Annotated in this window: 52 protein-coding genes (1 of these 52 running past the window's edge); 17 read left to right on the plus strand and 35 right to left on the minus strand. The window is 35.8% G+C overall.

Features of this window, described 5'->3' with window-relative positions; genetic code table 11:
* Window positions 1-348 precede the first annotated feature (348 nt).
* A complete protein-coding gene (locus J4P91_RS15920) occupies window positions 349-705 on the plus strand; it encodes a YgzB family protein (RefSeq protein ID WP_207994910.1) in 357 nt (118 codons plus the stop codon).
* A 63-nt stretch (window positions 706-768) separates the two neighbouring features.
* On the opposite strand, the gene perR is transcribed toward J4P91_RS15920, so the two are convergent.
* The 6 genes from perR to J4P91_RS15950 all read right to left on the minus strand — a co-directional run bounded on the left by perR (window position 769) and on the right by J4P91_RS15950 (window position 5,084).
* Complete coding sequence (perR, locus tag J4P91_RS15925; protein WP_207994911.1) at window positions 769-1,197, minus strand: peroxide-responsive transcriptional repressor PerR; 429 nt, start codon at window positions 1,195-1,197, stop codon at window positions 769-771.
* Window positions 1,198-1,514: 317 nt separating this feature from the next.
* A complete protein-coding gene (gene bcp, locus J4P91_RS15930) occupies window positions 1,515-1,970 on the minus strand; it encodes a thioredoxin-dependent thiol peroxidase (protein ID WP_207994912.1) in 456 nt (151 codons plus the stop codon).
* A 45-nt stretch (window positions 1,971-2,015) separates the two neighbouring features.
* A complete protein-coding gene (locus J4P91_RS15935; RefSeq protein WP_017153974.1) occupies window positions 2,016-2,420 on the minus strand; it encodes a potassium channel family protein in 405 nt (134 codons plus the stop codon).
* A gap of 76 nt (window positions 2,421-2,496) precedes the next feature.
* Entirely contained in the window at window positions 2,497-3,282 is a 786-nt protein-coding gene (locus tag J4P91_RS15940) for an ABC transporter permease (RefSeq protein ID WP_017153975.1), read from the minus strand.
* 4 nt (window positions 3,283-3,286) lie between these two features.
* A complete protein-coding gene (locus tag J4P91_RS15945; RefSeq protein WP_017153976.1) occupies window positions 3,287-4,078 on the minus strand; it encodes an ABC transporter permease in 792 nt (263 codons plus the stop codon).
* Window positions 4,071-5,084, minus strand: coding sequence for an ABC transporter ATP-binding protein (locus tag J4P91_RS15950; protein WP_017153977.1), 1,014 nt, complete (start codon window positions 5,082-5,084; stop codon window positions 4,071-4,073). The genes J4P91_RS15945 and J4P91_RS15950 overlap by 8 nt, the downstream gene beginning before the upstream one ends.
* 127 nt (window positions 5,085-5,211) lie before the next feature.
* On the opposite strand from J4P91_RS15950, the gene hemL reads away from it, so the two are divergent.
* The 3 genes from hemL to J4P91_RS15965 all read left to right on the plus strand — a co-directional run bounded on the left by hemL (window position 5,212) and on the right by J4P91_RS15965 (window position 12,483).
* Entirely contained in the window at window positions 5,212-6,507 is a 1,296-nt protein-coding gene (gene hemL, locus J4P91_RS15955; RefSeq protein ID WP_207994913.1) for a glutamate-1-semialdehyde-2,1-aminomutase, read from the plus strand.
* A 207-nt stretch (window positions 6,508-6,714) separates the two neighbouring features.
* Entirely contained in the window at window positions 6,715-11,151 is a 4,437-nt protein-coding gene (locus J4P91_RS15960) for a glutamate synthase-related protein (RefSeq protein WP_207994914.1), read from the plus strand.
* Between the two features lie 243 nt (window positions 11,152-11,394).
* Window positions 11,395-12,483, plus strand: coding sequence for an aromatic acid exporter family protein (locus J4P91_RS15965; RefSeq protein ID WP_207994915.1), 1,089 nt, complete (start codon window positions 11,395-11,397; stop codon window positions 12,481-12,483).
* Between the two features lie 13 nt (window positions 12,484-12,496).
* On the opposite strand, the gene J4P91_RS15970 is transcribed toward J4P91_RS15965, so the two are convergent.
* The 4 genes from J4P91_RS15970 to J4P91_RS15985 form a co-directional block, all read right to left on the minus strand.
* Window positions 12,497-14,257 (minus strand): ABC transporter ATP-binding protein, encoded by a 1,761-nt coding sequence (locus J4P91_RS15970; protein ID WP_207994916.1) that lies wholly within the window; start codon window positions 14,255-14,257, stop codon window positions 12,497-12,499.
* Between the two features lie 53 nt (window positions 14,258-14,310).
* Window positions 14,311-14,841 carry a nucleoside tri-diphosphate phosphatase gene (ntdP, locus tag J4P91_RS15975; protein WP_017153982.1) on the minus strand — a complete coding sequence of 177 codons (531 nt, stop codon included), beginning with the start codon at window positions 14,839-14,841 and terminating at the stop codon, window positions 14,311-14,313.
* A 261-nt stretch (window positions 14,842-15,102) separates the two neighbouring features.
* Complete coding sequence (locus tag J4P91_RS15980) at window positions 15,103-15,357, minus strand: YgaB family protein (protein WP_017153983.1); 255 nt, start codon at window positions 15,355-15,357, stop codon at window positions 15,103-15,105.
* 248 nt (window positions 15,358-15,605) lie between these two features.
* Entirely contained in the window at window positions 15,606-15,893 is a 288-nt protein-coding gene (locus J4P91_RS15985; protein WP_017153984.1) for a gamma-type small acid-soluble spore protein, read from the minus strand.
* 124 nt (window positions 15,894-16,017) lie between these two features.
* On the opposite strand from J4P91_RS15985, the gene J4P91_RS15990 reads away from it, so the two are divergent.
* Window positions 16,018-16,242 (plus strand): hypothetical protein, encoded by a 225-nt coding sequence (locus J4P91_RS15990; RefSeq protein WP_017153985.1) that lies wholly within the window; start codon window positions 16,018-16,020, stop codon window positions 16,240-16,242.
* A gap of 37 nt (window positions 16,243-16,279) precedes the next feature.
* Here the strand turns inward: J4P91_RS15990 and J4P91_RS15995 are convergent, their stop codons facing one another.
* Together J4P91_RS15995 and mutY are read right to left on the minus strand one after the other, a co-directional pair.
* Window positions 16,280-21,583, minus strand: a complete 5,304-nt coding sequence (locus J4P91_RS15995) for a lamin tail domain-containing metallophosphoesterase family protein (RefSeq protein ID WP_207994917.1) — start codon at window positions 21,581-21,583, stop codon at window positions 16,280-16,282.
* 114 nt (window positions 21,584-21,697) lie between these two features.
* Window positions 21,698-22,792 (minus strand): A/G-specific adenine glycosylase, encoded by a 1,095-nt coding sequence (gene mutY / locus J4P91_RS16000; RefSeq protein WP_207994918.1) that lies wholly within the window; start codon window positions 22,790-22,792, stop codon window positions 21,698-21,700.
* A 148-nt stretch (window positions 22,793-22,940) separates the two neighbouring features.
* Between mutY and J4P91_RS16005 the strand changes: the two genes are divergently transcribed.
* Window positions 22,941-23,921, plus strand: coding sequence for a metal-dependent hydrolase (locus J4P91_RS16005; RefSeq protein WP_017153988.1), 981 nt, complete (start codon window positions 22,941-22,943; stop codon window positions 23,919-23,921).
* A 28-nt stretch (window positions 23,922-23,949) separates the two neighbouring features.
* On the opposite strand, the gene J4P91_RS16010 is transcribed toward J4P91_RS16005, so the two are convergent.
* Window positions 23,950-24,216 carry a YfhJ family protein gene (locus J4P91_RS16010; RefSeq protein WP_207994919.1) on the minus strand — a complete coding sequence of 89 codons (267 nt, stop codon included), beginning with the start codon at window positions 24,214-24,216 and terminating at the stop codon, window positions 23,950-23,952.
* Between the two features lie 123 nt (window positions 24,217-24,339).
* Here J4P91_RS16010 and J4P91_RS16015 point away from each other — a divergent pair, with 123 nt between their 5' ends.
* Window positions 24,340-24,498, plus strand: a complete 159-nt coding sequence (locus J4P91_RS16015) for a small, acid-soluble spore protein K (RefSeq protein WP_017153990.1) — start codon at window positions 24,340-24,342, stop codon at window positions 24,496-24,498.
* 55 nt (window positions 24,499-24,553) lie between these two features.
* On the plus strand, window positions 24,554-24,706 hold the full coding sequence (locus tag J4P91_RS16020; protein ID WP_003194901.1) for a YpzG family protein: 153 nt from the start codon (window positions 24,554-24,556) through the stop codon (window positions 24,704-24,706).
* Window positions 24,707-24,769: 63 nt separating this feature from the next.
* Here J4P91_RS16020 and J4P91_RS16025 read toward each other — a convergent pair whose 3' ends face one another.
* Window positions 24,770-25,087, minus strand: a complete 318-nt coding sequence (locus J4P91_RS16025) for a YfhH family protein (protein ID WP_026049348.1) — start codon at window positions 25,085-25,087, stop codon at window positions 24,770-24,772.
* A 9-nt stretch (window positions 25,088-25,096) separates the two neighbouring features.
* Window positions 25,097-25,909 carry a recombination regulator RecX gene (gene recX, locus J4P91_RS16030; protein ID WP_207994920.1) on the minus strand — a complete coding sequence of 271 codons (813 nt, stop codon included), beginning with the start codon at window positions 25,907-25,909 and terminating at the stop codon, window positions 25,097-25,099.
* An 82-nt stretch (window positions 25,910-25,991) separates the two neighbouring features.
* Here recX and J4P91_RS16035 point away from each other — a divergent pair, with 82 nt between their 5' ends.
* The 4 genes from J4P91_RS16035 (at window position 25,992) to J4P91_RS16050 (ending at window position 29,125) form a co-directional block, all read left to right on the plus strand.
* Window positions 25,992-26,900, plus strand: coding sequence for a TIGR01777 family oxidoreductase (locus tag J4P91_RS16035; RefSeq protein WP_207994921.1), 909 nt, complete (start codon window positions 25,992-25,994; stop codon window positions 26,898-26,900).
* A 76-nt stretch (window positions 26,901-26,976) separates the two neighbouring features.
* On the plus strand, window positions 26,977-28,107 hold the full coding sequence (locus J4P91_RS16040; protein WP_207994922.1) for an amidohydrolase: 1,131 nt from the start codon (window positions 26,977-26,979) through the stop codon (window positions 28,105-28,107).
* A 241-nt stretch (window positions 28,108-28,348) separates the two neighbouring features.
* The gene (locus J4P91_RS16045; protein ID WP_000914731.1) at window positions 28,349-28,906 is read left to right on the plus strand and encodes a GNAT family N-acetyltransferase; all 558 of its coding nucleotides are present in this window, start codon (window positions 28,349-28,351) and stop codon (window positions 28,904-28,906) included.
* 99 nt (window positions 28,907-29,005) lie between these two features.
* Entirely contained in the window at window positions 29,006-29,125 is a 120-nt protein-coding gene (locus J4P91_RS16050; RefSeq protein ID WP_003194890.1) for a YfhE family protein, read from the plus strand.
* Window positions 29,126-29,780: 655 nt separating this feature from the next.
* Here the strand turns inward: J4P91_RS16050 and J4P91_RS16055 are convergent.
* The 5 genes from J4P91_RS16055 to nagE all read right to left on the minus strand — a co-directional run bounded on the left by J4P91_RS16055 (window position 29,781) and on the right by nagE (window position 37,813).
* Complete coding sequence (locus J4P91_RS16055) at window positions 29,781-30,947, minus strand: diglucosyl diacylglycerol synthase (RefSeq protein WP_207994923.1); 1,167 nt, start codon at window positions 30,945-30,947, stop codon at window positions 29,781-29,783.
* Window positions 30,948-31,361: 414 nt separating this feature from the next.
* Window positions 31,362-32,093, minus strand: coding sequence for a pyruvate formate-lyase-activating protein (gene pflA / locus J4P91_RS16060; protein ID WP_017153996.1), 732 nt, complete (start codon window positions 32,091-32,093; stop codon window positions 31,362-31,364).
* A gap of 67 nt (window positions 32,094-32,160) precedes the next feature.
* On the minus strand, window positions 32,161-34,410 hold the full coding sequence (gene pflB / locus J4P91_RS16065) for a formate C-acetyltransferase (protein ID WP_207994924.1): 2,250 nt from the start codon (window positions 34,408-34,410) through the stop codon (window positions 32,161-32,163).
* Window positions 34,411-34,814: 404 nt separating this feature from the next.
* Window positions 34,815-36,050, minus strand: coding sequence for a serine hydrolase domain-containing protein (locus tag J4P91_RS16070; protein WP_207994925.1), 1,236 nt, complete (start codon window positions 36,048-36,050; stop codon window positions 34,815-34,817).
* A 260-nt stretch (window positions 36,051-36,310) separates the two neighbouring features.
* On the minus strand, window positions 36,311-37,813 hold the full coding sequence (gene nagE / locus J4P91_RS16075; RefSeq protein ID WP_207994926.1) for an N-acetylglucosamine-specific PTS transporter subunit IIBC: 1,503 nt from the start codon (window positions 37,811-37,813) through the stop codon (window positions 36,311-36,313).
* A 493-nt stretch (window positions 37,814-38,306) separates the two neighbouring features.
* On the opposite strand from nagE, the gene glsA reads away from it, so the two are divergent.
* Window positions 38,307-39,236 (plus strand): glutaminase A, encoded by a 930-nt coding sequence (gene glsA, locus J4P91_RS16080; protein ID WP_207994927.1) that lies wholly within the window; start codon window positions 38,307-38,309, stop codon window positions 39,234-39,236.
* 298 nt (window positions 39,237-39,534) lie between these two features.
* Window positions 39,535-39,876 (plus strand): DUF3969 family protein, encoded by a 342-nt coding sequence (locus J4P91_RS16085; RefSeq protein ID WP_207994928.1) that lies wholly within the window; start codon window positions 39,535-39,537, stop codon window positions 39,874-39,876.
* A gap of 21 nt (window positions 39,877-39,897) precedes the next feature.
* On the opposite strand, the gene J4P91_RS16090 is transcribed toward J4P91_RS16085, so the two are convergent.
* Both J4P91_RS16090 and ytaF read right to left on the minus strand, forming a co-directional pair.
* Window positions 39,898-40,056: a hypothetical protein gene (locus tag J4P91_RS16090; RefSeq protein ID WP_000532411.1), complete on the minus strand. Its 159-nt coding sequence runs from the start codon at window positions 40,054-40,056 to the stop codon at window positions 39,898-39,900.
* A 112-nt stretch (window positions 40,057-40,168) separates the two neighbouring features.
* On the minus strand, window positions 40,169-40,780 hold the full coding sequence (gene ytaF, locus J4P91_RS16095) for a sporulation membrane protein YtaF (RefSeq protein WP_207994929.1): 612 nt from the start codon (window positions 40,778-40,780) through the stop codon (window positions 40,169-40,171).
* Between the two features lie 122 nt (window positions 40,781-40,902).
* Between ytaF and J4P91_RS16100 the strand changes: the two genes are divergently transcribed.
* Window positions 40,903-41,556, plus strand: a complete 654-nt coding sequence (locus J4P91_RS16100; RefSeq protein WP_207994930.1) for a DUF1232 domain-containing protein — start codon at window positions 40,903-40,905, stop codon at window positions 41,554-41,556.
* Between the two features lie 174 nt (window positions 41,557-41,730).
* Here the strand turns inward: J4P91_RS16100 and J4P91_RS16105 are convergent, their stop codons facing one another.
* The 3 genes from J4P91_RS16105 to J4P91_RS16115 all read right to left on the minus strand — a co-directional run bounded on the left by J4P91_RS16105 (window position 41,731) and on the right by J4P91_RS16115 (window position 45,243).
* On the minus strand, window positions 41,731-43,053 hold the full coding sequence (locus J4P91_RS16105; protein ID WP_307802536.1) for an acetylornithine deacetylase: 1,323 nt from the start codon (window positions 43,051-43,053) through the stop codon (window positions 41,731-41,733).
* Between the two features lie 234 nt (window positions 43,054-43,287).
* On the minus strand, window positions 43,288-44,709 hold the full coding sequence (locus J4P91_RS16110) for an amino acid permease (protein ID WP_207994932.1): 1,422 nt from the start codon (window positions 44,707-44,709) through the stop codon (window positions 43,288-43,290).
* Window positions 44,710-44,988: 279 nt separating this feature from the next.
* Entirely contained in the window at window positions 44,989-45,243 is a 255-nt protein-coding gene (locus J4P91_RS16115; RefSeq protein WP_017154006.1) for a biotin/lipoyl-containing protein, read from the minus strand.
* A gap of 303 nt (window positions 45,244-45,546) precedes the next feature.
* Here J4P91_RS16115 and J4P91_RS16120 point away from each other — a divergent pair, with 303 nt between their 5' ends.
* Entirely contained in the window at window positions 45,547-46,944 is a 1,398-nt protein-coding gene (locus J4P91_RS16120; RefSeq protein ID WP_207994933.1) for a sigma-54 interaction domain-containing protein, read from the plus strand.
* 106 nt (window positions 46,945-47,050) lie between these two features.
* Here J4P91_RS16120 and truA read toward each other — a convergent pair whose 3' ends face one another.
* The 9 genes from truA to J4P91_RS16165 all read right to left on the minus strand — a co-directional run bounded on the left by truA (window position 47,051) and on the right by J4P91_RS16165 (window position 55,811).
* Window positions 47,051-47,788 (minus strand): tRNA pseudouridine(38-40) synthase TruA, encoded by a 738-nt coding sequence (gene truA, locus J4P91_RS16125; protein WP_207994934.1) that lies wholly within the window; start codon window positions 47,786-47,788, stop codon window positions 47,051-47,053.
* A 127-nt stretch (window positions 47,789-47,915) separates the two neighbouring features.
* Window positions 47,916-49,295: a 23S rRNA (uracil(1939)-C(5))-methyltransferase RlmD gene (gene rlmD / locus J4P91_RS16130; RefSeq protein ID WP_207994935.1), complete on the minus strand. Its 1,380-nt coding sequence runs from the start codon at window positions 49,293-49,295 to the stop codon at window positions 47,916-47,918.
* 10 nt (window positions 49,296-49,305) lie between these two features.
* Window positions 49,306-50,169, minus strand: coding sequence for a DNA-3-methyladenine glycosylase family protein (locus J4P91_RS16135; RefSeq protein ID WP_207994936.1), 864 nt, complete (start codon window positions 50,167-50,169; stop codon window positions 49,306-49,308).
* Between the two features lie 59 nt (window positions 50,170-50,228).
* On the minus strand, window positions 50,229-51,011 hold the full coding sequence (gene pdaA, locus J4P91_RS16140) for a delta-lactam-biosynthetic de-N-acetylase (RefSeq protein WP_207994937.1): 783 nt from the start codon (window positions 51,009-51,011) through the stop codon (window positions 50,229-50,231).
* Window positions 51,012-51,141: 130 nt separating this feature from the next.
* A complete protein-coding gene (fumA, locus tag J4P91_RS16145) occupies window positions 51,142-52,665 on the minus strand; it encodes a class I fumarate hydratase (protein WP_207994938.1) in 1,524 nt (507 codons plus the stop codon).
* Between the two features lie 190 nt (window positions 52,666-52,855).
* A complete protein-coding gene (locus J4P91_RS16150) occupies window positions 52,856-54,112 on the minus strand; it encodes an ATP-binding protein (protein WP_207994939.1) in 1,257 nt (418 codons plus the stop codon).
* A 14-nt stretch (window positions 54,113-54,126) separates the two neighbouring features.
* A complete protein-coding gene (locus tag J4P91_RS16155; RefSeq protein WP_207994940.1) occupies window positions 54,127-55,008 on the minus strand; it encodes a tetratricopeptide repeat protein in 882 nt (293 codons plus the stop codon).
* A complete protein-coding gene (locus J4P91_RS16160; RefSeq protein ID WP_017154015.1) occupies window positions 54,989-55,441 on the minus strand; it encodes a hypothetical protein in 453 nt (150 codons plus the stop codon). Before J4P91_RS16160 ends, J4P91_RS16155 begins: the two co-directional genes overlap by 20 nt.
* Before the next feature lie 187 nt (window positions 55,442-55,628).
* On the minus strand, window positions 55,629-55,811 hold the full coding sequence (locus J4P91_RS16165) for an SE1561 family protein (protein ID WP_002174720.1): 183 nt from the start codon (window positions 55,809-55,811) through the stop codon (window positions 55,629-55,631).
* A 251-nt stretch (window positions 55,812-56,062) separates the two neighbouring features.
* On the opposite strand from J4P91_RS16165, the gene yfkAB reads away from it, so the two are divergent.
* A complete protein-coding gene (gene yfkAB / locus J4P91_RS16170; protein ID WP_207994941.1) occupies window positions 56,063-57,190 on the plus strand; it encodes a radical SAM/CxCxxxxC motif protein YfkAB in 1,128 nt (375 codons plus the stop codon).
* Between the two features lie 46 nt (window positions 57,191-57,236).
* On the opposite strand, the gene J4P91_RS16175 is transcribed toward yfkAB, so the two are convergent.
* Window positions 57,237-57,671, minus strand: partial view of a YfkD famly protein gene (locus J4P91_RS16175; protein WP_081584780.1) — the 3' portion only. 363 nt of this gene lie beyond the right edge of the window; only the last 435 of its 798 coding nucleotides appear in the window; its start codon lies off the right edge, out of view; its stop codon occupies window positions 57,237-57,239.

A 57,671-nucleotide genomic window follows, 5' to 3' on the forward strand; every position in this document is an offset into this window, starting at 1 on the left:
TAAAGTTAGTTTGTCTAGCATCTAAAATAAAAATTGACGTTTCACGTTGTTTGTTTCGTTCAGTTTTCAAAGAACTCATTGCCGCTCGATGGCGACTTCCTTATGTTAACATCTTCATTTTTCGATGTCAACTAAGTTTTTTAATTTCTTTTTTTCGCTTTCTGCCGTTTCGCATCAGCGACGGTTATTAATATATCATGCAGGTTATACTTGGTCAATACTTTTCGTAAAAAAATTTCACATCCCGTTTATTTCTTTTGTCATTGCACCATTTTAATAAACCCTACCCCTTTTAAACCAAAAATTCTAAATTGTGTGTTATATTGTTGCTATAGGAGCGTGATGGGAATGGGGATTAAATATTCGAACAAAATCAATAAAATTCGAACCTTTGCGTTAAGTTTAGTATTTATCGGACTCTTCATTGCATACTTAGGCGTCTTTTTTCGAGAGAACATTATTGTCATGACTACCTTTATGATGCTCGGTTTCTTAGCTGTTATCGCTAGCACTTTTGTTTATTTTTGGATTGGTATGTTATCTACAAAAACTATACAGATTATTTGTCCAAGCTGTAATAAACCAACAAAGATGCTCGGCCGAGTAGACGCATGTATGCATTGTAATCAACCCTTAACGCTTGATCCTGCTTTAGAAGGAAAAGAGTTCGATGAAAAGTATAATAAAAAGAACTACAAAGCATAAAATGAAGTTTATATAATAAAGAAAGAGGTCGACGTAGCCGTCAACCTCTTTCTTTATTATATATTACGCCTTATGACACTCTGGACATACGCCATAAATTTCTAAACGGTGACTATTAATAACGAAGCCCGTTGTTTTTGCAGCTTCATCTTCAAGTTTTTCCAAACCTTCATAAGGAAAATCAACAATCTTACCACATTTTTCACAAATCACATGGTAATGCTGACTTGTAACATAATCAAATCTACTTGAAGCGTCTCCATAAGTTAGTTCCTTAACAAGACCAACCTCTTTAAATACACGTAAGTTATTATAGACAGTTGCAACGCTCATATTTGGAAACTTACCTTCTAACGCTTTATAAATTTCATCCGCTGTTGGGTGCGTCATAGATTCCACAAGGTACTCTAAAATAGCATGACGCTGTGGAGTAATGCGTACACCCGTATTTTTCAGCATTTCTAGCGCTTCTTTTAATTCTTCTTTGACCACCGTCATGCACCCCGATTCTATACGGATTATTATTTTATAATTCTTATAAAGAGTGTACTCCTTTTCTTGTCAATCGTCAATATTTCTACTATAACTATATGGTTTATTTTTCACCTAACCTTATTCTTATGTATGTTTGTCCTACCTTTATACATTTACATAGAAAAAAGTGCGAAATAATCGCACTTGGAATACTATCATCTGAGGAGGTATGCCCTACCCTTTTAATGTATGAAACATCAGCAAAAGGGTATAGGCATATGCCTCATAGTACTTACAGCATAATGAATTTCTTTAATTCTTGCTCATGCAGAACCTTAATTCAAATGTGAAAGGACGTCTTCAATATGTCCTTTTACCTTTACTTTTCGCCATTCTTTTTCCAGTTCACCATCTTTATTAATAAGAAACGTAGATCTTTCAATTCCCATGTACTCTTTTCCAAAATTCTTTTTCAACTTCCATACATCATATAGTTCTGCCACTTTATGATCTTCATCTACTAAAAGTACAAATGGCAAATCATGCTTTTCAATAAACTTCAAATGTCTATTCGCTGGATCTGGACTCACACCAAGTATAACCGTATCTTTTTCTTGGAATAACCCATATGCGTCACGGAAATCACACGCTTCTGTTGTACATCCTGGTGTCATATCTTTCGGATAAAAATATAGCACTACATTTTTTCCGTGAAAATCCGATAGCTTAACCTGCTCTCCGTTACTTCCTTCTAGTGTAAAATCCGGTGCCATTTCTCCTACTGCGACCATCTTTACCACTCCTTACCTTTTCCTTCTACTATAACAAATGTTATCTTATTTTTCATTGTCTATCACGGTCCGAACTACAAATGCAAACGGCAAAGTATATCCTATTAGCGCTTCAATAATTGCAATCCAGCGCCCAATTCCAACAGGAGTTATATCACCATATCCAACTGATAATAAAGTAACCGCGCTAAAATATAAGCACACTTCTACTAGCTGGAAAGAATGAACATTTAAACTTTCTCCATCTTCTCTTAAGGCTGCAAATCCACTTTCCTCTAATACAACATAACTTAATCCGAATGCGATAAGCACTGTTGTATAAATTAGAAATAATGAAGTTAGATTATACAAGGAAAAGAAACGCTTCGAATCTGAGTATGAGCTCCATAATATTTGAATACTTCTTAACACAGCAATCGCTGCAATTAATAAAATAAGTCCCCATAACATGTCCTCCACCTCATCCTATATGTATGAAGGCAAAGAACAATTTATCCCACAGTAGATGAAACTTGTATACCCACCGTTAGTTTCCCGCACCACGGTATTTCTTCACTCCAAAATTCCAAAGCGTGATTGCAATTGTAAAACAAATCACACCAACAATCGGTGTCGCAAACGCATAACTATTCCATTCCGTCTTTCTAAGAAAATATGCAGCTGGATATACGCCAACAAACGCAAATGGTAATACAAACGTTAAAACAAAGCGAATCACACGGTTATAAATATTTACCGGATAGCGTCCATAATTTCCTATGTTATACATCAGTGGCATAATTGAACTTTTCGCATCTGACCAAAAACCAATACTCGCGAGCGTTACAAATATCCCGCCATACACAAGCGCCCCTCCTGCTACCATGAACAAGAAAAGAAAGAAATCGTACCAATAAAAGGATAATTCAAGTTGCACTGCCGCATACCCCATTACAATAATCCCAGTAACTGCACCAATTAAAGACTCCAGCTCCATTCGCTCTAATATAATTTGGAATAAACTATGAATTGGTCTTGTTAAAACGCGATCCATTTCTCCTTTAATAATGTACCTGTCATTAAAGTCCCATATATTAAAGAAAGAAGAAAAGATAGCAAACGGAACTAAGAAAAAGCCATAAATAAAAATAACCTCTTCACGACTCCATCCTTTTAATGCCTGCGTATGTCCAAAAACAACAAGTATAAAAATTAAATTAACAGCTTGTAATAGTAAATCAGATAATAACCCAACAATAAAATCACCACGATACTCGAGCTTCGTTTTGATATATTGGCTTGCATATTGCAAAAACAGTTTTATATACAGCATCTCATCATCCCCCTTGTACAATTAGGCGTTTTCTCGCCGTTTTCCACATCAGCACAATTGGAACAATAAGTACGACTGCCCAAATCATTTGAAATAATAAAGCTTGATACAACTTACTTCCCTGTATTCCCTCAGAAAAAATCATACTCGGAATATAGCTGATTGCTTGAAATGGTAAAAATACCATTGCTTTTTGTGCCCATAGAGGATAAAAACTAATGGGTAGTAATAAACCTGAAAATAAATCAATAACCACACGTTTTGCATACATAATTCCACTGTTATTAAATAAGAAAAAAGTAAGCATGCCTGTCATTAAGTTAATTTGTGTATTAATAATAAAGCTGAATATTAACGATAGGAAAAACCACAACCACGTTTGAAAATTTGTTGTAATTTGTAATGAGAATAAAAGTGTAACAATAACCATGCCTGGAATAGAAAAGAATGCAAAACGGAAAATTCCCTCTCCAAGACCTTGCATAACTTTCATTCCTAAATAGTTATATGGACGAATTAATTCAACAGCTACACGTCCCTCTTGAATTTCCATCGCAATTTCTCTGTCAATATTATTAAAATAAAAAGCGCGAGCCATCCATGCGATGGCAATGTAGGTTGTCATTTGAGAAATTGATAAACTTTCAATATTCTCTTTCCCACTGTAAATAGCTTGCCATAAAAAATAATATGCTCCGATGTTAATTGTATAAATTAAAATCCCACTATAGTAGTTTGTTCGGTAAGCAAGCATCATTAAAAAACGAACACGAATCATTTCTATATACTTACCCATGAATGATACCTTCTTCATAAATATTACGAATAATTTCTTCTGTCGAAACTTCATTAATTTTTAAATCTTTAATTTGAAAAGCTTGAACTACTTTGGAAATGAGCATAGAAATTATTACCTCTTCATTTGGTATTTTCGCAATCCATGTATATTCTTCTTTCCCTTGTGACCAAGCTACATGATTATCTGGCATTAACATTGATAGTTGTTGGTATGAAACTGGTGCAGTAAATTGAAAATGTATTTCTTTTTCTGCTCCCCACTGCGAACGAAGTTTTTCTAATGATCCATCGTACATAATGTTTCCTTCATCCAGCATAATGACGCGTTCACATAATGCTTCAATATCGGTAATATCATGCGTTGTTAATAAAATTGTTGTTTTATAACGTTCATTCATTTCTTTTAAAAACTCACGGATTTTTAATTTCACAAGAACATCTAATCCAATTGTTGGCTCATCCAAAAATAAAAGCGGTGGATTATGAATTAACGCTGCCGCTAATTCACAACGCATTCGTTGACCAAGCGATAACTTTCGTACTGGCTTATCTAACAAAGGCCCAATATCTAGCGTTTCAATAACATGCTCCATATGTTCCTTGTACTCCGCGTCCGATACACCATAAACTTTCTTTAATAAGCGAAATGATTCTTGTACCGCAATATCCCACCAAAGCTGTGAGCGTTGACCAAATACAACACCTATTGTTTTCACAAATTCTTCTCGTTGTTTATGCGGATTCATACCATTTACTGTAATTTGACCAGACGTCGGTGTTAAAATTCCAGTTAACATTTTAATTGTCGTTGATTTACCCGCACCATTTTCACCAATATAGCCAACCATTTCACCTTGTTTTACAGTAAACGAAACATCATTCACTGCTGGTACTATTTTATAATTACGATTTAATAAATCGCGAAATGCACCCTTTAAACCAGAGCGGCTTGAATATGCTGTAAATTCTTTACGTAATCCTTGTACTTCAATTACCGATTTCATAATCGGACCCCCTTCCTCGATACCACAACGAATAGTTTACCCAACTGCCATTCCTATCACAAACAATACGTCTTTTCGAAAAACATGTTAGAATAATACATAGATTTTTGTAAGGAGATGAATTGTAGTGAATTTCACAAAATCAGAAGCATTACATAAAGAAGCGTTAGAACATATCGTTGGTGGTGTTAACAGTCCTTCTCGTTCTTTCAAAGCAGTTGGTGGCGGTTCACCTGTTGCAATGGAACGCGGAAAGGGAGCTTATTTTTGGGATATAGATGGTAACAAATATATCGATTATTTAGCCGCATATGGTCCAATCATTACAGGACACGCTCATCCTCACGTAACAGAAGCAATTAAAACAGCAGCTGAAAATGGTGTTTTATACGGAACACCAACAGTACTAGAAGTAAAATTTGCAAAAATGTTAAAAGAAGCAATGCCTGCTTTAGATAAAGTTCGTTTCGTAAACTCTGGTACGGAATCTGTTATGACAACAATTCGTGTGGCTCGCGCTTATACAGGTCGCACAAAAATCATGAAGTTTGCTGGTTGCTACCATGGTCATTCAGACTTAGTGCTTGTAGCAGCTGGTTCTGGTCCTTCTACTCTTGGTACTCCTGATTCTGCTGGTGTACCGCAAAGTATTGCACAAGAAGTTATTACCGTTCCATTTAACAATGTAGAAACATTAAAAGAGGCACTAGATAAATGGGGACATGAAGTAGCAGCTATTCTTGTAGAACCAATCGTTGGGAACTTCGGAATTGTAGAACCGAAACCTGGCTTCCTAGAAAAAGTGAATGAGCTTGTTCACGAAGCTGGCGCACTAGTTATTTATGATGAAGTAATCACAGCTTTCCGCTTTATGTACGGCGGTGCTCAAGATTTACTTGGTGTAACACCAGATTTAACAGCACTTGGTAAAGTAATTGGCGGCGGCCTTCCAATCGGTGCATATGGTGGTAAGAAGGAAATTATGGAACAAGTTGCACCGCTCGGCCCTGCTTACCAAGCTGGTACAATGGCTGGAAATCCAGCTTCTATGGCAGCTGGTATTGCTTGCTTAGAAGTGCTACAACAAGAAGGGGTATACGAAAAACTAGATGAGCTTGGAGCAATGCTCGAAAAAGGTATTTTAGAACAAGCTGCAAAACATAGTATCGATATTACAGTAAACCGTCTAAAAGGTGCGTTAACTGTATATTTCACAACAGATACAATTGAAGATTATGACGCTGCTCAAAATACAGATGGGGAAATGTTCGGTAAATTCTTCAAGCTTATGCTCAATGAAGGCATTAACTTAGCTCCATCTAAATATGAAGCTTGGTTCTTAACAACAGAACATACAAAAGAAGATATCGAATATACAATCGAAGCTGTGGGTAGAGCATTCGCTGCCTTAGCAAACGCATAAGAAAATACGTACTCAAAAGAAAAAAATAGAGGCCATCCTCTATTTTTTTCTTTTTTCTATTTCATAAATCGCACATTAATAGTATAATTATTCATAATTATCTGTCTTATATTGGAATTCATATTAATTGTTCTGTTATCTATAAGGCAATATACGTCTTTAATAATTAGATTATTCTTAACTTTATAACAGAGGGGGGATTGACGGATGCCTAACAATACAAATAAATGGACACCGTCTTTATTTCGAAATTACGCAAATGCAGAACACGATGCGTGTGGAATCGTTTCCGTTATGGAAAAACAGAATGTGCCAACAAAAGAAAACATCGATCTTTGTATACAATCACTTGTAAAAATGAACCATCGTGCTGGCTTTATTAATGGTGAAGGCGATGGTATTGGCGTTCATATCGACTTACCGAAAGCCCTTTGGAAAGAAAAATTAAAAAATAGCGGATATAATCCAGCGATTGTGGATCATCCCCACTTTATCGTTGGACATTTTTTTCTAAACAAAAAAGAAAATCCTAATCTTTTAAAAAACAGTATTCGTAATAAATTAAACAATAAAAACCTCACTGTTATTTTCGAAAGTGATGATGTTATAAATTCTGACGTCCTTGGTCCTCTTGGTAAACAAGAAGAGCCTTTATTTTGGCAAATTGCCATTCTTTCAGAAACGACAAACGAACACATCGATCAAGTACTATTCTCTTTAACAATTGAAATTGAAGAAAATACAGCAATCCATGTTGCTTCATTAAGTCACGACCATGTTGTATACAAAGTTCTTGGTGCTGGCGATACACTTGTTGCCTACTACGACGATTTACAGCACCCACTTATTGCGTCAACAATGACACTTGGACATAATCGCTATTCTACAAATACATTATCTAATTTTTTTCGCGTGCAACCATTTAGCATCCTTGGACATAATGGTGAAATTAATACCATTTCCAAATTACGCGATCAAGCCGAAATGATCGATGTACCACTTACTGCTGGAGGCAGTGATTCTCAAGATTTAAACCGCACCCTAGAAACACTTCTTGTTCACTACAAATACAGTCTATTTGAAGCAATGGATGTACTATTTCCACCAATTATTAATGAGATTAAATTATACGAACCACATATGCAAGATTTATATACGTATATGCGTGAAGCATGGGGACACTTCGCCCAGGGACCGGCCGGTATTATTTCACGTTATAAAGATGAAGCTGTTTTTAGTGTAGATTCACTTGGTTTGCGGCCAGTTTGGAAAGTAGAAACAGAAAGTTCCTATATCTTTTCTTCTGAACCAGGTGTAGTATCACCATCTGAATACGTAGCAGAACCAAAATCACTTGCCCCTGGAGAAAAAGTAGGTTTAAAGTGGAATACACAAGGTGACCTCGTTCTCTACGAATATGAAACATATCAAGAAGAAGTATATAAACGAATGAAACAACGCATTAATTTTTCAGATTATCATTTCAACTTATCTACTCCAGCTGTGGAAAAGATTGAAGGATTATTTTGCCTCTCTCAAGTTGAAACAGAGCAGTATGTAGCTTTCGGCTGGGATCGTGAGCATATCCAACTTCTTGAGCAAATGGCAACAAAAGGTGTTGAACCAATTCGTTCACTCGGCCATGACGCCCCTCTCGCTGCACTTGATACAGACAGACGAAACATTGCCGATTTTATAAAAGAAAGTGTTGCCGTTGTTACAAACCCAGCAATCGACCGAGACCGAGAAGTTGAGCATTTCTCTACACGTACAGTACTAGGGGAACGTCCTAGCTTATTTAGCGATCAGCAGCAAACTTTTGTTACCGAACTTTTGTCACCAATTATATTAGAAGGTAATTTAGCACAATCGCTTTCAGAAGATTTAGAAACCATCTCATATGAACAACTTATAAATTTATTTGCAATTCATAGCACAGTTTACAAGTTATCTGTTACATTTCTACCATCAGAAACTTTACATGATGCATTAAATCGAATTAGCGCCGAAGCTGTAACAGCTATTAAAAAAGGGGCTTCTCTGTTATTACTTGATGATGCAAAAGCTCATCAAAATGAACACTTATGGATTGATCCCCATTTGATTACAGCTAAAGTACACCAAGAACTAACTGAGCACAAATTACGCCGAAAATGCTCCATTGTGATAAGATCCGGCGCTCTCCGTTCTTTGCACGATATTGTTACACTGTATGGACTAGGTGCAGATGTTATTAATCCATATTTAATGTTTGCAACCGTAAATGATGGGACAACAATACCAATTTCAAATTTATATAAAGCACTAAACAAAGGGCTCGAAAAAGTCATTTCGACTATTGGCATCCATGAACTGCGTGGTTACGGCCGCCTCTTCTCTTCAATTGGTTTACACGAAGAAATCGCAAACATACTACAAATTACAAACTTTTTAGGATCACACACTGTAGCATTTTCACTTGAATCTTTAGCAAAAGATGCAAAAGCTCGAGCATTTGATTATAGCAATCCAAAAGTTAGAATGAGAAAAACGTTTCATATATTCCCTCGCATTTGGAAAGCAATTGGTGATGTGGCAAAAGGAAATGCTTACGATAATTATCGCGAGAAATTAGCTGAAGTAGAAGATAAGAATCCCATTGCAATTCGTCACCTTGTCCAAATGAAAGAAGCAGAGCAACCAGTGCCGACTGAACACGTTTCAATTAGAGTAAAAAATCATGACTTACCATTTATTATTAGTTCGATGTCATTTGGCTCACAAAATGAAATTGCATTCCGAGCTTATGCAGAAGCAGCTGATCGCCTCAATATGATTAGTTTAAACGGTGAAGGCGGAGAAATTAAAGATATGATTGGTAAATATCCACATACACGTGGCCAACAAATTGCATCAGGGCGTTTTGGAGTGAATGCCGAACTGTTAAACTCATCAAATTTAATTGAAATCAAGATTGGGCAAGGGGCAAAACCTGGTGAAGGCGGACATTTACCTGGATCAAAGGTAACTTCTAAAATCGCTGAAGCACGTAATGCAACAATTGGTTCGGACTTGATTTCTCCTTCCAATAACCATGATATTTACTCGATTGAAGATTTAGCACAAATTATTACCGAAATTAAAACAGCCAATCAACATGCAAAAGTCGCTGTCAAAGTCCCAGTTGTCCCTAACATCGGAACAATTGCTGTAGGAATTGCAAAAGCTGGTGCTGATTTTATTAATATTAGCGGCTTTGATGGTGGAACAGGTGCTGCACGTATTCATGCCCTGCAACATGTAGGCCTCCCGGTTGAAATCGGCGTAAAAGCTGCTCATAACGCTCTATTAGAAGCAAATATGAGACACAATGTAGAGATTTGGGCTGATGGTGGTATTCGTAGTGTAAATGATGCGCTGAAAATTATGCTTCTTGGTGCAAACCGCATTGGATTTGGTACTTTATCCATGATTGCAATCGGCTGTACAACGTGCCGGGGCTGTCATTTAGATACGTGTCATGTTGGTATTGCAACACAAATTGAATCAGAAGCACAGGCAAAAGAGCACGGACTACGCCGTTTTGTTCCACGCCAATCTGAGAATGCTGTAGAAGGTTTATTGAACCTATTTACCGCTTTCGGAACAGAACTTAAGCGCTTAACAGGTGGACTCGGTTATGCGAACTTACAAGAAATTGTTGGTCGTTCTGATTTGCTAGAACAAACGCGCGGCACAGAACTATTAGATTTACAAAATTTATTATACACATTAGAGAGTGCTTCCTACACGATAACAGAAGCAGCGCAGCAACAACAGGAGACACCAACCGCTTCTTTCCAATCAAAAGAACTAGTTAGTGTTGGTGTAGATCAACGCGTAATGGGTGGCCTGGAATCATGCTACCGAATCCGCAGTAAATTATATGACAACAATACGCTTGAACCAATCACATTAAAATATACAAATGGTTCCGTTCCCGGAAATGGTTTGGGTGCCTACAATAGCGAAAACTTATTTATTCACGTAAATGGCGGCGCACAAGATGGCATCGGAAAAACATCATTCGGTGGCGGCATTTATATCACAAAAGCAAAAGGAAAAGCTGGAGCATACTATAATGGTTCTGTCGGAAAAGGTTTTGGGTACGGCGCACAAAAAGGAACTTTATATGTGCAAGGTAACGCCGATGCACGTGCTGGCATCCGCTTATCTGGAGCAGATATGATCATCGGGGGAAGAATCACAAAACCACTTCGAGAAAAAGAACATGGGAATCTCGGTGTTCATGCAAATATTAAAGGCTTCGCTTTTGAATATATGACAAACGGTCGGGCTCTCGTTCTTGGTGATCCTGGCCCATGGATTTGTGCAGGTATGACTGGTGGTGTCGTTTATTTACGCCATCAACCTGAACTTGGTTTAACAGAATCTGCCCTGCGAAGAAGAATTGCAAAAGGAGCGAATGTAACATTACGTCCGCTTAGCAAAAACGGGAAATCAGACGTTACCGAATTATTATTAGACTATATTCGCGTATTAAACGAGCATGAACAATATGAAGAAGTCGCTCTCTTAACACCGTTATTAGAGGACATTCATCTTCACTTTTATGAAGTCATTCCGAAAAAAGAACAAGCAGACCCATCTATTTCAACTGAATGATACAATTTTTATTTCCTCAAAATTGACGAAGTAAGTATCACATAGTAATCTATAATAACAATTCGAAAACCTGCTGAAATTCAGCAGGTTTTTTCACTAAAAATACAGATTCAAAAAGAAGGCTATCTTAACCAAAATTTTTGAACTTCCACTAAAATATCACTTGCTAACATATTCTAATGAATGTATAGTATCATGTTGTATCATTCATTATGACAAGAGAGAAAGGATATTAAAAAGGGTATGAAACTTGGTGCTCGCATTTTAAAAACAGGTATTGCCATTACATTAGCTTTATTTGCTTGTACTTTGCTACAACTACCGAGCCCCGTATTCGCGGGAATTTCAGCAATTTTTGCTGTGCAGCCATCTGTATACCGCTCGTATTTAACTGCACTCGAACAAATTCAAGCAAACGTAATTGGTGCAGTATTCGCTATCGGATTTGCTTTTGCTTTTGGACACAATCCTTTTATTATTGGATTAACTTGTATATTAGTTATTGCTCTTGCACTACAATTACGTTTAGAAAATACAATATCCATTGCTTTAGTAACAGTTATTGCAATTATGGAGTATCAAGGAGCAAACTTCTTCGACTTCGCTCTGCTTCGCTTTGCAACGATTATGACCGGAATTATCGCAGCTTCACTTGTAAATTTAATATTTATGCCGCCAAAATACGAAACAAAACTATATCATCGTATCGTTGATAATACAGAAGAAATTGTGAAATGGATTCGTATGAACAGTAGGCAAGCTTCTGATTTCACAACACTGAAAACAGATATTGATCGCATGAAAGAAAAAATGATTAAATTAAATCATTACTACTTGCTTTACAAAGAAGAAAGAAGCTATACGAAAAAAGTACAATTTGCAAAAATTCGTAAGCTCGTCTTATTTAGGCAAATGTTAGCAACAACTAGTCGTGCATTAAGTACATTAAAAGCATTACATCGCACTGAAAATGAATTACGATATATGCCTGAGCCATTTCAAGAATCCATTCAAAATGAATTAGATTCATTAACACACTATCATGAACAAGTTTTATTAAAATTTATTGGCAAAGCGAAAAAACAACAGTCTGTTGAGATGCTTGATGAAGTAGAAACTGGTAAACAAGAATTAATTGATATATTTATGGACTATCAAAATAAAGATGATGAAGAATCCTATAAAATATGGTTACATCTCTTCCCTCTCATTTCTTCAATTATTAATTACAGTGAAGAGGTTGAACATTTAGATTTACTCGTAGATAGTTTTTATACGTATCACAAACCAGAAGACGAACTACAAATTGATGAAAAAAAAGAAGACGAATAAAGAAACAGCCCCTTTACGCCAAAGGGGCTGTTTCTTCTATATGTTGAATTTGATATAAATTATAATAAAATCCTTGTTTTTGCATTAATTGTTCATGAGAACCTTTCTCTTTTATTTCACCATCTTCAATATATATAATTGTATCCACATGTGTAATGGTGGCTAACCTATGAGCAATGATTATTGTTGTACGGTCCGCAGCTAATGTTTGAAGAGCCTCCTGAATATGTCTTTCGTTCTCTAAGTCCAAAGCCGATGTTGCTTCGTCTAATATAAGTAAAGAAGGATTTTTCAAGAAGACACGTGCAATCGCTACACGCTGCCTTTGTCCACCCGACAACTTTACGCCTCTTTCTCCAACAACTGTATCGTAGCCATCTGGTAGATTCATAATGAAATTGTGAATCTGCGCTGCTTTTGCAGCCGCAATGACTTCCTCTTTCGTCGCTTCCGGCTTTCCATATAGAATATTAGATTGAATCGTATCACTAAATAATAGATTATCTTGCAAGACAATACCGATATGACTACGTAAATTTCTTACATTATAATCTCTCACATTCACACCATCTACATAAATCGCACCGCTAGAAACATCGTAAAATCTTGGAATTAAATTAGCTAGGGATGATTTCCCTCCTCCACTCACTCCAACGAGGGCAACTTTTTCTCCAGGACGAATTGAGAAAGAAAGGTGATGTAATACATCTTTTTCATCAGCATTATACCGAAAAGAAACTTGATCAAATACAATTTCACCAGAAAGCTTTTTTGCTTCAATTGCGTTTGGAGTATTTACAATATCATACTTTTCATCTAACAGCTCAAACACTCGATCCATTGATGCAAATGATTGCGTAAGTGTTGTAGAAGAATTAACAAGGCGGCGCAACGGACTATATAAACTATCCATATAGCCAACAAAAGCAACCATCGTTCCAAGTGTTAAAGAACCTTGAATCACTTCATATGCCGCAAACGCAATAACAAGTAACGGTCCTAAATCCGTTAACGTATTCACTGTAGAAAATGTCCGCGCTGTCCAACTTGTATGTGTTAATGCTTTTGTTAAAAACTCATTATTTTTCTTTTCAAACTGCCCCTTTTCATACTCTTCTAATGCAAAACTACGTGTCACTTGCATCCCTTGGATACGCTCATGTAAGTAACCTTGCATCGTTGCTAATGTTTGTGAGCGCTCTCTCGTTAATTTACGAAGACGCCCGAAAAAATATTTCACTGTAACTGCATAAATTGGCAAAATTAACAATGCAACGAGCGTTAATTTTATATTCATAGAAAACATAACTACAATTGCAATAAAAATCGTAGCTGTATCGAGCCAAACATTCATAAGCCCTGTAATAACAAAATCCTTCGTCTGCTCTACATCATGAATTACGCGCGAAATAATTTCACCCGTTTTTGTATTTGAATAGTAGCGTAAGCTCAACTTTTGTAGATGCCCAAAAATATGTTTTCGCAAGTCATAAAGTACTGTATTACCAATACGCTGTGCAAAATATTGACGATAATATTCAACAGGCGGTCTCAGTACACCAAAAATAAAAAAGGCAATACCGATTGCCGTTATCAATTGTGATGTTTTTTCCTGAAGTGATCCACTGCCTTGAATAACATCATCAATAATATACTTTAATAACCATGGCATAATAAGCGGAATACCAAACTTAATGAGTCCAATAATAATTGTAATTGTAATAAGCCACCGATATGGTTTTACAAATTGTAAATATCTTTTTATTCCTTGCATGTAATTCCCCCTTAATAGGACAAACCTGCCGGGAAAATCCCTGCAGGTTTGCTCTAATCTCTATACATTAAATACCGTTCATACCACATATCAACAAAGTCTGGCGCAAACGGCCCTTTTCTTTGATGAATCCACTGTGTTAAATACTCTACATTTCTTTTTAGTATCGTATCAATCACTGGAGGATAATTCATCATCTGACTATGCTTCTCATACTCGTCTTCATCTAAAAGTGTATATGTCATATCTGGATATACTTTAATATCTAAATCATAATCAATATACTTTAATGCTTCAGAATCATACGCAAATGGAGAACTTAAATTACAATAATAGTATACTCCCTCTTCTCTTAACATACCGATTACATTAAACCAATAATTTGAATGAAAATAACAAATTGCAGGCTCACGCGTAATCCATGTCCGACCATCTGATTCAGTTACTACAGTCCGATCATTTGCACCAATTACAAGACTTTGTGTCCCTTTTAAAATTGTAGTCTCTTCCCACATTCTATGAATGAAGCCATTATGTTTATAACTATGTATTTGTACTTTTTCTCCTTCTTTGGGAAATCCCATACGTGCTCCCTTCTTTCACTGTGAACGCTCTTCTAAAGTTGCCCTAACTAGTATCGTTCCTTTAAAAAACGTATTGAGCCGAATTCACTTTTTTTCTATTATAACTTTTTTGTCAAAATTTTAAAACTAAACCGATACAATCCAGCTTTCATAAACATGAATGAATTACTCCCCATTGACAAATCATGATGCAACAAAAAGCCCTTCTGCATAAATTAAGAAAGGGCTTTTCCAGCTAAAGTATCAAAATACGTCACTTCTTTAGTTAGAAATTATTTTTTCAGTTTCAAAAGAATGAATCACTTCATTTGTTTGTTGCTCAAATTTTTCATGCAAAAGCTTCAAAGCTTGTTCTGTTTTGTATATTTCTTGACGAATAAAATGCAAATCTTTTTTATCGCACTTTCCTTGTTCACTTGTTTCGATCTGTTGGTACTTCTCTAGATGTGCTTGTAACTTCAGTAACTCATCCATTGTTTGCAACTGCTCTCCTACCAACTTATCAAATGAATTCATCATTTACCCCCTGTTTCCAATAAATTCTCATCATCTATTCATACAGGATACATCGCTACTAACTATTTTCTAATCTCCTACCTCCTTCTCCTTTGACTACATTTGTTGACTTATTAGAAGTTATGTCGGCTCTCTCCACAAAATTCTCAAAACAATCGAGTTGAATACCATTAGACTTTCACTAGTAAAAGATCATTCATTGCAAACAAAGAAAACACTTCTCTTGAATCGAGAAGTGTTTTTCTTTGTTATTGATTCGTGCTAGAAGATTGTGATTTTTTCGCTGCTGATTTTGCGTTTTGTTGTTTTACTGCTTGCACATCAGTGTCAGTTGCAAACTCTGTACCGTAGCTAGCATTTGCACTTTGAACACCAGCGCTAGAAGCCTGTGCTTTTTTTGCTTCTGATTGTGCATTTTGTTGTTTTACTGCTTGTACGTTTGTCTCAGTTGCAAACTCTGTACCATAGTTAGCATTTGTACTTTGAATGCTAGCACCAGAAGTTGCTTTATTATACCCTTGTTGTTTTTTACTCATCTTTCTCACCTCCACAATTAATAATGTAACCAACCATCCTAAAAGATATCCGGAAAATTATTTTTTAATTGACGCATATATCTCTCTAGGCTCATTCAAACTACAGATGATGGAGGTGTACAGCATGTACGTTGGACGCGATATGACAGAACTATCTATGATTTCGAAAGAAGAATGGAAACAAGATGAATTAGCTTATTTTCACCATTCCTTACAGCAAATCATGCCTTATTTAAACGTAGAAGGCCAAACGATTTACAAAGAAATTATAAAAGAGATTGAATCTCGAGGTGGTCTTCAAAGAAGCGAAGCGGATTGGACGCACGGTACAAAAGTTTCTTATGATTAAAAAAACGTGTTCCCTAATTCGGGAACACGTTCCATCTTCAACCTTTTTTACCTGTTGTAAAGGACCAAACTGGTGAAGTTACTCGACCGCCATATCGATCTTCAACTTTTATATACCAATGATACGTCGTATTTTCCTTTAAGTTCTCCCATTTCACTTTTGCGTTGCGCCAATTTGCCACAAAGTTATCTTTACCAATTACTTCATTCGTGTACACGTTTACTTCTACATAGTCTGTTGCAACTTGTTTTATCGCAGGTTTCAAATCAACGTCTAATTCAAATTCATCTTTTCCTGGATACTCTTCTGGTTTATAAAAATTGTATTCATTTAAATATGGGGAGTACGTTTTAACATACATTTTGTTCGCAGTTGCATCAAATTGTAAGAGACGCATATAACCTTGTCCACCTTCTGGACCACCTTGATAATCCGCTAGCATTTGATATACTTTACGATCTGCGATTCCGTCTCCATTATCATCAATTTCATCAACTAATTTCTCACTATCATGATAATGTCCACTTAACACAGCTAACACATTTTTATTCGGTTTAACTACTTCATTAAAAAGTTTGTCACCAATTGGGCTGCGATTACCTGATACAAGTAAATATTCATGGAATGATAAAATTGCCTTTCGATTTGGATATTTCTGCAATACTTCCTTCATCCATTGAATATCTTCATCTGTAACGCCCCATCCCATATACAGCATAATAAAGTCGTTTCCTTTTGCTGAAATCAAATCATAGTGTCCACGGTTATCCTTATAACTTTCACCGTAAAATGGCTTATCTTTAAAACGCCAATCCCCAAAATATTTCGAGTATGCTGTATAGTCTTCATCTTTATGATTTACATCGTGATTCCCAGCCAATACACCATACGGTACTTTCGCATTTTCAAGTACTTTCATATATTCATCTGCGCGTTGCCATTGAAATTCTTGATATGATTTATCAACAAGATCTCCTGTATGGAATACATATTTAATATTTAATGGATCTTTTTGCGCAGCAATCCAGTCAACTTGACTTTTGTAAATATGTGGATAACTTTCAGAGTAATACTGTGTATCCGACATCCATACAAATGTGTAATCAAACTTATTTGGTGAACTTGGAATTTGGTCTTGCACGATTACACTTACTTTGTGATCTTTTACATATTCTTTCGCTAATACAGCACCTTTTAATTCAAAGTCCTTATCCCCAGCAATTTTCGATGTAAGTTCTGTCCATTTATTTGTCATATGATTCCAAGCATACATCGTAACTTTTCTTCCTTCTAGAGAATGTCCATACCATTTTACTTCTACTGTATCTTCGTCTTTCACATCAGCAGCAACTGTTACATCAAAACGATGATATGGAAATTTCTCTATTGATTCCGTTGTATAATATTTCCCATCTTTTTTACTAACCTTACTTAGCTGGTCTTGGTCAAAACTTTTCTCACCATTCACAGCAAAAGCTTGTGGTGGTTCTTGTTCTATCGCATTTTCGGTAATTTTTATACGATCCGTTTGATTCGGCTTATAAGTATATCCTTTATAAAATGTTGCTTTCATTGCATCATTTGTCGGATCGGTTACTTTTGCTTCAAGCGTCGGATTCGTGCTCACATTTTCCTCTCCATCTTTAGGGGCAATTGGAGTAGGATCTGTTGGGTCCTCTGCCCAAGTTTCAAATAGAATTGTCTTTTCCTGCCGATTTCCTACTTGGTCCTCAGCTTCTACATGTAGCTCATGCTTTCCTGCTTCTAATTGTGCAGATGATGTTTCATATGGAGTTATAATCTCTTTACCATCCAATATAACTTTTTTACTTTTCACTCCTGCTATATCATCTGTAACTGTTACATCAATTGGAATTTTCCCTTTATATTTTTTCTTGTTCTGCACTGTAGTAGAAATCTGTGGTGATGTATTGTCAACTTGTACATTCGCAACAACTTCTTGATTCACACCATCTTGCACTGTAATTCGATGTTTTCCATCCTTCACTTGTTTTGTATCCCATAAATACGCATTCGAAATAAACTTGTCTTCTGGAACTTGGAATCCGAATGTAAATACCGGTGTTGATGTATCTCCATCACCAATTGATAATTCCTGATTTGGATTTGCAAAATTCGGATCATATAATGTCGTTCCATCTGCTAATACGAGGCGGACGTTTTTCAAATAAAAATCATCTTTGTTCTCTTCAACTCGATCGTCAAATGGTGATGTTTTTGTGCCAGATCGAATATCAATTTTGAACGGCTCATTATATTTAATTTTTGATTGATCAATTTTTACAGTTAATGTGACATAATCACTATACGTATCATCAAATACACGCAATACTTCATTCCCAATGGTAACTGCATTTTTAAAATACAAATCAGTTTGCTTCACATCGAAAGCGAAATAAGCAGGCTTCTCTAAAGCACAATATGTGTTCGTCTCTACTTTCTTTCCGTCCACTAAAAGCGAAAGTTGTTCAGCCCCCACCGACGAAGAGGTTCCTTTTAATAAAACTTGATTTGCGACCACTTCTTCATCCTGTACATTAAGACGAAGAGGCCCCTTATCTTTCTCTCCAGCTATTTGTACTGAATACATATCACTTTTCACTACATTTAAACCATCAGAGGCTTCCAAGTAATATGTTATTTTCTCTTTCCCAATTAATTCAGGTGAGTAAATCGTATAATGATATTGTTTGTCTGCACGGTCCTCTACTAAATTTTCAACTTTATATTCTGCATTTGGATTCGTTTTGTAATATAATTTCACACTTTTCAATTGTTCGTTATCAAGAACAGAAAAACTCAGTTTATGATCTTGAAATTCAGAAATTAGCTCTTCTGCCGCTTTATGTGAAATCGTCGGCGCAATCGTATCTTCTTTCAAGGCAACTCGTTCAGCTGGTACTTGCCCTTCTAATATAGTTCCAGGGGATGCATTATGTTCTGCGATACTAATCTTTTGCATAATTTGCGAGCCATCTTCAGGATAGCGATATAAAACTCCCTTATCGGCTTTCACATCTGCTTGGTTTGCTTGATCATTATAATAAGCAGCAGTAATCTCTTTCCCCGTCTTTGTTGCAACGACAATACCTCGTGCGCTTCCATTCGCCATTCCATTTGAGTATATTCTAACAATATTTTTATTTTCTACTAAGTTCGCGCCAAATTGTTTATTAAAGTCAGCGACAGTTTTCTCATTGTTTTCACCATTTATTATCCAAAATACGAGAGATTTTCCTGATGGAATTACAACATCATCTGGAGTGGATCCCCAAATAAGATCCCCTTCTGGTCCTTCGGATGGATAACGATACCGAATTGTATAATCCTTAAAATTAATATCTTGCTTGCTATTGTTATATACTTCAATAAATTCATATCCATCTGCCTTCCCGACATTTGTCGTGTCTGGGGTCACTTCAGTAATCAAAAATGGCGGTATACTTTGCGGGTCTACTTTTTTATGCTCTACTTTTGTTTCATAAGATTTTTCAATTGTTTTTTGATTACCTTGTACGACAATTTTATAGAATAACGAGTTTCCCCATAGCTCTTTCTGAGGAATTGTCACCTTATAAATATCGCCATTTCCTTCTTTATTCATCTGCAATTTTTTATGTGTTAATTTGCCATCTTGGGTATACAAAACAGCTACATTCTCTCCGCCTTTAATCGTTGCAGCAATAGTTAAATCTTCTGTTGCTGTATGAGTAGGGGATGCTGTATGCTCAATCTTAACGCCAACTTCTGATTGTTTTACTGGTTCTAACGGCACTTGAAATGGTATTTGCACACCAGGTGTTCCTTTTTCAAACGAACCTACTTTTTGCATTTCAACACTTTCAGTTTTGTATGCATACGCGACACTCTGGCCAACCTTTACATCCTCTTTTCCATATGTTACAGATGATAAAACAGTTCCGTACTGATCAGCAAATTGAATGGTTCTTCCACCGCTATTAGACAATCCATCCGCTTCAATTTGAATCACTTGCTCTTCCGTTATATTCCCACCGTATACTTGAATAAAGTCTTGTTTGGATAATGCTGCATTCCCTTCATTTTTAATCCAAAACACTCTCGTTTCTTTTGATGGAATTGTGACATCTTCTGTGAAATTCCAATCTTCACTTCCAGTTTCTGAATACTTATAAATAAGCTTATAATCTTTCAATTGTATTGCTTCACTTGAATTATTATATATCTCTATAAATTCATATCCATCTTTCCCATTCACATTTATCGTATCTGGCATTAGTTCCGTAATCATAACTGCCCTATTCTTTGTATAATCTTCGGTTTGATGCTCGATAGCACTTTTAAATTGTTCTTTTTCTGGAAATGTAATAACCTTTCCACTCTGTTCAATTTCAAACCAATATGTAAACGTATCAGACCAAATATCTAGCTTTGGAACAACAGCAGAATACAAATTATTCTCACCTTTGTTCATTTCCAGTTTTTTCATTAACAAGCCGGAGGCACTACGGTACACAACGTTTACTTTTGCCTCATCGTATACACTCGCTAACTGAATTTCAATCGGTAAATCTTCCTGTGCATTAATTTTCGTTTTAGGTACATGTACTGTTTCTTGTAATAACTCTTCTTTTTGATTATTCTCTTTTTGTGCGGGTTGCTTTTCTATCTTTGTTTTAGAGTTGGGTTGTGTAGGTTCTGATTGTGTAGCTTTTGGTGGCTCAGGCTCTAGTTGTTTGGAGTCTGACTGGACTGCCTCTTTTTGTGTGGATTCTGTAGGTGCTTTATCTTTTTCCTGCACTTGGAATGTAGTGTAAGTCCCAGGCGATGGTATTTCATTCTTTATCTCTTTCTTTGTTTCATTCCAAAAAGAATGAATTGATACATCTTTATTCTCTTTTCGTGTTTCAATAACGTCTACCGTTTTATTTTTCTCATTCATTACTTCAATCTTAATTTGTTCATCATTTAAATCCTCAGTAGCAAATAATACATGACCTTCTTTTATTCCCGTCTTATAGCGCTCATTAATCTCATTAACTGTTTTATCTCCAAATAAGATTAACTTCGTTTCTTTTGGTTGTACAGATTGTTTTTCATCTTCATTTTTAAGTTGTAGCACTTTTCCATTAACCTTCAGTTGAACATTTCTCATATCCATAACTTTCGATGATGAGTTATACAATTCGATATAGCGTAGATCATCCGTATAATGAACTTCTGAAATGAGAACTTGCTGATCTTGTTCCTTTTCTTCTGCAAAAGTAACATGGGCTGGCCCTGCTAATGTTTGAAGCAAGAAGGTCGCTACAACTGCTGAACGGATTGCTTTTTTAAACATTTCCTATCCCCCTGTAAATTTTTTATTACAACTTTCATTGTATTTGTCATTTGTTAAGGAAATATGAAATATTTGTAAGGAATTATTATATTTATGTCGAAAAAACTCCAACCATTAAGGCTGCAGTTTTTTGACACATTCCTCATAAATTGTACGATGCGATTTAGAAAAAGGTAATCTCTCAAATTCTTCTTTAGGTACAACTTTTAATGTATCTGTTTCTTTAATAGCACTTGTTACTTTTCCATAAAATACAAATACATCCCATGTGCGGTGTGTGAACGTATGCTCAACATTCATTGCATATTCATCAATTGAAACAGAAAGAGAAAAATTCTCTTTCATATAGTCAGAAAGCTGTTGTTTATGATTACGAATTCCTTCGCTAATCTCAACATTTGGAAACTCCCACATATTCGCAAGTAAACCTGTACTTGGTCTTTTATTAATTACATAATTTCCATCCTCTGTTTGTAGCACACCCGCGACAAGCGGCACCATTTTAGGAGCTTTCGCCTTACTTTTGACCGGCAACTCTTTCTGTACACCTTCTTCATAACCACGGCAGTGTTCTCGAACTGGACAAAGTAAACAAGCTGGATTTTTCGGAATACAAATGAGCGCACCTAGCTCCATTAAGCCTTGATTAAAATAGGACGGATTTTCCGTTGAAATGATTTCACGTACAATCTCTTCAAATACTTTTCGCGTCTTAGGTTTCGCAATATCATCCCAAACTGATAATATACGAGATAAAACACGCATTACATTTCCATCTACAGCTGGCTCTGGTATTCCATATGCAATACTTAAAATCGCACCTTTTGTATACGGACCAACACCTTTTAATTTTTCAATTTTTTTCACATCATTTGGTACTTTCCCGCCATATACTTCTTTTACTTCTTTCACTGCTGCATGTAAATTTCGCGCTCTAGAATAATAACCGAGGCCTTCCCATGCCTTTAATACCTCTTCATCCTCTGCTGATGCCAATGCTTCTAACGTTGGGAACTTTCCCATAAAATTTGCGTAATATGGTTTTACAGCTTCTACTCGTGTTTGCTGCAACATAATCTCAGAAACCCAAACACGATACGGATCTTTATTTTTGCGCCACGGTAAGTCACGTTGTTCTTTTTCAAACCAACTAATTAAATCATGTTGAAACTTCTCTATGTTAAAATCGTCTAATATTTCAAGTGCCAAACTTGATCCTCCTCATTTTTTGCATATACGTACTATTATAAAGATTTTAGGAAAAAATTTAAGTAAGATGATATAGGAAATAGAAGGCAAATGCCTTGAGATATCGAATAAAAAGAGTTACATTAATAAAAAACGGAGGTGTGTTTTCATGGACACAGCCACTCACCTTGTTATGGGCGTCACATTAGGTGGTTTAGCAACATTAGATCCAGCCATTAGTCAGAGTGATTTCGGACCACAGGCAGTTATGCTTGCAACAATTGCCGGATCCAATATCCCTGATATTGATACCGTCTTAAAATTACGTAATAATGCGAAATATATACGAAACCATCGCGGAATTACTCATTCCATTCCTGCTGTTATTCTTTGGTCTTTCCTTATAAGTGGCATTTCCTTTGCCTTCTTTACAGAATCGTCCTATCTTCATCTACTACTTTGGTCATTTATTGCCGTCTTTCTTCACGTGTTTGTTGATATTTTTAACGCTTATGGTACACAAGCATTACGGCCATTTACAAAAAAGTGGGTTGCGCTAGGTGTAATTAATACATTCGATGCCATAATCTTCTTTATCCACATACTTGCTATCGCTTGCATGCTCGTCGGCTCCCATAAAGGATACACTGCTTTAGCTGCATATATTTTAATGTTTGTCTACTATATTGGCCGGATTGTAATGAGACAAAATGTCAAAAGTGTAGTTTACAAACGATTTGAAAATGTCGAGGAAGTCATCATTTCTCCTTCCTACCGCTTTTATCATTATCATTTGGCAATTACTACAAAAGACAAATACTATGTTGCTCGTTGGCACCGCGGCCAGATTATGGTGCATGATACATTTGATCGTATTCCACTTCCAGATAATAAAATTATGTGGGCTGCACAAAAAGATGAAAACATTTCTGCTTTTTTATCTTTTTCACCTGTATATCGATGGGATATTTTTGATTACGACAACTATTATGAAGTGCGCTTTATCGATTTACGCTACCGTAGTAAAGATTATTACCCATTCGTTGCAATCGTCCAACTGGATCAAAATTTAAATATTATTAGTTCCTATACTGGATGGATTTTTAGTGAAGAAAAACTCCGTAAAAAATTAGAATTGATTCCACATTAAAAAGAGCGACCAACTTCGGTCGCTTTTCTTAATGCTTTAAATGATCGTCTTGATTAATTAAATGACTATATTTCGGATTATTCGTACGGATTTCATGAAGACGTTCACCATGGTTATTAATCCATGCTCTTACAATTTGTTCCGTCATTTCTTCACCTTGATAACGACCAGACTTTGCATACGTTACTTGGAAGTCCTCCCATAATAACTCAATCCATGCGCGTGCCTGGGCATAAGAAAGAAAGCTGTTTTTTTCAAGTAATACTTTTGTTAATGTTTCATGAATATCTTTCATGTTGTATTCTCTCCTTTTATTCATTTCTTCCCTTGATTTCTAAAGGATATTTTCTTCTATTTTGCACACTCTATAATTGATACTTCCTAACAAGTATCATTTTATAACGAGGGGGCGTTCTTCTTGGGTAAACAATCTGAAATTTGGTCTGAAGCTAGAAATAATAACAATATCGACGGTCAACCGAAAGCAAAAGATCGTTTTGCTTCAAAAAGACCTAACGGCACGATTAATACACACCCACAAGAACGTATGCGTGCCGCAAATCATCAGGAAGAGTAAAAATAGTCAGTTATAAAGGGTTATTACAATTAACTTCCTACATGAGGTGATAAAGATGAGCTACCGTAATCATTTAGATCGTCGTTCTGAATTATTCAACCCTACCTGGGCACGTCCGAAACATGCAAAAGCGCAAGTAAATGGACAGACGCAACAAAATCAATCTCTCATTATTTTGGCGAACGAGATGAGAAAACGTCAAATTTAACTGTCTATCCCCTTTAACAACTACGAAAAATGAAAACCAGAGCAGCCAAGGCTCTCTGGTTTTTTATTTCTCTTGTAATAGCGAAATAGGAATACCAATTTCCTCTGTCTCATTTTGTTTACGTCCCCAAGCAAACACTCCATTGAAATACGTAATCGTAAATAATATGCCCGGTTCTTCTATCAGTTCATACGTTTCACCAATCTGAAATGCGTTTATATCTGTCATATAAGCACGAGCCATTGCCATTTTTCTCATTAACACATCAAACTCATTTACTATACCAAGCTGTTCTGCCTTCACAGCCTGTTCTTTTAAAATGCCAATTTCCTCTCTTAGCTCATGCGGTGTCATCTCACTATAACGTTTTGGCATATTCATCATATTCTCTCATCCCTCTTCACGTTTCATTTGTAGAAATGTCTCTATCTCATCAATGGAAAATCCTTTTCGATATAATGCTTGTTTCATCTTATTTTCATATGTCCATCCATCATGCTTTTTATGCTTCTCATGATACTTATTCCCATGATATAACAACGCCTCTTGTTGCTGCGTTTCATCCTTTTCCTCTTTTAATTCTTCTAGGCAAATTTGAATCACATCACGATTATATCCTTTACGGACTAACATTTCTTCTAACTTTTGTTTCATTTGTAAAAAAGAATGCTTTTGATAAGACTTTTTCTTTTTTTCTACAAGCTCAAAGGCATTTTCAATTTGCTTCTCTTTCGGGTATTCTTGTAAACTATGAGTAATAATTATATCTTGGACACCTTTACCAAGAAGTTCCCGTCTAATAATAGTTGGTCCTTTTTGATTCACGTTACTATGCGTTCGCACATACGAAATGGCATACTCTTTATCATTAATATAGCGATCCTGTAATAATTTCGAAATAACTTCAGAGATGATGGCTTGTCCAATTTCCTTTTTTCGTAAGTACTCTTCTACTTCCTGTTTCGTCCGCATTTGATAGGATAAATAAGAAATTGCTTGCAAATATGCTTTCTGCACTTCTTCATTGTACAAAATATTTGCTAACTCTACTTCATCAATCTCTAATCCCTTTTGCAAACCGTGTTTGATTAAGGTTACTTGATTCACACTAAATCCGTATTCTTCACCTTGTCCTTTATCAATATAAATATTAAACCGTTCTTTCGTTCGTTTTTGTACTTCTATTTTTGTAATGACAGCCATATTCTTCACCTCGCTACTATTTTAACATAGTTACGGAACAATTTTGCTTTTCATGAATATATATAATGAGGAGGAAATTCAGTTGAAAATTGCAATTTCTGGGGGAACTGGTTTTATCGGCAAAGCATTAGTAAATTTTTTAAGCCTAAAAGGGCACACAATTTACATTCTCACCCGGAAAGAGAGAGAGAATCCTTTCAATTCTAACATTCAATACGTCCAATGGGATACGCACTCTTCTAAATTCCCTCTCACTTCTATTGATGTTGTTATTAATCTAGCCGGAGAATCTATTAACAATGGTCGATGGACAAAAAAACAAAAAGAAAGAATTATAGTGAGTCGTCTTCATACAACAAATAGTCTCATTAAACAATTACAAACATTACAAAAGAAACCCCATACTTTTATAAACGCTAGCGCAATTGGCTATTACGGTACATCTGAAACAAAAATCTTTACCGAACAGAACAAAGAAAATGGCAGTGACTTTTTAGCAACCACAGTAAAACTATGGGAAGAAGCGGCCGCTCATGCAACTTCTCTCGGAATTCGAACTGTCTATACACGCTTTGGAATTGTTTTAGGAAAAGAGGGTGGTGCCCTTCCTAAAATGTTGCACCCCTATCAATTATTTATTGGTGGTACAATCGGCTCAGGCAATCAATGGCTATCTTGGATTCACCTAGATGATGTCATCCGCATGATTGATTTTGCAATAGACACAAAAGAAATAGAAGGACCTCTTAACATTACGGCGCCAAATCCTACAACAATGAAAGAGTTTGGAAAGACACTTTCAATTGTCATGCATCGCCCACATTGGCTTCCCGTTCCAGCCCTTGCACTACATGTTTTACTGGGAGAAATGAGTATGCTTGTACTACAAGGACAACATGTATTGCCTAACAAAGCAATGCAGCATGGATACCAATATTCTTTTCCCACATTAAAGCATGCATTACAAAATATTATATTGCATACACTGTAGTACTTCTAAAATACACCCATTAATATTGCTCTATTTACTAATTCAAAGGTTATTAGCCAATGGAAATGAGGTATTTATGAAAACGCTATTTAAGCAAGCAATTGTATATCCCATTACTTCTTCCAAATTTCAAGGAGATGTATTGGTTAAGCACAATCAAATCGCTGCGATAAAACCACATATTGAGCCAACTCAAGATATGACTGTTATTGATGCAAAAGCACTTCACCTTTTACCAGGATTTATCGATGTGCATACTCATCTTGGCCTATATGATGAAGGTACTGGTTGGGCTGGAAATGACGCCAATGAAACATCTGAAGTATTGACACCACATATCCGTTCTTTAGATGGTATCCATCCTTTTGATATTGCTTTTCAAGATGCGGTTCAAAGTGGGATTACAACTGCACATGTTATGCCCGGAAGTCAAAATATTATCGGCGGGACAACATGTGTGATTAAAACTGCTGGAACCTGTATCGATCACATGATTATTCAGGAACCTGCAGGATTAAAAATTGCATTTGGAGAAAATCCAAAACGGGTTCATAGTAATGGTACAAAGGAATCAATTACTCGTATGGGAATTATGGGATTGCTTCGTGAATCTTTTTACGAAGCACAACATTATGGAAATGAAGCTGATTTTCGAATGCTCCCTATTCTAAAAGCACTGCGCCGAGAAATCCCAGTACGTATCCACGCTCATCGGGCAGATGATATTCTTTCCGCTCTTCGCTTTGCAAAAGAATTCAATCTTGATTTACGTATTGAACACTGCACAGAAGGACACTTTATTGTAAACGAGCTTGCCAATCAACACTTAAAAATATCTGTTGGCCCGACATTAACACGCCGATCAAAAATTGAACTAAAAAATAAATCATGGGATACGTACCATACTTTATCAAAGCATGGGATAGAAGTCTCTATCACAACAGACCATCCCTATACTCCAATTCAATATTTAAATGTTTGTGCAGCCATCGCTGTCAGGGAAGGATTAGATGAAAAAATTGCATTAGAAGGAATTACAATCCTCCCTGCTCGAAACTTACGTTTAGAGCACAGAATTGGAAGTATTGAAGTCGGAAAAGATGCCGATCTTGTATTATGGACACATCATCCATTTCATTATTTAGCCAAGCCCGTACTAACTATGATTGACGGAAAAATAATTTACAAAAAAAATAAAAAAAACTAGTTTATTTTTTTGACTAGATAAAGTATTATACGATTATAAACTGAATGAAACCATAATCAATTTGTGTCGTGATTATTCATTTCAAATTGATGAATGGGGAAGGCAAATGGTGCGCCACCAGCGTTATAGACTGGTTCTAGTGGGTTCGATTCCCACCCCGAAATTTTTTAAAGATTGATATAAAAATTTCGAGGGTGGGGTGTTTTTTCGTCATGCTACCCTCATGTGAGGAGGAGTTAGTATGTTAAAAAAACGCGACTTACACGACAGCCACGTTCTATACGATTTAATGGTGGATCCTGCTGTCTTCCCTTTTGTGCGTCAAAAGGCTTATTCATATGAAGAGTTTTTGTTTTTAACAAAACAAACAATAGAAGCTGAAGAGCGTGGTGAATTAATTTCACGCACAATTCTAGATGAATGGGGAAACCCTATCGGCACGATTACTTTATTTGATGTGCAAGAAAAAGCTGGGTTTCTTGGCACATGGCTTGGAAAACCTTATCATGGCCAGGGGTATAATAAATTAGCAAAAGATGCTTTTTTCAGCGAGCTTTTCTATGAGTTAGATATTGAAACAATCTTTATGCGCATTCGCAAAGTAAATATTCGTTCGATGAAAGCAGCGGAAAAACTGTCATATGTAAACCTAGCAAATGAAACTAGAAAAGCTGTTTATGATCAAATTAACGCAAATGAGGAAGTATATAATTTATATGAGATTGTTAAAGATCAATATACACTTGCTACAATGCGTGACACTACATTCCAAGATACACATCATTTAAAAGAAGCGTAATATAACTAATTATAAAATGAACATATCTGTTTATCGTGTATATCTCTTTGTGTCATTGGAAACGATAGATAATAACTTTATGACACGAGGTGATCTGTAATGGATAGAAAGAAACGTGAAAAAGCAAGAAATACATTAAATAGTACACAAGAGGTTCTTTATCAGCGAGAATTTCGAAGAGCAGATCGTGCAGCAGGATATCGTCCTAAAGGTGTGTAATTATAAAGTGAAATTTTAATCAGCGGATCTTATCCCACATTAACGGGCTTTTACCGCCCGTTAATGTGGGATAAAGTGATACTTGAGAGAATTTTTTATCCTCTCCTACTAATTCATCCAATTTACTTTTTGGATGATAAAGTAAAGATTTACTCCTTATATTATAAGGGGTATTTTTTGTGGAAAACTTTATCCACAGAATTAAAAGAATTGTGTATAAATTCAGCGATTCTTTTGGATTATTATAAAATTAATCACATGTAATGTGTTTAATTTGTGGATATTTTTTCTGAAAATTGTGGACAATGTGGATATCATTGTTAATATTCCGACTTTACCGTCTATTGAAATCGCATTCTTTTGTGGATAACATACAACGGAAATATAAATTGAAGCTTTAATCAGTGGGGGATTCTTCATCCCCGCTGATTATTAGCCCGCACCAATCGGGCTTTTACGGGCAGTTGATCCCCCACCTAACTTCTTTACTTTTGCTGAATTTTGAGGTGGAGGTCTTACTGCCCGTTAATGCGGGATAAAAGCCTCCAACTTTATTAACTATCAATGCATATATACCTTCTTACTAACTCTATTTCCTATACTGAACTCATACAAAACAAAAAACCCTCTTCCAAAATAAAAAGAGGGTTTCATATTACGTAAAAGATTGAGCAAGAGCTGGAGACTTAATTGGCATATGATTAGGCTGCACATGGTTTTCTTCTAAAATTGTATCTACAATGTGACAAGCTGGTTCTGGACGATAAATACTTTTCATCGCTTCTTTCATTTGCAGAAGCTTCATATCATCTTCTAATAGTGCCTTAGTTTTCGCAAAAACATCCTCATCTTCACGAATTACAAGTGAAGCTCCTTTTTTTTCAAAATACATTGCATTTTCATTTTCTTGCCCTGGTACTGGTTTATATAAAATGACAGGTACTTGTAAAGCTGCCGCTTCACTTAATGTAATGCCTCCTGGTTTTGTAATCATACAAGAGGTAATACGGAATAACTCATCGATATTCTCTACATAACCAAATACTTTTAATGCTTCAGGATTTTGTTCCTCGAGTTCTAATAACTCTTGTTTTAAGGTTTCATTTTTCCCACAGACAACAGCTATTTGAAGGTTAGGGACTGTCATAAATGATTGACATAATCCCTTTACATTTCCTAATACACCATGAGCACCTGCTACAATAAGTAAAATCTTTTTCTCACGAGATAAGTGATATTTACTATACAGGATTTCTGGATTAATAGTTAACTCGAAGTTTTTACGTATTGGAATCCCAGTTTCTACAATTCGCTCGGGAGGTACGCCAATTTCAACCATTACTTTTTTCACATAATCTGTCGCTACAAAATAACGATCTACTTCACGATGAACCCATATTTTGTGTAAACAAAAATCCGTTAACACATTATAAACAGGAATTGTAAAACCTGTTTGTTTTTTCAATTCTGGTACTGCAATAATTGGAAATGTATTAATAACAATGTCTGGTTTTTCTGCATGTAATAGTGCTCTTAAACGTTTTCTCCCAAAATTCGCATACCACGACGCAATTTTCTTATCATAAATTTTTTCTACACCGTAATAAAATAAGCGATATAGCTCTTTACCTATTGTATAGCTTTTTAAGTATAAATATTTTGTAATATCTGTTATGATCGGATGTGACTCTCCAAATAGGTCACACACAATCACATCTTCAATTCCTTTTTGACGAAATGTTTGTGCTAATGTTTTTGCTACTTGCACATGACCGTTACCGTAATGTGCAGTTAATATTAAAACCTTGGGGTTTTTTATCAAACAAATCCACTCCTAGCTTTTTCGCTTTTCCATATTGCATATACGACAATAGGAAAAACATTTTCCTAAAAAAAATTACATGTTTGGATTCCAACACTTTCATGTTAGCTATGTACCTGTCGTGGATATGCAAAGCATATAAGATTGACCCCTTAATCCTATCTGTGCTCATATCTTTACATTATACTTTCCTATAAGAGCTTTCGCAATAACCTACAAATGATCATACTTCATGATACTCGCCCTGCTACTTCTTAATTCTTGTTACTATTTGGTTTTACCTTTACAATTATGTAAATTTATCCTCTTATTTCTTTACAAAAATATGGATATTCTACTTTCAGTATACTCTTTTCTTCAGATATACTCTAGATTTTATTAAAAGAAAACAAAAAGTCTAATCCCTGATTTGGATTAGACTGCTTGTAAAATATTTTTTGCATTTTGAACATTTTTTTCTGTTGGAGGTTCTACACCTTCAAGAGGATACTTATGTCCAAGTGCTTCCCATTTATATACACCCAGCTTGTGATACGGTAAGACTTCTACTTTCTTTACGTTAGAAAGACTTTGTATAAAGCTAGATAGTCTCTGTAAATCTTCTTCACTATCTGTAACACCTGGAACTAATACGTGTCTTACCCAAATTGGTTTCTCTTTATCAGATAAATAACGGGCAAATTGTAAAATATGTTCGTTCGGTTTACCGGTTAATTTACGATGCTTTTTAGAATCGATATGTTTTAAATCCAATAATACCAAATCTGTATAGTCCATTAAAATATCTAATTTTCTTTGGAACTCTGGCTCTTCAGAATAGCATCCTCCGGAAGAATCGATTGTCGTATGAATTCCGATTTCTTTACATTTCTTAAATAACTCAATCAAAAAGTCTAACTGCAGTAAAGGTTCTCCACCACTCACTGTGATGCCGCCTCCGGAAGCTTCAATAAAGGGAAGGTAACATGTAACATCCTGCATCACTTCTTCAACTGTTATTTCTTTTCCTTTACCAATTTCCCACGTATCAGCATTATGACAATATTGACAGCGTAATAAACACCCTTGTGTAAATATGACATAACGAATTCCTGGGCCATCAACAGTACCACAAGACTCTACAGAATGAATTCTTCCTTTTACCATGTTACTTCCTCCTTTATTGAAACAGCTTCCTTCTGCTTTTTATTAAAAGCAGAAGGAAACTTTTTACTTACATGCTTTCATGCATTGTACGGTTAATTACATCAATTTGTTGCTCACGAGTTAATTTAATAAAGTTAACAGCGTAACCAGATACACGAATTGTTAATTGTGGATATTTTTCAGGATGTTCCATTGCATCCATTAATGTTTCACGGTTAAATACGTTAATGTTTAAGTGATGTCCTTCTTTGACTGCATATCCATCAAGCATAGATACTAAGTTTCTAACTTGTACATCATCTTCTTTACCAAGTGCTTTTGGAATGATTGAGAACGTATTGGAAATACCATCTTGTGCATCTTCATATGGTAATTTTGCAACAGATAATAATGATGCTAGAGCCCCTTTTGTATCACGTCCGTGCATTGGGTTTGCACCTGGTGCAAATGGCTCACCAGTCCGGCGACCATCTGGAGTATTACCAGTTTTCTTACCGTATACAACGTTAGATGTAATTGTTAAGATTGACATTGTATGAACAGAGTCACGGTATGTTTTATGTTTACGAAGCTTGTTCATGAATGTTTTTACAAGATTTACTGCAATTTCATCTACACGATCATCGTTGTTACCGTATTTAGGGAAATCTCCTTCAATTTCAAAGTCGATTGCAATACCGTTTTCATCACGAAGTGGTTTTACTTTTGCATATTTAATCGCACTTAAAGAGTCCGCTACTACAGATAATCCTGCAATACCTGTTGCCATTGTGCGAAGAACATTCGTATCATGAAGTGCCATTTCAATACGTTCATAGCTATATTTATCATGCATGTAATGAATTACATTTAATGTATTTAAGTATAGACCCGCTAACCATTCCATTGTCATATCAAATTTATGCATTACTTCATCATAATCTAATACGTCAGCAGTAATTGGTGCATATTCAGGTCCAACTTGTGCTTTAGATTTTTCATCTTTACCACCGTTAATTGCATATAATAGTGCTTTTGCTAAGTTTGCACGAGCTCCGAAGAATTGCATTTGTTTACCAATTCTCATCGCAGATACACAGCAAGCAATACCGTAGTCATCACCATACTCTGGACGCATAATGTCATCATTTTCATATTGAATTGCAGATGTTTTAATTGACATTTTCGCACAGTAGTTTTTAAAGTTCTGTGGTAATTGTTTAGACCAAAGAACTGTCAAGTTTGGTTCTGGAGCTGGGCCTAAATTATCTAATGTATGCAAGAAACGGAATGAGTTTTTCGTTACTAATGGACGGCCATCAAGTGCAATACCACCGATAGATTCAGTTACCCAAGTTGGGTCACCAGAGAATAATTCATTGTAATCAGGTGTTCTTGCAAATTTCACAAGACGTAATTTCATAATGAAATGATCCACAATCTCTTGTACTTCTTCTTCTGTTAATGTACCATTTTCAAGATCTCTTTCAATGAAGATATCTAAGAATGTAGAAGTACGTCCAAGGCTCATCGCTGCCCCATTTTGTTCTTTAATTGCTGCAAGATAAGCGAAGTATAACCACTGGAATGCCTCTTGTGCATTTGTTGCTGGTTTAGAAATATCAAAACCATGAGAAGCTGCCATTTGTTTTAATTCTTGAAGTGCACGCATTTGCTCAGATAACTCTTCGCGTAAACGCATTGTCTCTTCGCTCATTACACCGCCAGTTAAATTCAAATCTTCTTTTTTCGCTTCTATTAAACGATCAACGCCATATAATGCTACGCGGCGATAGTCACCAATAATACGTCCACGGCCATATGCATCTGGAAGACCAGTAATAACACCTGATTTACGAGCCGCTCTCATTTCTGGTGTGTATGCATCAAATACACCTTGGTTATGAGTTTTACGCCAATCTCTGAAAATACGACTAAGTTCTTTATCCATTTCGTATCCATAAGCTTCACAAGCTTGTTCTGCCATACGAATACCACCATACGGTTGTAAAGAACGTTTAAATGGTTTATCTGTTTGGAAACCAACTACTTTTTCAGTATCTTTATTTAAATATCCAGGACCATGAGATGTAATAGAAGAAACGATACGTGTATCCATATCAAGGACGCCGCCATTGTCACGTTCTTGTTTTGTTAAATCCATTACTTGATCCCAAAGTTGTTTCGTTGCTTCTGTTGCTCCCGCTAAGAAAGATTCGTCTCCTTCGTAAACGTTTACATTATTTAAAATGAAATCGCGAACATCAATTTCTGCTTTCCATTTTTCACCTTTAAAGTTTGCCCATGCGTTTTTTACATTTTCTAATACTTGAGTCATCCTAATCTCCTCCATTTTTGATTAGTACAGGACTAAGATTTTTTATATAACAGCTTACACATTTAGAATACTACTTTTTTGAAAAAGCGAACGAGATAGTTGTGACACATTTGTGAAATATTGAGCAAACTACTATACACATAGTATTAACTTCAATTAAAACTCTTTTAAATTAACTCTTTCCTTAATTGTATTTTTTTGGTACCCTTATAAACGAATCCTATTCTGTAGTATAAAGAGTCATACCCATTTTAAACTGTAATACCCTTATCCCCTATTCTGTTATAGTTTTTTTAAAACAGAATAAAAAGAAGTGTACCTGTTTGGTACACTTCTTTTCATAATAAACTAAATATATCTCCTGATTAGATCGATACATAATTTAAAACAATAAAGATAGTCTCTTACACTTCAATATGCTGCAACATCGTATAAATATCATTATTAATCGTACCAAATGATTTAATGTTATTTTGAATATTAGATAATAAAATAACATACACATTACCACTTCTACTAAATCCATTTAAACAATTCCATCCCGGCATTACACCGTGATTAGAGTAACTTCCCGGATTTACATACCAACCAAATCCATAATCTTTTTTAAAGGCTGTAAACATTTGATCGTAGCTTTCTTTGGATATTAGCTTCCCAGAAAATAGCGCTTCATTAAATAAATATAAATCATTTGCACTCGTGTATATATCGCCATTTCCATATAATTGTGACATGCTCGGAATAGCAGGTACTGTCATATTATTATTTACAATCTTATAACCAGTAGAAGGATACTTTGTTTTCTCTAATTCTGTACCAAAACCTGAATTTTTCATGCCTACAACATCAAAAATATGTTGTTTAATATATTCTTCTAACGGTTGCCCACTAACTTTCTCAACGATGTAACCAAGTATTGAGTAATTCGAATCCGAATACTTCCATTTTTCACCTGGATTAAATAAACGTTTTTGTTGTCCAATTCGCTTCAACAATTCCTCATGAGAAATATCATCTGCACCTGCCTCATATTCAGGAATTCCAGATGTGTGTGTCAATAGATGAACTAACTTAACTTCACTACCTCTTGGAAAATCAGGAATATATTTCGCTATTGTATCCTCTGTTTGAATTTTATTTTGATCTTTTAGCTGCATAATTGCTGTTGCTACAAATGCCTTTGAAATCGAGCCAATATAAAATGTTGTTTCAGAATTATTTGGTATATTTTTTTCTCGATTTGCCAGCCCATATCCTTTATTTAAAAGTACTTTTCCGTTTTTCACGACAACTGCTGTCCCACTAAAACTTTTGCTCTTTAAATACTCGTCTAACTCAGCATTTTCATTAACTTCTTGTGGTTGTCCTTCGGCAGCTTGTTCTGCTACCTTAGCTTGCTGTGGCTCTGCTGGAGACTTTGCTGGAGGCTGTTCTGATTGTTTCTGTTCTACTTGTTTTTGTACCGTTTCTTTCTTTGCTTCTGTCGTTACTTTTAACGTGTTTTCTTTCTTATTATGTGAAGTAATTTTTGTATACACAAAATATACAAGCGAAAACAATACAATAAGAATGACCGCTCTTTTTATATATGTAATCGGTCGACGAGCTTTCATACTGACACTATCCTTTTCTTCATTCATGATTCTTTTTTTCCCCTTATTCACCAATAATTTAATCACTTCATAAAAAATATGCCCTCTATTTTTTCCTAACTAATGGAAATTCCATTTTATATCATCCTTACTTTATCATGTGGCAAACATATTACCAACCAATATGTACAAAAAAAGAAAAAGAAAATTTTCAAAAGTAAGATTCCCAATAAGATTTTTATAAAAAAAGGATGTCCTCTAAAAGATCAATTTTATCGATCTTTTTGAACATCCTCTTTCACAACTATTTATACGTGTTTTTTCATATCATCAGCTACAGACTCAACGTTTGTACCTACGATAACTTGTACACTTGTGTTACTTAATTTCATAACACCTTTTGCACCAGCACGTTTTAAAGCTGGCTCATTTACTAAGCCCGCATCTTTTACTTGTAGGCGTAGACGAGTCGCACAGTTATCAATAACTGTTAAATTGTCTTTTCCACCTAATGCTGTCACATAAGTTTCACCAATAGAACCTGCAACTGGTGCATCTCCTTCTTCCACTAACTCATCATCATCTTCACGACCTGGAGTTTTTAAATTAAATTTCTTAATTAAGAAATAGAATACAAAGAAGTACACTGCTGCGTAAATTAAACCAATACCCGCTAGTAATATCGGTTTTGTTGCAATACCAAAGTTTAAGAAGTAATCAATTGCACCGGCACTAAATGTGAAACCATCATGAATGCCAAGTGTTGTTGTAACAAATAAAGAAATACCTGTTAATACTGCATGAATACCATATAATACTGGTGATAAGAACATGAATGAGAATTCAATTGGTTCTGTAATACCAGTTAAGAATGAAGTTAATGCAAGCCCACCTAACATACCTGTAACCATTTTACGTTTTTCTGGTTTAGCAGCTGCAATCATTGCAAAACATGCTGCTGGTAAACCAAACATCATAACTGGGAAGAAACCAGTCATAAACATACCCGCTGATTTATCACCTGCAAGGAAACGAGCGATATCTCCATTTACCACATTTCCTGCTGCATTTGTAAAGTCTCCAAATACGAACCAGAAATATGTGTTCATTACGTGATGTAATCCAATTGGAATTAATAAACGGTTTAAGAATCCAAATAGACCTGCACCAGTTGCTCCTAAGTTAACAATTCCATGAGCCAATGCATCGATACCATTTTGAATTGTTGGCCAAATTTGCGCAAATACAATTCCTAATATTAACATCACAACAGATGTAATAATTGGAACGAAACGTTTTCCAGCAAAGAACCCTAACCATTCTGGAAGTTTAATTTTATGGAATTTATTATATAGTAATCCCGCAATAATACCTACAATAATACCGCCTAATACTTTCATATCAACTTTTGTCGATAACTCGGCAGCCTTCGATACTTGTGTCATTGTATCTGCAAGTTTAGATGGATCCAAATTAGCACTTGTGCCAATTAAATCTTGAACTTTCCCTAATTTATCTTGTAATTCTACAGTAGAATATCCCTTACTAAGTGCATCAATACTATTTTTCATAACAAGATAACCAATTGCACCAGCAAGACCTGCTGCACCGCTACTATCAACCGATAGGCCGATTGCAATACCGATTGCAAAAATAAGTGCTAAGTTATCAAAAATCGCTGCACCGGCCTGTGCCATAACAGGAATATCAAATACGTCTGGTTGTCCTAAACGAAGCAATAATCCCGCTGCTGGTAGCACTGCGATTGGAAGCATTAACGCTTTACCAATACGTTGTAAAAACTGCAACATTGTAATTCCCCCCTATTTAATTTATGAAATCGTTGCCATTATAAGTATGCTTTAGAAAACGCTTTCCATTACATAACAATAATAACATATAGTTGTATAGATGTGTAGTTTTTATTTTTGAACTTTTTATGGATATCTTTTCTATTTTCAAACTGTTATATAAAAGGAAGATTCTCCTTTTATTAGCGACTAAAATTAAAAACAAGGTATCGAAATATATACATCTAGTTTCATCTTCCAACACATAAGTCGCGGCTATGAAGAAAAAAAGGTGACCTTCACTCGTTTGCTCTCTTTGTTTTCACTTGGCATGAGGCAGGTAGAGGCTCTGACCGCTTCTATGCATGGTTGGATCCTCTCTCCCACCTCAAAAAGGGCTTTATTATTCAAATAAAAGTTTCATTTTATCATTCCACTTTTTCATGTTATTATTTATTTCCAAGTTTATAGGGAATCGTAAACTTAGTGAAAAAGGAACAGGAGCGTTGGTATCATGCAGTGCATCGAGACAAATAACTTACAACAGTTGCTAGAAGAAGTAAAACCATATACAAAAAAAGGTAAGCTTGCTACTTATATCCCCGAACTAGGAAATGCAAATCCAGACGATTTAGGGATTGCTATCTACCATAAAGAGACAGAGTATGTCCATGCTGGTAGCTCACAAACACTCTTCACCCTTCAAAGCATTTCAAAAGTAATTACACTTGCTCTTGCACTTTTAGATCGTGGTGAAGAATATGTATTCTCTAAAGTTGGAATGGAGCCCACTGGCGACCCATTTAATTCTATTATTAAACTAGAAACAACTAGCCCTTCTAAACCTCTTAATCCAATGATTAACGCAGGTGCGTTAGCTATTACAAGCATGCTTACAGGAGATAGTAACGAAGAAAAGATGGAACGAATTCTCCACTTTGTACGTGATATTACAGACAATCCTACAATTAATTACTCTTCAAAAGTAGCCATCTCTGAACTAGAAACTGCTTACTTAAATCGTTCACTTTGTTACTATATGAAGCAAAACGGCATCATTGATAGTGATATTGAAAAACTAATGGATTTATACACACGTCAATGTGCAATTGAAGTAAATTGCATTGATTTAGCACGCATTGGTTTAATTTTTGCAATGGATGGCTATGATCCATATAAGAAAAAACAAATCATCCCAAAACATATCACAAAAATTTGTAAAACGTTTATGGTAACTTGCGGCATGTACAATGAATCTGGAGAATTTGCGATTCGTGTTGGCATCCCCGCAAAAAGCGGTGTCGCTGGTGGGATTTTCGGCTGCGTAAAAGGAGAAATGGGAATTGGAATTTTCGGACCAGCTCTAGATGCAAACGGGAATAGTATTGCCGGTTTTAAAATTCTTGAACTTCTCTCTGCTCAAGAAGGCTGGAGTATTTTTTAAGCATATATAATGAGAGGAATTATATAACTTGTATACATTCTTTTATCTAACCGTTATTGGAATAATACTCGTCTTATTTGGTTATCTCACATATAACAAGCTACATTTGCATTACTTATCTCTCTACTCTCTATATGGATTGCAGTTGCAATGCACAAAATACGAATTTCCAATTCAAACAAATAAAAAAATTCTCCTGTGCAAATAAAACAGGGGAATTTTTTTATTATGCATATTTGCTCCACCTCCTCGAATAATATAGTACAACCTAACGCTATACGGTGGAGGTGTAAAAGAAATGAAACTTATTTTTCAAATGGAGGAACAGCCCGTCCTAGAAAAAACCATCCTTCTTTTTATACTCAGTATTGTAGAAAGCTTAAAACTAAAAGTTGTTTCACCTGATGAGGCTTATCGATACATATTTAATTTAGAAGTATTGGAATTATTAATGGACCGAAATATTGATGATCAAGTACTAGAACTCATTCATTTTGGCATGGGGCTTGAAGATATTCATCACGTCCTCCCCGAGGAACTTGAACCAAGTATTGAGGAATTAAAATGGCGCTGTATTCAAGTTCTTGGTGAATATGAGATGTATGAAGAGACACAACAACTAATTGAGGATATCCGTTAAAAAGCACCTGTAATAGGTGCTTTAATGTTTCTTCAAACTATTTTTATACGTTTCAATATTAACAGGTAATTCTTCCTCTTCTAACGTATGCTCATTCACATCTTTATGAATGAAGGCTCCTTTAGGAGGCTGATGATCATGCCCTTTTTTCTTATGGTCAAAAGCTTTACCACGTCCCATATCCATTCCCCTTTCCTTAAAAGAAATCAATATTAGTATGAAGAAAAACACGTCGATATATGCAACACTTTGTTGTATTTCCAAGGAAATATTCGAATATTGTTTTCTAAACTTACATCAATTGATCGATTCCTATAAGAATCAGTAAAATGCCAGCAATAATTGTTGCCCATTTCCCTAGGTATTCCGCTAAAAATTTCTTCCCGACATATGAAAAACCACTGATACAAACGAAACTAAAAACTCCAGAAACAATTGCAGTCCACCAAAGATTCAAATTTGTTACACCCGCATCAAATCCTCCAGCTATATTATTAATTGATAATGAAATTCCTAGTACAAGTGCTTCCGAAGAACTAATTGTTTTAGACTTATCAAAATCAGCACTTTCTGGATTACGTAATATCCCCATAAACATATTTCCACTCTTCTTATGTGTATCATCTTGCTTACTTAGTAATGGCTGGCATAAAACGAATACCCCAATTACGCTAAGTACAATTGCTCCAATGAGATTTGCCATAAAATCTGAAATAAATAGTGAAATCCAGCTTCCAAAGAATCCAGCTAATAAAGTAAAAAGGCAACCAAAAAAGGCAATGATAAAATTGTTAAACCAAGAGATACGAATCTTACGAATCCCATACGCAATCCCTACACCCGCATTATCTAAATTAGAAGCAATTCCTATTAAAAAAATCGAAAATAATCCTGCCGCACTCATCAACAGTTTTTCATTGCATATTATGCAAATGTTGAGCAACTGTGCCTGTCAGCTTCATATACTTTAAATAAAACGCTCAACATTTTTTCAACATTTTAGAAACAAAAAGGAGTGCCCAAACTATGTCCACTCAAAATCCAAACGATAAACTCGGTGCATTATTAAAAAAATTGTTAAAAGAACGTACCTTATCTATGCGTCAATTAGGAGTACTTACAAACATCGATCCTTCAACAATTTCAAGGATTATAACTGGCAAACAACAAGCAAAACAAAAACACCTGCAAAAGTTTGCAGAGTGTCTGCAAGTTCCACCGCAAGTGTTATATGATGCAATGTATCCAGATGCCTCTCAAACCAAAAAAGAAAAAACAGATATGTATACATCACTCGACGCAATTCAACATACATTACAATCCTCCAACTTATTTGATTATGAGTACACAACAACTCGTGTGAAACAAGAACTTGAAAATTATGAACGATACGCACAAACAGCAGAAGGCCAAAGACGCATTCATGAGAGTTTCTCAACAAAACTCGAGCAAATTGATAGTACAGGTCCTTTCATTGAGCAATTAACAGATATGTATCATCAATTTTGCAAAGAGTCCACTCCTCTCAAAGAGCGTGCTATTATAGGAAGTGCTCTACTGTATTTTGTTTTATCGACAGACATTATTCCAGATTATATATTTCCAATTGGCTATTTGGATGATGCAATTGCATTGGGATTAGCAAAGGAGAAGTTAGCTGAAATAAAGAAAGAAACTTAGAGGGCTTTATTGAAGACAAAAAGAACTATTTCAAAATTCTAGTTTGACTAGCGTTTGAAATAGTTCTCGCAAAAAAAATCGTACAAACATCAAAGTTTGTACGATTCCACGACAGGTACTTTTTATCTTACACGATGTACCTTACCTTTTTATTAGAAAAACCTTAAATTTTTCTTATTTTTGTGTATGACACCATTCGTATATAAAAGTAGCAATAACTTTCGTAAATTCAACTAGCTGGCTACTCTCAACTTTCTCGTTAACAGAGTGTGCTTCTTCTAATGTTCCAGGCCCATAAATAACAGCTGGAATGTTGAAATCACTAAACCACCCACCATCTGTTACTGTTGCTGACATATCTAGAGTTGCACTGCGGTGTAATGTAGATTCATGTACAGCTGCAAGTTGTTGTACCGCAGGATGGTTGCTGTCTACTTCTAGCGAAGGGAATATTTCACCACGATCAACAATCATCGATTCCCCGCCCCATTCAAACTGTGGTGGATTTTCACAAAGCCATGGATCAGCCGCAGCCACCCTGCCAATATACTCTTCAATTTCCTTTGCGATCTGATCATGTGTTTCATTCGGATAGAAGTGTACTGTAATCCAGAGCCTACATTCATCTGCAACAAATGCTGCATGACGCCCACCTTCAATAACAGCTGGATTAATCGTTGTTGTTCCTGATGGATACCCTTCATATGTTTTCATTACTGCCCAGTGTCGCTCTAACTCTTGCAAACCTTGCACAATTTTCATCATTTTTTCAATTGCACTTGCCCCAAATAAACGGCCACCTGCATGAATCATCTGTCTGCGCGTTGCATCATGAAATGTTTGCGGACTTTTTACTGTAATCCATCCTGTAATGACGCCGCCTTGACCTTGCATATGTAAATCACTTGTATCCACAACAACTGCAAAGTCAGCATCATATCCACGTTTACAACATTGAAGTGTTCCTGCTTCTCCCACTTCTTCTCCAATTACGGACTGAAAAATTAAATCTCCAGGCAATTCAATTCCAGCTTCTTGTAAAAGCTGAATCGCAAACAAGACCCCAGCTAATCCACCTTTCATATCAGCTGCACCACGTCCAACTAACCATTCACCTTTTATAAATGGCTCAAATGGTCCAGTTTCCCAATCCTCATCTACTGATACTTCAGCCACATCCATATGTCCATTAATAATTAGGCTTTTATGAGAATTTCCTGCCGTCCCCTTCTTCACTCCAACAACATTCGGATCATTCGGATATACATCCCATTTATCAATTGTAAAATCACGTTTTTTCAAAAAATCTGCTACAAATTGCTGCGCTTCATTTGTATTTCTCGCTGGTGGTGCTGGTGTTTCAAAGCGTATTAATGTCTTTGTAAGTTCTAATAGTTCTTCTTTTCGTGAATCGATTTGTTCTAGTAGCTGTGAAATTGCCTGATTCATTACAAATCCTCCTTTGCATACATAGTATGTTTCCAGCTCTATTTTCACAAAAAAAAGAGACTGTTTACAATTTTGCAGTCTCTAATAATCCATCACCTAAGTAGTTAAAGCTTTACTCAGTGGGAGAGGAGAGGTTCTTCCTCCCCCACTGAGTATTAGCCCACACCAATCGGACTTTTACTGACAGTTCATCTTCCTCTTAACTTCTTTTCCTTCACTGAATTTTGAGGTGGGAGTGTTACTGTCCGTTAATACGGGATAAAAATCACGCCTAAATTTTCATCATAAACTTTGCACTTCTGTTGCATTCGTCTTTTCAATACGTTCCATTTTACTTTTCTTATTTTTTGTAACACGGTAAAACAATAAACAAACAATCATAAATGGAATACCACAATATAGTGCCATTCGTTGTTCTGGAATAAACGCCATACCAACAATTACCGTTAAATTTAATACCAAAGCAAGAATCGGGACAAACGGATACAATGGGGTTTTAAATTTCAAGTCCTTAATATCCCCTCCTTGCTTTAAGTATGTTCTTCTAGCCAAAAGGTTAGATAAAGCAATAGATGCCCAGACCAATATTGCACCGAATCCCGCAATAGAAAGAAGCCATAGGTAAACTGTATCCTCTGCATAAATACCTGATAATAAAGAGAGACACCCTACAATGGTACTTACAATCAATGCATAAATTGGAACACCCTTTTTCGATAACTTACCAAAAATTGGACTAATCATTCCCTGATTAGACATAGACCATAACATACGAGAAGTTGCATATAATCCAGAATTCGCCACTGATAGTACTGCCGTAATAATAACGAAATTTATAATATCTGCTGCATAAGGAATACCAATTTTGTCAAATACAACTACGAATGGACTTTCTATCACTCCTGCTTGTTGCCAAGGGAATAAACCAGCAAGTATAAAAATGGATAGTACAAAGAAAACTAGTATGCGCCAAACTGTATTATTAATAGCTTTTGGAATTGTTTTCTCTGGATTTTCGCTTTCTCCAGCCGCGATACCAACTAATTCTGTGCCTTGAAAGGAAAAGTTAACTGCAATCATTGTAATTAAAATAGCTGTTAGCCCATTGGGAAACAATCCCCCGTAATCAGTAAAGCTAGAAAGCATCGGTGCTGATTCATTTCCTTTCATATCTAGGAAACCAAACATAGCTGCTCCACCTAAAATAATAAATGCGATAATCGTAATTACTTTAATACTTGCAAACCAAAACTCAACCTCTGCAAAACTTCTTGAGGATAATGCATTAATTGCAAAAAGTAAAACAGCAAAGACTACGCACCAAATCCATGATGATACATCCGGAAACCAACGTTTCATTAAAATACTAACTGCAATCAGTTCAATTCCTATCGTAGCAGACCAGTTTAACCATGACATCCATCCCACTACGTAACCTACTGCAGGTGAAATATGCTTTGTAGCATATGTTTGATAAGACCCTGCATCAGGCATAGCGACTGCCAATTCTCCAAGACAGAGCATCGTTAAATACATAACAAACCCTCCAACAAGATAAGCTACAATTGCTCCTCCAGGTCCAGCTTCATGGATTGTATAACCGGATCCCAAGAAAAGTCCGGTACCAATAACTCCTCCAAGTGCAATCATAAATAAATGTCGGCTTTTCAACTCCCGTTTTAATTCCTGTTTTTGATTTGTCATATAAATCCCCCTTTTTGTTTGCAAATTCTCATGATTGTAAACGCTTTAAAAAAATCTTAAAAAAAGTTAAACTATAAAAAAGATAATAGCTTGCATTTTTTACTAAAGACTCACAACAGGAGGGAGATTTTTTGAAAGGAAATCTCCCACTCCAAGAAAATAACCCCTAACACGATAATCAATTCTTAACCCTTCTTATGACTTAATTGACATTAGCATAAATGAAAACAATTATTTAAAAGCGCACTAGAAAACGGCTCATAATCCATACAGTTTATATTAATCACTACCTGTTATTAACAGGTCATCCCTTACTGTTATTAATCGTGTTTTATTGGTGATAGCTTGTCCCTCCTCCACTTCTAGCAATTCAATATAGCCACTAATTCCCACTTTAATTTCTACTTTCTGTTTATCTATCGTTTCAATTAATGCTAATGTCTCCCATTCATATACATAGGAGCTTTCAGTAATAAATAATTTTTCTACTTTCCCATAACAAGGACTGTACACGTTTTCTATAACTGCCTTCATTTTGTAACCTCCTCTTTCTTATTAAGTGCTGCTGAAAGGTTATCCCCCCTATAAAACTTTCAACTCACCCCTAGTCTTTAAATTTAGAGACTTCGCTTACTATTAATGCAAAATGCATACCAACCTGAATTCCCCTATAAAATTAAGGATTCATGCAAAATAATCTTAATAAACGCAAATTTTTTTCTATCACTTCAAAAGTTTTAATAGGAAAAGCGCAAAAAAACTTTGCTCTTTTGTAGAAATTTTAATAAAATTATAAAAAATCAGTCTTCATAGGGCATAACAAGGAGAAGATGATACATGCTTACAGAAGAAATCAATTACAAAAAATTAATTGAAATGAATATGCTATATGAAACTTTGCTGAACGAACTTGATATTGGAATTCACATTATTAATGAGGAAAGCAAAACAATAATCTACAATCGGAAAATGATGGAAATCGAAGCGATGGATCCTAAAGATGTATTACATAAAAATCCTTTAGAAGTATTTGCATTTGAAGAAAACCAAAGTAGTACACTCATAGAGGCACTACGACTCGGAAAAACAAGAAGAAACATAAAACAAACTTATTTTAATAATAAAGGAAAAGAGATTACAACAATTAATGATACCTTCCCCATAATAGAAAATGGAAAAATCAAAGGTGCTATTGAGATTTCAAAAGACATTACCCAATTAAAGCAAACGATTAAGACAAGTCTTCCTCGAAAACAAAATACGAAGTTTACCTTTAATCATATAATAGGTAATTCTAGGGCAACTCAATCTATCATTACAGAAGCAAAAAAAGTAACACGTACATCATCCTCCATACTTATCGTAGGAGAAACGGGAACTGGGAAGGAATTATTTGCACAAAGCATTCATAATGAAAGTCACCGTTCAGCAAAGCCTTTTATCTCACAAAACTGTGCTGCTATACCAGAAACCCTAATGGAAAGCCTATTATTTGGAACGAACAAAGGCGCTTTTACAGGTGCAATAGATAAACCAGGTTTATTTGAAGAAGCTAATGGAGGAACTTTATTATTAGATGAAATTAACTCATTAAGTCCAGCTCTTCAAGCTAAACTATTGCGTGCGATACAAGATAAAACAATACGAAGAGTCGGAGGCGCACAAGAAAAAGAAGTAGATGTCCGAATCATAGCAACTATTAATGAAGATCCCATTGAAGCCATAACACACAATCGGTTAAGGAAAGACCTATATTATCGATTAAGTGTTGTTACTTTATTTCTTCCACCTTTAAGAGAGAGAAAAGAAGATATATTAATTCTTCTTCATCATTTTATTGAAAAGTATAATATCCAATTTGGCTTAAAAGTAAAAGGGGTAGATTCTAACGTAAGAGACTTTTTTTATGACTACGATTGGCCTGGTAATGTAAGAGAATTAGAGCACATGATTGAAGGCTCTATGAACTTAATAGAAAATGAAGACATCATTACAACGTTCCATATACCAACACGCTTTTATGAACTAACAAAAAACAAATTGAATGTTCAACCCCCTCAAAGTACCAATGATACCCCTAAAACTTTAAAACATACAATAAAAGAAATGGAAAAGGAATACATTAATCAAATTCTTAAAGAAAATAAGGGGAATATCTCACAAACTGCAAAATTTTTAGGGGTAAGTAGGCAAAACCTACAATATCGACTAAAAAAATACAATTTAAATAGCTAAGAAAACCTATACTCACCTTGGTTTCTTTGCAATTTTAATAAGGACAATCAAAAAAGGAAGGGTTAATACCCCTTCTTTTTTTTTGATTTATATCTATACCAATTATCTAAAAATCAACCTTCTCCAAATACAACCCACTCGCATCCGCAAGACAATTAATTTGATTTCGTTGTTTCGCCTCTAAAATTTGCGGGATCGCATCAGCATCTAACTGACCTAAGCCAACTTCTACTAACGCTCCAACGATTTTTCTCACCATATTGTGAAGAAATCCATTTCCGCTCACTCTAATTTGGATGAAACCTTCACTTTCTACGATATCGAGCATATATACTTCTCGAACCATAGATTTCTTCTTAGATTTTGCATTTGAGAAAGCAGTGAAATCATGTGAACCGATTAAATATTGAGCTGCCTTTTTCATGCTTTCAATATTTAACTTTTTCGGAACGTGCATACTGTATTTACGCATAAATGGATTGGTATGTTCCTCATTCCAAATTTTATATAAATACGTTTTCGCTTTTGAGTTATAGCGGGCATGGAAACGTTCTGGAACTAACTCTACATCAGTAATACTAAGATCATTTGGTAAGTATTGATTTAAATACTTTTTCACTTTCTGTTCTGATAATTTTTCTTCAACCTTGAAATTAGCTACCTGATTAAGAGCGTGTACACCAGCATCTGTTCTGCTGCATCCGATAATTTCTATTTCTTGTCCAACCATTTCTGATAACACACTTTCGATTTTTCCCTGAATGGTATTATCGTTATTCCCAAGACGTTGCCATCCCTTATAGCGTGCACCATCATATTGAATTGTCAATTTATAGTTGTTCATTGTATGCTCCTTACTTTCATTGACTGAATAAAACACAATCCCTCACACAGATTACTGCTGTATGAGGGAACATATCCTTATGCTAAAAAATATCATATTTTTTATTACTTACATTTCACATTGTAGTTTATTTTCTAACAAGCTTCACTACATTCTCAACATGCGCCGTATGCGGGAACATATCCACTGGTTGCACATATTCCACTTCGTAACTCTTCATTAATGCTTTTACATCACGTGCTAATGATGAAGGATTACAAGAGACATATGCAATTGTTTTTGGTTTTACTTTTAAAATTGTTTCCAGTAACTTATCGTCACAACCTGTACGAGGAGGGTCAACTACGATTACATCTGGACGCCAGCCTTCTTTCACCCATTTTGGTAGCCATTGTTCTGCTTTTCCAGCTTCGTACTTTGTATTTGTAAACCCTTGACGCTTCGCATTTTTTCTCGCATCTTCAATCGCTTCTGGAATGACATCCATACCGCGCACTTCTGCTGCATCATTTGCAAGCCACAATCCAATCGTACCAACACCACAGTAGGCATCCACAATTTTTTCTGTACCTGTTAAAGCAGCAGCTTTTTTCGCTTCGTTGTAAAGGACAACAGTTTGTTCTGGATTCAACTGGAAGAATGCACGTGCTGATAATTCAAATGATAAATCACCAAGCGTTTCTTGAATAACTTCTTTTCCAGCTAATCGGAACGTTTTGTCCCCAAAGATAACAGACGTTTTACGTCCATTTACGTTTTGCATAATCGATTTTACTGATGGCATTTGCTTTTGTATCTCTGTAATAAATTGCTCTTTATTTGGGAATTCGTCTTTTGCTGTAATTAATGTAACTTGCACTTCCCCCGTTTGCACTGCTACGCGCGTTACAATTGTACGTACAAGACCTTTTCCTTTACGCTCATTATAAATAGAAATATTTAATTTCTCTAAAATACGTTTTACAACTTTTGTCGCTTCATTTGTTGCCTTATGCTGAATCATACAATGAGCAATATCAATTAAGCGATGTGAGTTTTGTTCGTATAATCCTGTAATAACCTTTTCATCTTTTCGCCCTACTTGTAATTGGCTTTTATTGCGATAATGCCATGGATCTTCCATACCAAGCGTTGGACGAATTTTCTCTTCCTGACTGTTGTTCATATATTTTTGGAATGCTTGTACAACGATATCACGTTTTTGATTTAATTGTTCTTGATAATCCAAATGTTGAAGCTGACAGCCACCGCATTTATCGTATACTGGGCACGGTGCTTTCACACGGTGCGGTGAAGCTTTACGAACTTTTTTCACTTTTGCTTCAGCAAAGCCACGCTGAATTTTCGTTGTTTCCGCAACGACTTCTTCTCCTGGTAATGCCCCTGGAATAAAAACAACTTGTCTTTTAAAATAACCAACGCCCTCTCCGTTAATCCCAAGACGCTTAATTGTCACAGGAAATGTTTGACCAACTTCCAACTTACTCTCGTGTTGCTTTTGTGTCATTGTTACACCTCTACTCTATACTTTTCCATAAATATAACGCTGCATAGCTGCAGTATGGATCACACTCTTGTTTTACCTCTTCTAAAAGTGCATCATCTGGTTTATTCTCTAATTGAAATACACCTTGAAGCGCACGCTGAATCCCGATATCTGCTTTCGGAAACATATTTTTCCGCCCGAGTCCAAATAATAAAAAGTTTTGCACCGTCCATGCACCAATACCTCGCAATGGTAACAATTGTGCTGACACTTCTTCTTCTGTTTGTTTCTCTAGTACTGCTAAATCTAGCTTACCTTCCACAATATGTTTCGCTAGTCCTATCATATATTCAGCTTTTCGTTGACTAAATTTCTGATTTCTGAGCTCTTCTATTGAAATATTTGCTACTCTTTCTGGGGTTGGGAAAAAGAAAACACCATTCTTTTCTGTTCCATACTGTTTTACAAATTGTTCTGTAAGTGTAGTCGCAAATTTCAAATGTATTTGTTGATGAATAATACAACGAAGAAGACAAGCAAAATAATCAAACTCTAAAATAAGCGGTGTATAGGCATATGTTTCAAAAAGTGGCCGTAATGATGTGTTTAAAAAATGGCTTTGTATATCTTGAAAAGATTCATTCCACTGAAAAATGGAATAGATGCGTTTCATGACTCTCTTTTGTTCACCTGTTTGACTTGAAATCCAAAATTGCGGATTTTGAAACGTACCAATTCCTTGTACGCGGACAACAATTTGTTCTTCATCCATAAGAAGTGGGACATAAACGACTTTCTCTTCTAATTGAACAACATTTAGTGGGTCAAAAGACAAACGCCTGAGTACTTCTTCAAAATGGTACGGATCCTTTAACGTAACATGTTCGCTCCACATACGTTTCCCCATCCTTTTTACACATCATTATAGCATGAGAAAACCGCAAGCATACATGCTTACGGTTGATTGCTTTTTACTAAATCATCTAGGCTTTTAAAATGATACCCTTTCTCGCGTAAATCATCAATGATTTTCGCTAATGCTTCTGTGTTATCCTTTGACACTGCATGTAGTAAAATAATCGCTCCCGGATGAATCATATTCATAACATTATTATGAGCATATTGCCAACCTCGTTGTTGATCTACTTTCCAATCAAGAAAAGCAAGTGACCAAAATACATTATAATAACCCATATCCTTCGCAAGCGCTAATGTACGCTCACTAAAAATCCCGCGCGGTGGCCGTAAATATTTTACTTCCTTTTGCCCAGTAACATTCTTAATTTCATCTGTTACACTTTGCAATTCTTCACGAAGTTTTACATCATTCACTGTTGTAAAATCAGGATGAGTCTGTGAGTGATTACCAACAATATGCCCTTCATTTACCATTCGTTTCAATAAATCCTTTTGCCCTTTTATATAATGACCTGTTACAAAAAATGTTGCCGGTACTTTCTTTTCTTTTAATACATCTAAGATTTTTGCAGTATATCCATTTTCATATCCGTTATCAAATGTTAAATATATATCCTTTTTCTTTGTATCCCCCAGATAAAAACCACCATTATTTTGGACTAAATCAGTAAATTTTTTCCCAGCATCTGGTGGCGTCTCATTTTTTGCTCGTGGAATCCCCCAGTGATTTGGCGTATTTGTATAAGCAAATGTTGAAACTGGAACAAGTGCCATCATAATTGAAAAAATGAGACCTATATATAACCATTTATGCTTCATAAATAGTCTCCTTTCCATATATCATCGTACCTGTAGTTTCTGTTTTCAATATCCCTTTCATGCTGAGCATGTTTTTCCATATATACCAACAAAAAATGCACCTCGAATCATTCGAGATGCATTTTTTTACTTATTTAAATACCGGTTCTTTAAAAGTTGCTAATTTTTCAAGTGATGTTTTATCTACATCTGCATGTAGGCTATTACTATGGGAGTCCATTGTTACAACAGCTTTAAATCCATCAATACGTAAGTGCCACATTGCTTCTGGAATACCAAATTGTAAGAAGTCGACATCTTTCACTTCTTTAATACATTCTGCATAATACTGCGCAGCACCACCGATTGCATTTAAATATACACCACCATGTTCTGCTAGTGCCGCCAATGTTTTTGCTCCCATGCCGCCTTTACCGATGACAGCACGAATGCCAAACTTCTTCATAATATCGCCTTGGTATGGCTCTTCACGAATACTTGTTGTTGGACCTGCCGCTTTAATTTTCCAATTGTCATTTTCATCTTTCACAACAACTGGACCGCAGTGATAAATGATATGTCCGTTTAAGTCTACCGGGCAATCGTTATCCATTAAATGCTTATGAATTGCGTCACGACCTGTGTACATCATCCCGTTAATAGTAACGACATCACCAACGCGAAGTTCACGAATTTGCTCCTCTGTAATTGGTGCCTGTAGTACAATTTCACGCTGTTCACTTTTTTCTTGGCTAGCTTCTTGCTGAAGTGTATTTTCACCTTCTTGATATAACCAATCGATAATCTCACCTGTTTCAGGATGAATTGTTACACCAAGGCGACGATATGCCCAGCAATTATATGCAACAGACACATAGAAACTAGCTGGCAGACGATTGTACACACCAATTTTACAACCTAGTAAAGTTGTTTCGCCACCAAATCCCATCGTACCAATACCAAGCTTGTTCGCATTCTCTAATACGTATTCTTCAAGCTTTTGTAATTCAGGAATTGGGTTCACATCATCTAATGTACGGAATAGTTGATTTTTTGCTAATTCATAACCTGACGTGCGGTCTCCCCCGATACCGACACCGATTACACCTGCGCTACACCCTTGTCCTTGCGCTTGATATACTGCATGAAGAAGGCATTTACGAATCCCTTCTAAATCACGGCCAGCTCGTCCAAGACCTTCTAATTCACAAGGTAAGCTGTACTGGATATTTTTATTTTCACAGCCGCCTCCTTTTAAAATTAAACGAGCATCAATATAATCTTTCTCCCACTGCTCAAACTTAATTACAGGCGTACCTGGTCCTAAGTTGTTACCACTATTGTCTCCGAAAAGAGAATCAACAGAGTTTGGACGAAGTTTTCCATCCTTTGTCGCCCGCTCAAGCGCACTATAGATGGCCTCTTTCATTTTCAATTGATTCACACCAACCGGTGTATAGATTTTAAACGTTGGCATCCCTGTATCTTGGCAAATCGGCGAGATGTTGTCATCTGCCATTTTAATATTATTTGTAATCGTGCCAAGTGCCATTGCTGAACGAGTCCCTGCATTTTCTCGTTCTTTTGCTCGTTGAATTGCACGACGAACATCTTTCGGTAAATTCGTCGATGTTTCAACAATCAGTTGATACATACTTTCTTGAAGCTTTTCCATTGTTACTTCCCCCTCAATTGTGAACGCTACCAAAACGTTACGAAATGAAATTTCCACTCTTAATTCTCTAGAGTCTTTTCTTTTCTTTTCTTTTTTTATTTCATGACTCTTAAGATCAAATGAAATTTTTCACAATTTGATTATACTCTTTTTTTTCTATTCCTTCTATTTCAACAGCGTCTGAAAGGGATTATATTTTTTTATATCTTTTTAAATACGCTTGTACATCATCGTATGCACCGCTCTCATTTGCATATTTAATATAATTTTTAATCGTGCGGAACCACTCCAACGTAGACGGCTTCGTTTCTACTATAGCATCGGTTAAGTCCCTCATTGTAATCGCTCGCTCCACACCTGTTGTCATAATTTCTCCTAAAACATTTTCTACGGCCAGCTCTACTACATTTTCAATGTCAGCACCGGAATACAGTTCTGTTTCTTTAGCTAACATATCGTAATCTATTGTTGAAATCGGTTTTCCTGCCAGCTTAATTTGAAAAATACTGCTCCGCGCTTCTAAATCAGGTGGGGAAACGAAAATCATTTTATCAAAGCGCCCTGGTCTTTTAAACGCAGGATCAATGTCCCACGGCATATTGGTCGCACCAATTAGCAATAGTTTGTCTGTATTCGTATCAATACCTTCAATCTCCGTTAACAATTGATCTATAACTGTTCTTAGTGTCGGATTTCCCGACGCTTTGCTTCGGTTAAATCCAAGCGCATCCATTTCATCTAAAAATAAAATACATGGCTTTTTGGAACGAGCATATCGAAAAATTTCCCGTACATTTTGTTCACTCACGCCAATATACGGATCAAGAATATCGGTAATGCTCATCGTCGCAAAATGTGCTCTGCACTCCCCGGCAGTTGCTTTTGCAATATATGTTTTGCCGCAACCAGGAGGGCCGTATAATAAAATGCCGCCGCCAACTTTTTTCTTAAAACGTTCAAATAATCCTGGTGAAGTAAACGGTTTAATAATTTTCATTTGAATCGCTTTTTTCACATCATGCAAACCGCCGACATCCTCAAATGTAATCTGGTCTTGCTCACGTTTTTGCTTGCTTCTTCCACCTTGAAGCACGTTCATCGGAATCACATTTTCTTCCACATTTTCGTTTACATAAGCTGTATGTAACTGTTTTTCCTTTTCCGGAGCTTGCTCTATTGCGTGATACTCGTTTTTTTCAAAATGGCTCCCCTCTTCTGTTACAGCTATTGTTTCTTTCGGACTTGTAAGCACCTGTGATAAAGCTCCCAATTCGGCGGCAACTTTATCCTTCCATTCTTGATCACCATACTGAAGGGCTTTCGATAAAGCTTGCAGCGCATTTGCTATATCACCCTGTTCTTTATACTCGACTCCAATTAAATACCAAATCGATCCATTTTCTTCATCTTGTTCTAACACTTGCTTTAACACATCTATTTTATTCACCGTTTTCTCCCCCGTCATGATTTTTTTATTTTTTTATACAATTTGTACATCGGTGTAGATAACCAGCTCCATATACAAATGATGATATAAAATAGAATTCCGATTCTTATCATAATTTCCCAATTTAATATAATGAATAAACCTAATGTTCCAAAACATATTGCCCAAAAGATAAGCGGACCACCCACTTTATTCACGAGAACATTCGGAAAGAAAATCGGATGAATCAGCTCTTCCGCTTCTTCTAAGATTTCAAGTAATTCTTTATCATTAGGCGCCAACAAAAACGCTTGTCGGTAATATTTGTACGCTTCCCTATACCTCTTCCTTGTTGCTGCATGGGTTCCTAACTTCAATAAAAAATGAACTTCGTTATTTGATGCATAATAATTATCTTTTAAGGATTCCTCTATTTCTTGTTTCGTTCCACTTGCAAGTAATAAAATAAATTGATAATGAAGAACGGTAGGATGATTCGGGTCAATTTCTACTGCTTTTTGTATAAATTGTTTAGCTTTTTCAATATGGCCTGTTTTTAAGAAAACAAATGCATATTTTGCCATTGCTTGCGCATGGGAAGGGTTTGAATACAGAACATTTAAAAAGCTTTGCTCCGCTTTTTCAAGTTCATTCGTGTATGTATATATATGTCCAAGTGTATAATACACTTCTTCTGGCTTATAACCATGCTGCAACGCTGATATGCAAAGCTCTTTTGCTTCATCATATTGTTCTGAATCTGCATAGCAGCATCCTAAATTGTACAATGCTTCCGCATGCTGTGGATTATAAGAAAGCAGTGTTTCTAATTTCTGCTGTGCTGTTTCAATATGACCAATCCCGTAATAATGTAGTGCCTCTTGTAACAACATCGTTTCACTCTGTGAAGTTGACATACAGCATCTCCCCTCCTACTAACAACGCCGTTTGGACCATGATACCAACTATTCCAATAATAAGTCCGATCCATCGTAATGACTTTACTCTCTCATTTACTAAACTATGAATTCGAAATCGCTCTCGCATTGCATATATATATGCACCTGCTACGACTGCAGCAGCTATCCGAGAAACAATTTTCAGCACATCTGTATTACCAATTAAGGCAGCACAGATGAACATTGCTAATAAAGTCATTATTCCTAATATAAAGAGCCCGTATATTTTCTTCTTAGATTCTTTTAACCAAATCGCATTGCAAGTTCCCAAAATCATAACTGGAATAATTCCAAAAATAAGTCCGATAATAAAAAAATTATAAATGTTGTACGTTTTTGTTTCTCTTGCTTGTTTTCCTTGTAATACAGGTTTCACCAAATGATATTCCATATAATTCCTCCTCTCTACCTTCATATTATAAACTATATTTTCTGCCTATTTATACTGTAAAATAGAAAACTAAAACAGATTTTCTTGGAGGTTGTCCCAAAAGGTCGTTTTTAACGCCTTTTTGGGACAGCTTCGCCATATAAAAAGCGGCTACCAAGACATGATTGGCAGCCGCTTTAAAAATATATTATTCATCTTTTTTAAATTGCTCACATTTCAGTTCTAATTCATCTAACATTGCAAGAAGACGATCTACATCTTCTAATTCCACTTCTTCTGGTTCAATTGTATCGATTACTTCGATGAACATATTTAAACGTTCTTTCAAATATACTAATTGTGAATCTTTATCTTGAATTGCTTTTCCCACGAAGGCACTCTCCTTTTTATTCGAGTTGCTTTTATTATACCGCAAAAATGATCATCACGAACATGAATTTTCAGCAATTTTTTAACATCCTTTATGCTGAATCAATCAATGCTTCCTACTACATTCTCTATGACATTCTATCGATAGGGAAATCCTTGTTACAAAAAGTTTCACTTTATAAAAAGCCTATATTCTTCTATTATAGAGGATGGACAAATTGTTATTTCAATAGTCAAAGGAGTATATTTCAGATGAGTATATCACAAACAATGAAGCCGATTACTCCTTCTTACGATCCATGGGAAGCGTATATGGACCTTGAAGAGTACGGCAAATTACTATTAACAAACGTTGAGTTTACAACGACAACGTTATGCAATATGCGCTGTGAGCATTGTGCTGTTGGTTATACATTACAGCCAAAAGATCCAAATCCGCTTCCAATGGAACTTTTATTAAAACGATTAGATGAGATTCCTCATTTACGTTCTTTAAGTATTACAGGCGGAGAGCCAATGCTCTCAAAAAAATCCGTCGACAACTATGTAACACCACTCTTAAAATATGCCCATGAACGAGGCGTTCGCACTCAAATCAATTCAAACTTAACTATAGATTTAGCCCGTTACGAACAAATTATTCCTTATTTAGATGTGTTGCATATTTCACATAACTGGGGAACAATTGATGATTTCGTTGAAGGTGGATTTGCAATGATGGAGCGCAAACCTACTTATGAACAACGTGCTAAACTATTTGAACGAATGATTACAAATAGTAAAGCTTTATCCGATGCAGGTGTTCTGGTGTCGGCAGAAACAATGTTAAATAAACGTACCCTGCCACATATTGAACACATTCACCGTCAAATCGTCGAAGAAATGGGCTGTAAGCGCCATGAAGTACACCCTATGTACCCAAGTGATTTTGCTAGTAACCTTGAGATTTTAACAAAAGATGAAATTCGAAGTGCAATCGAGCATTTATTAGATATTCGTAATGAAAATGTATGGATGTTATTTGGCACACTACCTTTCTACGCATGTAGTAATGATGAACGTGATTTAGCGACATTAAGAAAATTACATGAGAGCAAAAACGTAACAGTTCGTAACGATCCAGACGGACGTTCTCGCTTAAATGTAAATATTTTTGATGGCAACATTATCGTAACAGACTTTGGTGATATTCCACTGCTTGGTAACGTTCAAACAAACACATTACAAGAAGCATATGACAAATGGTGCAACTCAAAAACAGCAAAATCATTAAGCTGCCACTGCCCCACTGTAAAATGTCTTGGACCAAATATTCTTGTGAAAAACAGCTATTATCCAACTGAAGACTTCTTAACAAAAGAAACAAATATTACACTTTAATACAAAAACGTCAGCAAATTACGCTGACGTTTTTGTTCTTATCCCATTATTGTGGATGAGTTGAAGAAATAAATTTAAAAGACAAATGATCTTGAATTGGAATAGCAGCCCCAATTCCTTGTGACGTAATATTTTTAATTACAATCCTCTTTTGATTTCCTTTTAACACAAGATACACTTCTCCAAATGTAACTTTTCCTTTTTCGTTTACCGCTGGTGCATACGCATATAAATACCCAAGTTGCTTTGGACTAACATTGTATACACGTTCATTCCCCGTACCATAGCCAATGGTTGTTTTAAAAGAAAGAGGTAGTTGTACTTTTTCCATTGCCTTTAAAAGTATCATCTTTTTCACATCTTCCGCATCTTTAATGTATCCTGTTAAACCACCTTCTATAGTTTTTTGTGATTCTTGCTTGTATCGAAGTGGGTACAACTTCTCTACACCACGATTGTCATATACGTTACGATTCACTTG

This window comes from Bacillus sp. XF8 (assembly GCF_017498755.1).
Classification (GTDB): domain Bacteria; phylum Bacillota; class Bacilli; order Bacillales; family Bacillaceae_G; genus Bacillus_A; species Bacillus_A bingmayongensis.

What these genes read in the sequence shown, in the direction of transcription:
- ntdP (WP_017153982.1), bottom strand. Translation starts at nt 14,841, where the DNA reads ATGGGATTTCCCAAAGAAGGAGAAAAAGTACAAATACATAGTTATAAA.
- J4P91_RS15970 (WP_207994916.1), bottom strand. Translation starts at nt 14,257, where the DNA reads ATGCAAGGAATAAAAAGATATTTACAATTTGTAAAACCATATCGGTGG.
- truA (WP_207994934.1), bottom strand. Translation starts at nt 47,788, where the DNA reads ATGAACAACTATAAATTGACAATTCAATATGATGGTGCACGCTATAAG.
- pflB (WP_207994924.1), bottom strand. Translation starts at nt 34,410, where the DNA reads ATGACTCAAGTATTAGAAAATGTAAAAAACGCATGGGCAAACTTTAAA.
- J4P91_RS16160 (WP_017154015.1), bottom strand. Translation starts at nt 55,441, where the DNA reads ATGGAATATCATTTGGTGAAACCTGTATTACAAGGAAAACAAGCAAGA.
- J4P91_RS16100 (WP_207994930.1), top strand. Translation starts at nt 40,903, where the DNA reads ATGTCCACTCAAAATCCAAACGATAAACTCGGTGCATTATTAAAAAAA.
- J4P91_RS15935 (WP_017153974.1), bottom strand. Translation starts at nt 2,420, where the DNA reads ATGTTATGGGGACTTATTTTATTAATTGCAGCGATTGCTGTGTTAAGA.
- rlmD (WP_207994935.1), bottom strand. Translation starts at nt 49,295, where the DNA reads ATGACACAAAAGCAACACGAGAGTAAGTTGGAAGTTGGTCAAACATTT.
- J4P91_RS16040 (WP_207994922.1), top strand. Translation starts at nt 26,977, where the DNA reads ATGAAAACGCTATTTAAGCAAGCAATTGTATATCCCATTACTTCTTCC.
- pdaA (WP_207994937.1), bottom strand. Translation starts at nt 51,011, where the DNA reads ATGAAGCATAAATGGTTATATATAGGTCTCATTTTTTCAATTATGATG.
- ytaF (WP_207994929.1), bottom strand. Translation starts at nt 40,780, where the DNA reads ATGAGTGCGGCAGGATTATTTTCGATTTTTTTAATAGGAATTGCTTCT.
- J4P91_RS16010 (WP_207994919.1), bottom strand. Translation starts at nt 24,216, where the DNA reads ATGAAAGATATTCATGAAACATTAACAAAAGTATTACTTGAAAAAAAC.
- J4P91_RS16155 (WP_207994940.1), bottom strand. Translation starts at nt 55,008, where the DNA reads ATGTCAACTTCACAGAGTGAAACGATGTTGTTACAAGAGGCACTACAT.
- J4P91_RS16025 (WP_026049348.1), bottom strand. Translation starts at nt 25,087, where the DNA reads ATGAATATGCCAAAACGTTATAGTGAGATGACACCGCATGAGCTAAGA.
- J4P91_RS16115 (WP_017154006.1), bottom strand. Translation starts at nt 45,243, where the DNA reads ATGAAGGCAGTTATAGAAAACGTGTACAGTCCTTGTTATGGGAAAGTA.
- nagE (WP_207994926.1), bottom strand. Translation starts at nt 37,813, where the DNA reads ATGTTGCAGTTTTTACAACGTATTGGTAAAGCGTTAATGCTTCCAATC.
- J4P91_RS16050 (WP_003194890.1), top strand. Translation starts at nt 29,006, where the DNA reads ATGGATAGAAAGAAACGTGAAAAAGCAAGAAATACATTAAATAGTACA.
- J4P91_RS15950 (WP_017153977.1), bottom strand. Translation starts at nt 5,084, where the DNA reads ATGAAATCGGTAATTGAAGTACAAGGATTACGTAAAGAATTTACAGCA.
- bcp (WP_207994912.1), bottom strand. Translation starts at nt 1,970, where the DNA reads ATGGTCGCAGTAGGAGAAATGGCACCGGATTTTACACTAGAAGGAAGT.
- fumA (WP_207994938.1), bottom strand. Translation starts at nt 52,665, where the DNA reads ATGGAAAAGCTTCAAGAAAGTATGTATCAACTGATTGTTGAAACATCG.
- J4P91_RS16110 (WP_207994932.1), bottom strand. Translation starts at nt 44,709, where the DNA reads ATGACAAATCAAAAACAGGAATTAAAACGGGAGTTGAAAAGCCGACAT.
- yfkAB (WP_207994941.1), top strand. Translation starts at nt 56,063, where the DNA reads ATGAGTATATCACAAACAATGAAGCCGATTACTCCTTCTTACGATCCA.
- glsA (WP_207994927.1), top strand. Translation starts at nt 38,307, where the DNA reads ATGCAGTGCATCGAGACAAATAACTTACAACAGTTGCTAGAAGAAGTA.
- J4P91_RS16085 (WP_207994928.1), top strand. Translation starts at nt 39,535, where the DNA reads ATGAAACTTATTTTTCAAATGGAGGAACAGCCCGTCCTAGAAAAAACC.
- J4P91_RS16005 (WP_017153988.1), top strand. Translation starts at nt 22,941, where the DNA reads ATGGACACAGCCACTCACCTTGTTATGGGCGTCACATTAGGTGGTTTA.
- J4P91_RS16020 (WP_003194901.1), top strand. Translation starts at nt 24,554, where the DNA reads ATGAGCTACCGTAATCATTTAGATCGTCGTTCTGAATTATTCAACCCT.
- J4P91_RS16135 (WP_207994936.1), bottom strand. Translation starts at nt 50,169, where the DNA reads ATGTGGAGCGAACATGTTACGTTAAAGGATCCGTACCATTTTGAAGAA.
- J4P91_RS15995 (WP_207994917.1), bottom strand. Translation starts at nt 21,583, where the DNA reads ATGTTTAAAAAAGCAATCCGTTCAGCAGTTGTAGCGACCTTCTTGCTT.
- J4P91_RS15985 (WP_017153984.1), bottom strand. Translation starts at nt 15,893, where the DNA reads ATGAGTAAAAAACAACAAGGGTATAATAAAGCAACTTCTGGTGCTAGC.
- J4P91_RS16045 (WP_000914731.1), top strand. Translation starts at nt 28,349, where the DNA reads ATGTTAAAAAAACGCGACTTACACGACAGCCACGTTCTATACGATTTA.
- J4P91_RS16120 (WP_207994933.1), top strand. Translation starts at nt 45,547, where the DNA reads ATGCTTACAGAAGAAATCAATTACAAAAAATTAATTGAAATGAATATG.
- J4P91_RS15945 (WP_017153976.1), bottom strand. Translation starts at nt 4,078, where the DNA reads ATGGGTAAGTATATAGAAATGATTCGTGTTCGTTTTTTAATGATGCTT.
- J4P91_RS16090 (WP_000532411.1), bottom strand. Translation starts at nt 40,056, where the DNA reads ATGGGACGTGGTAAAGCTTTTGACCATAAGAAAAAAGGGCATGATCAT.
- J4P91_RS16070 (WP_207994925.1), bottom strand. Translation starts at nt 36,050, where the DNA reads ATGAATGAAGAAAAGGATAGTGTCAGTATGAAAGCTCGTCGACCGATT.
- pflA (WP_017153996.1), bottom strand. Translation starts at nt 32,093, where the DNA reads ATGGTAAAAGGAAGAATTCATTCTGTAGAGTCTTGTGGTACTGTTGAT.
- J4P91_RS15965 (WP_207994915.1), top strand. Translation starts at nt 11,395, where the DNA reads ATGAAACTTGGTGCTCGCATTTTAAAAACAGGTATTGCCATTACATTA.
- J4P91_RS15990 (WP_017153985.1), top strand. Translation starts at nt 16,018, where the DNA reads ATGTACGTTGGACGCGATATGACAGAACTATCTATGATTTCGAAAGAA.
- J4P91_RS15920 (WP_207994910.1), top strand. Translation starts at nt 349, where the DNA reads ATGGGGATTAAATATTCGAACAAAATCAATAAAATTCGAACCTTTGCG.
- J4P91_RS15960 (WP_207994914.1), top strand. Translation starts at nt 6,715, where the DNA reads ATGCCTAACAATACAAATAAATGGACACCGTCTTTATTTCGAAATTAC.
- recX (WP_207994920.1), bottom strand. Translation starts at nt 25,909, where the DNA reads ATGGCTGTCATTACAAAAATAGAAGTACAAAAACGAACGAAAGAACGG.
- J4P91_RS15980 (WP_017153983.1), bottom strand. Translation starts at nt 15,357, where the DNA reads ATGAATTCATTTGATAAGTTGGTAGGAGAGCAGTTGCAAACAATGGAT.
- J4P91_RS15940 (WP_017153975.1), bottom strand. Translation starts at nt 3,282, where the DNA reads ATGCTGTATATAAAACTGTTTTTGCAATATGCAAGCCAATATATCAAA.